The following is a 55,126-nucleotide window of genomic DNA, read 5'->3' on the forward strand; positions in this document are numbered from 1 at the left end:
CCGGCGTCCGCTCCGGGTCCGGCGGTGGCCGGGGCGCGGCCGGGACGGTGCGGGAGCGGGGCGTGTCAGGCGCCGCTCCGGTGGGCGGCGGACGGGCGCGCGCCCGAGCCGACTCCGATGCGGGCCTGCGGCGCGGCGCGATCACGGTGGGCGTGTGCGCGGCGGCCCTGGTCGGTTTCGCCTGCGCGCTCCTGCTCCCGGGCCGGGGCGGCGAGGCCGCCGCGGAGACGGTCCCGCCGACGGCCGCGGCTCCTCCGTCCGCCGCCCCCTCCGCCTCGGCGGCCGAGTCCGCCGACCCCGACGGGGCCGGCACCCTGCGCGAGGGGGACAGCGGTCCGGAGGTGATCGACCTCCAGCGGCGGCTGCTGCGCATCCCGAACGTGTACGACGGCGGCTCCACCAGCGGCCGTTACGACACCGTTCTCACCGAGGCCGTGGCGCGTTTCCAGCTCTGGTACGGCATCCGCGGCGACGAGAAGGGCGTCTACGGGGACGACACCCGTCGCGACCTGGAGGCACGCACCGCCTCGCACGCCGGATGACCGCAGTCCGCCGGTCGCGCGAGGGCGCGGGCACGTAGGGAACGGTTCGGCGGCCGGGACGACGGCCACGGCGGTCGGCACGGCGAAGTGCCCGGAGGGGCGCGGCCCGGTGGTCCCGGGGCGCCGGACCGGCCGGGCGGGGCCTACCGCTCGCCGTCGAGGGGGACCTGGATGTCGCACACGCAGACGTCGTCGCGGCCATCGGGGTCCAGCAGCGCGCCGATCAGCTGGTCCAGCGGGGCCGGGGCCGCAGCGCCGTTCCGCCCGGCGGCGGCGAGCCGTTCCAGGCCCCGGTCGATGCTCTCCGCGGGCCGCTCCACCAGGCCGTCGGTGTAGAGCAGCAGCCGGTCGCCGGGTTCCAGGTCGATCTGTGCCTCCTCGTAGCGGGGCCCGTCGGTCGCCCCGAGCAGCATCCCGAAGGGCCGCTCGAGGTAGCGCGCCTCGCCGTCGCGCACCAGCAGCGGCGGCGGGTGCCCGGCCTGCGCCCACACCAGCCGGTGCTCGCGCGGGCTGTAGCGGGCCATGACCATGGTCGCCGAGCCGTGCGGGTCGCGGGAGTGCAGCAGCAGGGCGTTCAGCCGCGAGAGCGCCCCGGTCAGCGAGGACCCGGTGATGATCATGCCCTTGGCGGTGAAGCGCAGCAGGGCCATCGCGGCGACGGCGCCCATCCCGTGTCCGGCCACGTCGCCCACCACGAACAGCGCGTCGCCGTCGGGCAGTTCGATGGCGCTGAACCAGTCGCCGCCGACGTTGAGGCCCGCCTGCGCCGGCTGGTAGGCGATGTCCACGCGCAGTCCGGCCAGCTGGACGGGCTGCTGGGGCAGGGGCAGCAGCGCGTCCTGCAGCCGGGCGGCCACGGTGCGTTCGGCCTGGAGCACCCCGTGCTGGGTGAGCATCGCCCGCTCGCTTGCGACCAGCGCGAGTTCGGCGTTGCGCTGAGCCGTGAGGTCCTGCACGAAGCCGTGCACCTCGACGGGCGCGCCCTGGGCGTCCGGCATGGCCTCGGCGACCATCCGCAGATGGCGGATGCCGTTCGGGGTGCCGGTGCGGAACGACACGTCACAGGGCCGGCCCCGGCGCACCAGCTCGCCGACGGCCCGGGCCAGCGCGGGCACGTCCTCGGACAGGCCGAGGCGGGGGAGCGCATGCAGCGGGACGACGCCCTGGGCCGGGTCGCGCTCGAAGATGGCGAAGACCTGGGAGGACCAGTTGCCCTCGCCGGTGGCCAGGTTCCAGGTCGCCCAGCCCAGGTTGCCCAGCCGTTGTACGTCGGCCAGTCGCTGTTCCTGCCGGTCCGAGGGGTCGTGCCGCACCCAGCTGACGATCAGGCCCTCACCGAGTCGCGCCGCCCGCGCCGTGTAGGTGGAGAGCTCGCTGGAACCGGCCACCAGCTGCTGCCGGGCGAACGGCTCGCTCTCGTAAGGTTCCTCGCCGCTCAGCGCCTGCAGGCATCCCTCCCACAACGGCTCGTCGGCGACCTCCGGCCAGCACTCCAGGAAGCGCAGGCCGACCAGGTCGCGCCCGCTGCGGCCCCGGGCGTCGAAGGCCCCGCCGGTCGCGGCGTCGACGCGGAAGTCCTCCACGCGCCCTCCGTCGGAGGCCAGCGGGGCGAGCAGCACCGCGGCGACGGGGAGCCGGTCGAACACCGTCTGCACGGCGTCGGCGACGGCGCCGAGGGCCGGCGCCTTGCGGGCCACGACGGTGCGCAGCGGGCCCGCGCACAGCTGGGCGACGGCCAGCAGGTGCTCCCGGACCCGGGAGGTGAAGGGGCCCGAAGACCGGCGCAGGATGCCGAGCGCGACGTCGGCGGCGCCGCCGGTCGTCACCGGCAGCCAGGCCCTCGACTGCCAGCGGTGCGACTCTTCCCCGATCAGCAGGTACTGCTCGGCGTCCTTGACCGGGTCCTCCAGCCAGCGCGGCTCGTCGGCGCGCAGGGAGTCCAGCGCGGCGATGCCGCTCAAGGGCGGCACCCGGCTCCACTGGTCGGCCACGGTGGCGTCGACACCGGCGTGCGCGAGGAGCTCCAGCCCGCCGCCGGGCGTGCGGACGTAGATCATCACGGCGTCCGCGCCCACGTCCGGGGCGAGATGGTCCAGCAGCCGGTGGGCGAGATCCTGCGGGGTGCCGACCCGGACCAGGGCGCGGCTCAGGCGGCCCAGCGCCGTGGCGTCGACCTCCTCGGCGAAGGGCGTCGGCGCGGGGCCCGGCGCGGGGGCGCGGTCCGGAGCGGGGGCCGGCGCCGTGGGTTCGGCGTCGGTCGCGCCGGCGAGGGCGCCCAGGGCGATCCAGCACTCCTCCAGGAGCGTGCGGCGGGCCGCCTTCGCCCGCCGACGCAGCTCCTCCTGGGCGGCGTCCGGCGAACAGCCGCGTTGCGCCATCAGCGCGCCCTTGGCCCGCTCCAGCACGGCCGAGGTGGCCGCCAGTTCCTGCAGGCGGTCCAGCTCCGCGCGCTGGCGTGCCACCACCCGGGTCAGCGCGGCCATGTCGGGCACCCCACCGGACTCCGGGGGCGGGGCGGGTTCGCTCGTCACGCCCCTGAGCATGGCACACGGACGTGGATTCGATCGCGGTCTTGCGGCAAGGCCCCCGCCGGGAGCGACGTGCCCCCGCCGGGGGGACGGTCCGCCCTGCTCAGCGGCCGTTCTGGTCCACCAGGGCCTGGGTGACGGCGCGCACGCTGCGGGCGATGTGCTGCAACTGCATCACCTCGGCGGCGTACATCTTGATGGTGTGTTCGATCACCGACTCGGGCATTCCCAGCCGGGGCAGGTCGGCGCGTGCCGTCTGCAGAGCGGTGCGGGCCACCCGGACCTCGTTCTGGACCTGGATCTGCGCATGGCGGGCGAGCAGCACCGGGTGGCGCAGCAGCGCGGGGTAGCTCGCGTAACGCGCGGGCACCAGCTCGCGCAGCCACTTGGCCGCCGAGCGTTCCCAGTCGTAGCTGCCGGGGGTCTTCACCTGGCACGGCCAGTCCGAGCCGATGCGCGTCGTCGTCAGGGTCATGATCATCGCTTCCGGGTGTGTGGCGTCGTGACGGTGGTCCGACGGTTCGAGGCGGCCCCGGTCCAGGGGAAGACCGGGGCCGCCGCGGGCGCTCGCGCAAGCGATGCCCCGAACACCCTGGGCGCCGACGCGGGTAGGGGACGGCGGCTTTCGGGTGCCCGTACAGGAGCCCTTGGCGGGCGGGTGCGGCCGTGAGCAGTATTTATATATGCCGTCTTGTTTGCAAGACGTATGAAAACATTCATGCGCGAAATGCCCGCACTGATCCCTTTGGTGCTTTTCCTCGGAGGGGGGTGGAGCAGGACGGTCCGGACGATCGGTCATTCCCTGAGGAAGAACTGGTGCTGCTCGGCGATCTGCTCGTACTCCTCCAGCCGGGCCTGGGTGCGCTCCGGGCCCGCGTCCGACATGGCCTGGAGCAGTGCAGCGGCCATCACGCCGGGTGCGGCATAGGAGTCGAAGACCAGTCGGGACCCGGTCCCGGAGGCGAACGTGGCGTCGGCCTCGTCGGCCACCGGCCCCAGCGCCAGGTCGGTGATCAGCGCGACCTTGAGACCGGCGCTGCGGGCGACCCGTACGGCCGTCAGCGTCTCCTGCGCGTGCCGGGGCATCGAGAACGCCAGCACCCAGGTCCCGCCCGCCTCCCGGGACTGCAGCAGCGCGTCGTAGGCGACGCTGCCGCCCCGGGTCACCAGCCGGACGTCCGGGTGGACCCGGCGGGCCGCGTAGGCGAAGTACTCGGCGAGCGAGGCGGAGATGCGCAGCCCCAGGATGGTCAGTGGCGTCGACCGGGACAACTGGCGGCCCACGTCGATCACCCGGTCCGGGTCGGCGAAGTCGCGCCGCAGGTTCTCCAGGTTCTCGATCTCGGCGTCGACGGCCGCCTGGAGCTCGTTGCTCCGGTTCTCCTCGGCCGCCGCCGGGCCGCCGGCCAGGGCGCCCAGTGCGATCGACTGGAGCTTCTCCCGCAGCGCGGGGTACCCGCTGAAACCCACCGCCGCGGCGAACCGGGTCACCGAGGGCTGGCTGACGCCGACCCGTTCCGCGAGGTCGGTGATCGACAGGAACGCCGCCTCGGTGATGTTCTCGATCAGGTACTGGGCGATCCGCCGTTGTCCCGGAGACAGCCGGGGGCCGTCGAAGAGGGCCCTGAGCCGGGAGGTCGGGGACACCTCCGTCTCCGGACCGGTTCTGCCCGAGGTGATCGCTGACGCCTGTGCGCGTGCCTGCTGCGGCGATGGCACCGGTGCGCCTCCTTTGTCGTCCACGAGGCTCAACATAGCTCAGCGGCCAGGCCCGGCATGGAGGACGAACTCGGCCCTCTGCACCCCCGCTGATCGTGGTTTACCGCCGGTACAGCGTGATCGAGTGTCCGACCTCGTCGACCGGCCTGCTGGAGCGCAGCAGCGCCGCCAGCCGGCCCCGCGCCGTGGCGGCCGCGGAGTCCGACACGACCAGCAGCCCGTGCACCTCGGGCTCGGGCGCCCGCCGCGGATCGGAGGCCTCGATGCCGTAACGGGCGGGCAACCCGCTGCCCTTGTACACGAGCCACACCCGCTCGCCCGGGTACCGCTCGTGCAGCCGGTCCGCCAGCCGGCCCAGGTCCTGGCCCCAGTCCACGTTGGAGTCGTGCAGCCGCAGATGCGTCTTCGCCGGCCCGCCGAACGCCTCGTTGGAGTACGGCAGGTAGTAGGGGAACGTCCGCAGCGAGCTGACGGCGACGAAGGCGACCAGCGCCGCCGTCACCAGCGGCGTCCACCGCCGTCGCACCGTCAGGAGACAGCCCGCGGCCACGGCGAGGAACATCGGCAGGAACACGGCGTACCGGGTGCCCAGATCCCGGGAGCCGGACATGGCCGCCGCCAGCAGCACGGCGGACGGGACCAGCACGTACGGCGCGGCGGGCCGCAGCCGCCGCACCGCGACCATCGCGACCGCACCCGCCGCCCACAGGGCGAGCATCCCCAGCGGGGTCTTCACGACCAGCGCGACCGGCAGGTAGTACCAGCGTGCCCCGGAGTACTCGTGCCCGAGGAGGAAGCCCTGCCAGGCCTGGTTCTCCAGGCCGAACTGGATCCGCATGCCGTCGCGGTACGCCTCCGGGAACGGCAGCGCCCGCACGACGAGCCCGCGAAGGCCGTGCACCACGGGCACATGGGTCGCGTGCGGGTCCCAGCGCAGCCGTGGATCCACGACGAGGTAGGCCGCCCAGACGACGGCCACCGCGGCCCCCGCCACGACCCCCGCCCCCAGCAGGGCCCTGCGGACCTCGCGCGGTCGGCGGGCCCACACCGACAGCGCCGCCAGGGCCGCCAGCACGGGCACCGCGGGCAGCGTGCTCATCTTCGTGGCGAGCGCAGCGCCCAGCGCGACACCTGCCGCCGGCAGGTACAGACGCGCTCTGCCGTGCCGGGCACGCCACAGCAGCCACGCCGACGTCAGCAGGAAACCCGCGGCGGGCACGTCCAGCGTGGCCAGCGAGCCGTGGGCGACGACGTCGGGGGACAGGGCGTACAGGGCGAGCGCCGTCAGCGCCGCGCCGGGGCCGGCCAGATCGCGGGCGAAGGCGAACACCACCAGGCCGAACAACAGCGTCATCGCGATCACCGGCAGTCTGGCCCACAGCATCAGCCGCCAGGGGTCGTTGCCGGACTCGTACAGCAGATGCCGGCCCGCGTCCTCCTGCGCGCCCGCGAAGGGGGCGCCGACGTGCGGGTCGGCGAAGGCGACGCCGACGGCGACGACGAGCTTGCCGAGCGGCGGATGCTCCGGGTTGTGGCGCACCCGGTGCTCGTGCAGGTACTCGGCCGCGGTGGCCACGTACACCGGTTCGTCGATGGTCGGCGTCTGCTCCACCGCGGCGGTGATCATCGCGAAGGCCATCTGAGTGAGCAGGACGACCGCCAGGAACGGGACGAGCAACCGTCGGCGGCCCGTCGGCGCGGGCGGCTCCGCCCCCGCGTCGTGCGTGTTCTCCAGGTCCGCATGCAGTGCGCGCGCCATCGTCCGCCCTGCGGTCGCACCGCCGGACCGTGGCGGGAGCCGAGGCACGGGGGCCACCGGGGCCCGCCGCGCGTCGGCTCCCGCCACGCAGGGCGTTACCGCTTCAGAAGTCGTACCGACAGACCGTCCGCCGTGTACACGGGTACGGCCCGCAGACGGTCGGAGTTCAGCTCAACACGGTCGAACTGCCCGCGCAACGCCGATGCGCCGATCACCGGGACGAGCGTCCCCGCCGCCGGCGGCCGCTCGTCGTCCAGGCGCAGCGACAGCACCGAGCCCCGGTCGAGCCGGACCCGCCCGGACACCGTGAGGACGGGTCCGTGGTGGCCGCGCAGCGTCACCTCCAGCACCGCGCCGGCCCCCTGTGCCCACGCGCCGCGCACCCGCACCGGCGCGTCCGCGCGCAGCCGGCCGCCGGTCAGCCGCACGTCGCCCTGGCCGAGGGCGTTCGGGTGCCCGGCGACGAGCACGCCCGCCTCCAGCACGGTGCCGCCGTGGTAGCGGTTGTGGCCGCTCAGGGTGAGCGTGCCGGTCCCGCGCTTGGTCAGGCCGCCCTCGCCCTCGATGTCGTTGCGCCAGGCGTCGGCCGCGTGGAAGCCGCCCTTGGCCGCGTCCAGGGTGACCGTGACGTCGCAGTCGAAGGCGCCGTAGCCGTCCGCCGCCGCGAACAGGTTGAGCCGGCCCCACTGCTCGAAGCCGTCCAGCAGGACGTAGCCGGAGGGCAGGGCGGTCGTGCGCAGCACGTCGCGGCGCTGGGCCCCGCTGAGGTACGGCTGCCGCGTCTCCAGCAGCACCTCGGCGCCCTTGGGCACGGTCAGGGGCTCCTTGCGTCCCTCCCGGGGCAGGACGTAGGTCAGCCGGGGCCCGACGGCGCGGGCGTTGGCCTCGCGGTCGGCGTACTCGTCCGAAGCGTCGGAGTGCGCGTAGGCGAACAGGGTGTCCGGGGTCGTGCCGGTCTTCTGGGTGAAGTAGGCCAGGGCCTGGGCGCGGGCGGCCGCCTTGAGCTCGGCGTTGGCCGGGTCGGCGAGCGTGGCGGCGGCCAGTGCGGTGGCCATGATGCGGCCGCCGACGACGTCGACGGTGGAGTGCATGCCGGAGACGATCCGGGTGTGGGCGAGCTGCAGGGCGCGCGTGACCAGCTCCTGGAACCGCTCGGGGACGGCGTACGCGTACGCCAGCGACGCCAGGTGGAAGGCGTTGGTGTGCCCGCTCGGGAAGCCGCCGTCGTCGGTGGGGGAGGCGCTGCGCTGGCGCAGCAGCTGCGGGACCACGACGACCTCGGAGTCGTAGACCGGGAAGCCGAGCGCGTCGGTCTTCCCGGTGTCGACGACCTGGCTGTTCTCGTTCATGCGCCACGGCCGCGGGTACTGGTAGGCGTACTTGCTCGGGTTGCCCGAGGCGTAGTTGCCGCGCACGGTGTCCACCAGCTTGGCGACCAGGCCGAGATCGGAGGTGTACGAGCCGGCGCCGAGCGTGGAGCCGGCGGGCGCGTCGGCGGGCACGGCGTCGTCGATCTTGGTGGCGGGGATGCCGTCCGGGGCGGCGGTGATCGACGTGACCGCCTTGGCCCCGGCCTTGTACAGATCCGCCAGCGGGCCCAGTCCGGCGATCGTCGAGTAGCTCTGGTGCTGGCGGTCGTAGACGAACGCCTCCTTGCCCTGCGCCTCCGTGCGGGCCCGCGTGATCGCTATGCAGTAGCGCATGTTGGCGCGCAGGATGTCGGGCCGCAGGGGCGTGCCCGTGTTCCAGGCGGAGCCCGTCTTCCACACCTTGGCGAACCCGCCGAGGGCGCGCACCACGGCGTTCGTCCCGGGCGTCAGGTTGGTCGGCAGGTTCGTCTTGTAGTCGTCGACGAACGCGAGCGCGGCCGTGGCGGCCTTGGCGTCGGCGGCGCCCAGCCACGACACCAGCGTCGGGGCGGCGACCAGGGCCGCCGAGCCTCCGAGGGAGGTCTTCAGAAAGCGCCTGCGGTTCACGGCCGAGGGGGTGGGGAGCCCGGCGGAGGACGGCATGGATGTGCCTCTCTTGAGTTCTGCGGCCGTGAGGCCAGAGGGAAGAGGTGCGATCATGTTCGACTCGTCGGACCGGTGACGACCGGCGAGCCGGATGACGCGTCTGAGCGAAGATCTACGGCCGGGTCGTGTCGCTTCCGCGATGACCCGGCGACCGGTGCGTGTCGCCGAGGTGAACGTGGGATCCGGCGGCTCACAGGAGCGAACGGGCCAGCGCCACCGCGCCGTCGACCGGCGCTGCGGTCAGCGGCCGGGGCCGCGCTCCCGGCAGGACGGCGGCGAGCGCGGCGGTGAACGCGTCGTACAGCGCGGGCCGCCCGAGGACGGTGCCGCCCGCCACGACCACGTCGTCGACCGGGACCCCGCGCGCGGCGAGCCGGACGACGAGTGCGGCGAGGGCCCGAGCAGCCTCTTCGATCACGACGCCGGCGAGTGCGGATCCCTCGGCAGCGGCCGTGAAGACGACGGGGGCGTGCCGGCCCCACTCGGCGGAGACGTCCTCGGCGCTCTCCAGCGCCGCTCCGAGCGCGGGGACCTCGGGCACCCCGAACGAGGCGAGCAGACCGCGCGCGAGGGCGTCGGGTTGCTCGCCCCGGTCGTGCGCGGCCCACACCGCCCGGGCCGCCTCGCGGACCAGACCGGCGCCGCCGCCCTCGTCGCCGAGGACCGCGCCCCAGCCGCCCACCTGGACGACGGCGCCGTCGGGCAGCCTGCCCACCGCCACCGAGCCGGTGCCGGCGACCAGGCCGACGCCCTTGTCCAGGCCCGCGGCGGGAACGAGCAGCTCGGCGTCGCCCACGACATGCGCGGGCGCGCCGAGCAGTTCCTGCAGCGTGACCCGGATCCGCGCGCACTGCAGGGGGGTCTCGCAGGCGTGCGCCCCCACGGCGAGCGCGGACGGGAGCGCGCCCGCGGGAAGGGCCTCGCGGACGAGATCGGCCAGCCGGCGCGCCGCGTCGGCCGGTTCGTGCGGCCGCCAGCCGCTGGTGGCGCGCACATGGTCGGCCACGACGGCGTCGCCCGCGACCGCGCGCAGATGCGTCTTGGTGCCGCCCACGTCGACGCCGACCACGAGGGGGCTCGAAGGGGGAGAGTCCTGCACGGATCCTCTTTCGTCGATGCGCTGGAAAGCTGCGACGGCGGGCGAACCGTGACCACGCGAGAGTGACTTGGTGAACTAGGGAAGCCCCGGGACGGGCTTCTGACGAGACACGGCATGCGTATACCGTGAAGTTCGTTAGGAAGTTAACTAACGAAGTACAGTGCGTCAAGAGGAATCGCGCGCTCGACCACCGGGCAGTCTTCTGCAGCCGCCGCGGAGCGGGAACGCGCGACGTCGGTGCATCCCATCGCCAGCAGCCCGCCGAGACCGTCGGCCGGGCGCGCGGCCCTGTACCCGTGTGGGGGAATCTGTGGAACTCGACGTGGTGGAAGCCCCCCGGCTGACCGAGAGCGCGAGCGCCGTGTTCGCCGTGCTGGCCCGGGCCGGCAGCGCGACCCGGCCGCAGCTCGCGAGTCTGGCGGGGCTGTCCAAGCCGACGGTGTCCTCCGCCGTGGCGGAACTGGAGGGCGCCCGGCTGGCCACGCACTCCGGCACCGCCTCCAGCGGCACCGGTCGCTCCGCCGCCGTCTACTGCCTCGGCCCGGCCGCCGGGGCCGTGCTCGCCGTCGACCTGGGCCCCGCCCTCACCCGGGTCAGGGGCTGCGCCCTGGACGGCGCCCTGCTCGCCGAGGCCACGGCCTCCCGCGAGGACGCCGCCGACGCCGTGCGCGAGGCGCTCGCCACGCTGCCCGCGGGTGTTCCGCTGCGCTCGATCGTCGTCGCCGTCGGCGACGTCCTCGCGCCCGGCCGGCAGGGCAGCGGCATGCGCCCCGCCACCGCCAAGGCGGGACCGGTCTTCGACGCCATGGCCGTCGCCCTGCCCCCCGGTGTCCCCGTCCACCTGGAGAACAACGTCAACTGCGCAGCCCTCGCGGAACTCCACGAGGGCGCCGCCCGGGGCCGCCACACCTTCGGCTATCTGCGGATCGGCGTCGGCATCGGTCTGGGCATCGTCGTCGGCGGACAGGTGCTGCGCGGCTCGAACGGCGCCGCCGGAGAGCTGGCGAGGCTGCCCTACCCCTGGGACGACGGCCGTGAGCCGCGCCAGGAGGCCCTGGAGGAGTACATCGGCGCGCGCTCCCTGCTGCGCCGGGCCGGCGCGGCCTGGCAGCCTGCCGACGGCCCGTGCCCGCGTACCACCGACCGGCTCTTCGCCCTCGCCGGAAAGGGTGGGGAGACGGCCCGCGCCGTGGTCGGACGGCACGCCGTGGACGTCGGCCGGCTCGCCGCCGCCGTGACCGCCGTGCTGGACCCCGGTCTGATCGTGCTGGGCGGCAGCACCGGCGCGGATCCGCAGCTCCTGCCCGGGGTGCGGGCCGAACTGGCGCGGCTGAGCTGGCCCACCGAGGTGGTCAGCAGCACGGTCGGGGATTCCGGCACCGTCGCGGGCGCGGCGAGGCTCGCGGTCGCCCGGGGAGTCCAAACCGTGACCCAGGCCGCGCGGGCTGAGCATTGACGGCCTCCGACTCGGTCTGCCAATGTCCGGACAAGCGCTTTCTAAGTCGGTCGGGACACCGGCTTGGGGTGAGCGTCCCGCCCGTACCCGATGAGGTACGGCAGCCGCACGAGGGCGTACTCGTACGGTGACGGCCCGCAGGCCGGGGAACGCACCCGCACAGGCGACGCGGCCGGGCGAGGCCGCGCCCCCGGAAAGCGAAACCTCCTGCAAAATGCACCCGTGCCGCTCGGTCGGCGCCGTGCCCCGTCCCCTACGACGAAAAAAAAGAGGGATCGAAAATGACCACTGTGGGTGTGCGGCGCTCCCGCCGACTCGGCCGCGGCGGCATACGCCGCCTGGTTCCCCTCGCTGCCGTGGCCTCGGCAGGCGCCCTGCTGCTCTCCGCCTGCGGGTCGGACGGCAGCTCGGGCGGTACCTCCAAGTCGCTGACGTTCTGGATCTCCACGGTTCCGGGGCAGGACGCGGGCTGGAAGAAGATGGTGGCGCAGTACAAGAAGGAAGCCGGCGTCGACGTCAAGCTGGTCAACATCCCCTACGACGGCTACACGACGAAGCTGAAGAACGCCGCGCAGGCGAACTCGCTGCCCGACGTGGCGGCCGTGCCGTCGCTGGACCCGATCTGGTCGGGCAAGCTGCTCGACCTCAAGTCGATCGTCGACAACAAGGCCAACAAGATCAACACCAACTTCCTCGCCAAGGACTCCTCCGGCAAGGTGCTGGCCATCCCGTCGGACGTCACCGCGTCCGGCATGTTCATCAACAAGACGCTGTTCAAGCAGGCCGGCGTCGCCTTCCCGACCTCGCCCCAGAAGACCTGGACCTGGACGGACTTCATCAAGGCGGCGAACGAGGTCCGTGAGAAGACCCACGCCAAGTACTCCTTGACGTTCGACCAGTCGCCGTCGCGGCTCCGCGCCATGGTGTACGAGATGGGCGGGAAGTACGTGCACGCGGACTCCGCCGGCAAGTTCTCGGTGGACGACCCGACCAAGAAGGCCGTGAACTACTTCGTCGGACTGAACGACGACAAGACCATGCCGAAGTCGGTGTGGACCAGCGGCGCCGACCCGTCGGCCATGTTCCAGAGCGGTGACGTGGTCGCCTACTGGTCCGGCGTGTGGCAGGTCGCCTCCTTCGCGGAGAGCATCAAGAAGTTCGAGTGGGCGAGCGTCCCGACTCCCGCCCAGCCGGTGCAGGCCTCCGACGTCAACAGCGGCGGCATGATGGTGGGCTTCAACAACAACGGCGACGCGGCCACCGCCGCGACCAAGTTCATGTCCTGGCTGTACGAGCCGGACCACTACCGCGTGCTGTGCGAGACGTCCGGCTTCCTGCCGGTCGAGAGCGGCCTGAACCCGAAGTACCCCTTCACCTCGGAGGCGGCGCAGGCGGCGTTCAAGCTGTACAACGAGGAGATCCCGCTCTACGCCCCGATCTCCGGCTACTTCAACGGCGCGCAGACGGACTGGGTGCTGAAGGGCAAGAGCATCACCGAGGACCCGACCAAGACGGAGCTCGGCAAGGCGATCAACGGCCAGCAGTCGGCCGACAAGGCCTTGGAGAACATCGTGGCCGGCTACAACCAGCAGGTCGGCGGCGGATCGTAGACCGCGGGGCCGGGCGGCGGCGTCCCGACGCAGCCGCCCGGCCCTGGGCGCCCCACCTGATGCCGGGCTCATGGCGTGAGCCCACAGAGATCCCTTCCACCAGCACGGAGTCAGGAAGATGACCAAACGCGCCCCGGACGTGTCCGTGAGCCCGCCCAGGAGACGACGCAGCACCTACGTCCTCGCGCCGCTCGTCCTCATCGCGGCCAATGTCGTGCTCTTCTCGCTGTTCTTCGTCTGGCCGGCGGTGATCGGGCTCGTCTACTCCTTCACGAACTACACGGGCGTAGGGGTGTTCCAGTTCGTCGGGCTGGACAACTACCACCAGCTGATCGGGGACTCCGCCTTCTACGGCGCGCTGACCCGGACGCTGCTGTACGCCGCGCTCTTCGTCCCGCTGAACTTCGCGGCCTCGCTGCTCATCGCCAACCTGCTGGTCAGCAAGCATGCCAAGGGCTCCTCGGTCGCCCGCGTCGTCTTCTTCATCCCGTGGCTCCTGTCGCCCATCGTCGTCGGCGTTCTGTGGCGCTGGCTGTTCGGTGAGAACTTCGGGCTGATCAACTACATCATCGAGAGGCTCGGCGGAAGCGCCGTTCCGTGGCAGTCGAACGCTGACCTGTCGTTGATCGTGGTGGTGATGGCGGCGTCCTGGACCTGGACGGGCTTCTCGATGCTGCTGTTCATCGCGGCGATCAAGAACGTGCCGGTGTCGTACTACGAGGCGGCCTCGCTCGACGGCGCCGGTCCATGGCGCCAGTTCATCAGCATCACGCTGCCGAGCATCGCGCCCACCTCGTTCATCGTCATCCTGCTCAACACGATCAACGCGATGAAGGAATACCCGGTGTTCGTCGCCCTCAACAACGGCGGACCAGGCACCTCGAACAACCTCCTCGTCCAGTACATCTACGAGACCGGCTTCAAACGGGGCCAGATCGGCTACGCGAGCGCCGCGTCGTTCGTGCTCATGCTCATCCTGATGGCCGTCGCGCTCGTCCAGCTCTTCGTCAACCGGCGGGTGGAGAACCGATGACAACCACAGACACGCCCCGCCCGGTCGACGCCGGCCCCGGAGGGGCCGTCTCCAAGAAGCGGCCCGGCAAGAAGGGCAGCGGTGGACTCAGGCGGGCGGTGCCCGCGACGACCCTGCTCTGGGTCCTGGCGTGCCTGTACGGGCTGCCGGTGCTGTGGTTCATCCTCAGCTCCCTCAAGCCGGCCAGCGAGCTGTTCTCGTACCCGCTGACGCTGGTTCCGCACGACCCCACCCTGTCGGGCTTCAAGGCGGCGTGGGACAGCGCCAACTTCTCCCAGTACTTCCTCAACACGGCTCTCGTGTGCGTGATCACGACGATCCTCACCGTGGGAGTCAGCTGCTGCACCGGGTACGCCCTGGCCAAGTACGACAACCGGTGGCTCAAGGCGTTCTTCCTCTGCATCCTGGCCACCACGATGCTCCCGGGCGAGGTCATGCTCGCCCCGGAGTTCCTGGTGGTCCGCAACCTCGGCCTCTACAACTCGTTCGCCGGCATCATCCTCCCGGCCGTGCTCACCGCGACCGGATGCTTCATGTTCCGCCAGTTCTTCCTGACGGTTCCCGACGAACTCGTGGAAGCCGCGCGCATCGACGGCGCCCGCGAACTGTCGATCTTCCTGCGGATCATGGTGCCGATCTCCCGGCCCATCATGCTCACCCTCGCCATCCTGTCCTTCCAGTGGCGGTGGAACGACTACATCTGGCCCCTCCTGATGCTCAACGACCCCGACAAGTTCACCGTGCAGATCGGCATCCAGAGCATCGTCGGCGCGCAGAACATCAACTGGTCGGTGCTGCTCGGCGCCTCGGTCATCTCCATGATCCCGCTGATCGCCGTCTTCCTGGTCTTCCAGCGCTACGTCATGGGCGCCGACATCAACGCCGGACTGAAGGACTGACCGTGTCCACCGCGCTCGACCACGAGTTCGTCCGCGCGGTGGCCCGCGCCGCCGACCGGTCGGCCGCCCCGCCGGCGGCCGGCCCCGACGAGGAACCCGCCGGGGTGACCCACCGCGTTCTGGCCCGCCGGGTGAAGACCCTGATCGCGGCGTACCGCTCCCCGGACTCGACCCTGTACGGCAGCAGCCGGGCCGTCGCCGCCGCGGCGACCCATCTGCGCGCCCTGCGGTCCGCGCAGACGGCCACCGGCCTCTTCGCCGGCGGTGACAACGTGCAGTCGCCGCCGGACTCCGCGTTCACCGTCAACGACGTGTGCGACGCGCACGTCCTCGCCGCCGGCGCGGGGCCCGCGCTGCGCGAGGTCACGGCCGCGCTCGCCGAGATCGCCGGCGCCGCCTCCGGCAGTCTCCTGACCGGTGGGGTGCACACCCCGAACCACCGCTGGGAGCTGTGCGCGGCCCTGGCCCGGCTGCACCGCTCGTTCCCCGACGACCGGCTGCTCGACCGCGTCGAGGAGTGGCTCGCCGAGGGCGTCGACATCGACGCGGAGGGCCTGTACTCGGAACGCAGTGCCGTCTACGCGTCCCTCGTGACCAACCCGTCGCTGCTCCTGCTGGCCGACGTGCTCGGCCGCGCCGACCTGCTGGAAGCCGTCGAACGCAACCTCGCCGCCACCCTGGACCTCATCCGGCCGGACGGCACGGTGGAGACCGTCCACTCGCGACGGCAGGACCAGCACAGCCCGTTCCCGCTGGCGCCCTACCTGCCGCACTACCGGCTGCTCGCGATCCGCACCGGCCGGGGCGACTTCGCCCGCGCGGCCCGCCTGGCGGCCGCCGACGGCATCGACGACCCCGACCTGCTCGCCCGGACCCTCCTCACCCCGGATCTGTGCCGCGCCCTGCCGGCCCCGGACGCGGAGAAGCTCCCGCGCGACCGGTACCTCCCCACCGCCCGCCTCGCCGCACACGCCTCGGCCACCGCGCACACGGTCGTGTACGGCGGCTCCGACGTGCCCGAGCACCGGCGCATCCGCTCCGGCCTCGCCTGCAACCCCACCTTCCTGCGCCTGTTCGCCGGCGCCGCCGTCCTCGACGCGGTCCGCCTCTCGCGAGGGTTCTTCGACCTGGGCCCGTTCCGCGCCGCCGACATGGAACGGCTCGCCGACCACCGGTACCGGCTCACCGGAACCCTCACAGCCGCCTACTACCAGCCGCTCCCGGCCAACCGGAGACGCGACGACGGCGCCTACCGTCTGGTGGACGAGGGCCGCTTCTCCGCAGCGATGGCCTTCCCCGACCGCCCTCAGGACCAGGTCTCCCACACGACCCGCGTCGAGGTCGACCTGAGGGAGGACGGGGCAGACCTGCGGATCGACATCAGCGGCCCACCGGTGCCCTGGGCCCTCGAACTGACCTTCCGGCCGGGCGGCGAGCCGCAAGGCGCCGTACCGCTCGGCGACGGACGCTGGTGTCTGACGACCGAGCCGTTGACCTACCGCGTCGGCGACGACGAGATCCGGGTCGACGCCGCCGTCGAGAGGGGCGAACCGCTCGCCGGACCGGACCGGAGCGACGTACTGCGCTACGACCCCGGGCAGGACCACACCGTGGTCGGCGGCACCGACGCGACGACCGGGACCCGCGTCTACCTCGGCGGACAGGGCCCGCACACACTGACCGTCGCACTGCGCGCCCGCCGGCACACACCCGGCGTGTGACTCCGACGAACCCACGCCATGGCCATCTCCGGCATGAAGGGCTGATCCCCGTGCACCTCACGTCCCCTCCCGTGCGCCTCCCGCACCAACGCGCCCCGCTGCACGGCCTGCCCGACACCCCCGAGGCATACGACGCCGTCCTCGCCGACGTCACCGAACAGGCCCTGCGACGGCTGACGCCGGACGGAAACCTCGAACACCCCGACGGCGACGACGACATCGGCGACACCTCCCTCGGCATCACCTCCCTGCTGGCCCTCGCCTGGCAACGCACCAAGGACCCGCGCCTGCCGGAGCCGGTCCGGCGCAGCCTCGCCTTCCATCTGCGCGAGCGGGTCTACCGGGAGGACAATCCCGGCTACCCCAACCTGACGGTGCGCGGCTCGGGTCTCCCGTACGCCCGGTACGTCCTCGAAGCGGGCGCCCACCCCATCGGCGACTGGCCGAGCACGGTGTGGGCGCTGCTGCAGGCCGTGAATGTCCTCGACGCGGCCGACGGCCTGGTGGACGACGAGCAGCGGGCCGAACTGCTGGAGGTGGCCCGCGGCTACTGGAGCTGGCTGACCGAGGCGACCTTCTTCAACCCGCAGGAGGCCGGCAACCAGGCGATCGGCTGCGTGGTGGGCGGACTGATGCTCGCCCGTCATCTCCCGCCGGAAGCCGCGGAACCGGTCCGCGCGCGGGCCCTGGCGCTCTACACCGACGAGATCCGCGCCCACCGGGTCCGCGACCGGGGCGCCCTGCTCCCGCCCGAGCACGGCGGCGCCTACGACAACAACTACGGCCCGATCTCCCTGTCCTTCCTCGCACAGGCCCACCGGATCAGCGGCGAGGAGATGTTCGCCGAGGACGGCGACGTCCTCGCCCGCTACATCGACGCCCGCCTCACCTGCGGCGGCTTCGACAACGGCGGCCCCCGCTACAGCGAGCAGCACTCGGCCTTCGAGTCGGTGCTCGGGCTGCGCTACTTCGGCGCCCGGATCGGTGCGGACCTGGGCCGCTACCGGGGCGACGGCCGCTGGGCCCGGCACGCGGTCAGGGCGGACGGCGGGGTCGACGGGCACTTCGCGTGGATGCTGGTCTGGCAGATCCAGGACACCTCGCGCTGGCACCGCGAACCGTCCCCGTACGCGGCACGCCACCAACTGCGCGCCGGAACCGTCTCGGTGGCCTTCGACGACCGGATGACCCCGGCGGTGATCGAGGCGGGCGGGACGTACTGCCTGGCCGCCGCCGTCCACCGGCAGCACGGCTTCGGTCCGGTCGCCGACGGCTTCCTGCTGTGCCGCCCGATGGGCGCGGTCCGCGTCCGCGACGTCCGCGCCGACGGCCTGACCGCCAAGCTCGTCACCAAGCCGGTCGTCGGCCGCGACCACGTCCTGCGGTACGTGCGCTCCCTGTACGTCACCGACGGCACGACCCTGTGGACGGCGGTCGCAGTGGAACGCCTCGACGGGACGCCGTACCTGCTGGCCGGACTGCCCTACGCCGAGGACGACGGCGACCGGGTCCGCCGCACGGCGCGGGCCGCCGTGTCCTCGCCGGGCGCCCTGCGCCTGACGCACCCCGACGCGCCGGGCCCGGACCACTTCGACGCCCGCGCCGAACTCACCCAGGAGCAGGCCGCCTTCGCCCTCGCCGCCGACCCGCGCGGCTACGGCGACCCGGACGAGGGCTGGAGCCACCTGGTCGGCTCGACGGCGCTGGAGGCCGGCCCCATCACGGACGCGCCGGACGACCTGCACGTGTTCGCGGTGCGCTACGGCGCCGAGGAGCCGTTCGCCGCGTCGGCGGAGTGGGGCGAGGAGGGGCTGACCGTGCGCACGGACGCCTTCACCGCGGTCCTCGGGCCGGACGACGCGCACGGCGAGCCGCAGCTGACGCTGCGCGCCGTCGGCGGCTGAGCGTCGGCCATGGGGGCGCCCCGCACCGCGTACGCGGGCAGCCGGGCGCCCCGGAGGAAGGCGGGGGAGAGGGACGGACGGGCACCCGGCGCGCCGCTCGGTCCCAGGCTCACGGGTCCGGAGCCGGCGCGCGGCACACCGCACGCGGGCGGCGACGTCACAGGGGCAGCGGCACCACCAGATCGGCCCGCTCGCGCGTCGCCGCCACCAGTTCGGCGTTGCGCTGATCGCTCCTCAGCACCCAGGCCACCGCCTGCTCGTGCGTCTTGCCGAACTCCTCGTGCCGGGCCACCAGGCGGCGCACCCGCTCGTCCTCGTCGCTCTCGCAGAACCACACCTCGTCCAGCGCGGCCCGCACCCGCCGCCACGCGCCCGTGCCCAGCAGCAGGTAGTTGCCCTCCGTGACCACCAGCCGGACCGGCGGCGGGACGGGCACGGCTCCCGCGAGCGGCTGCTCCAGCACCCGCTCGAAGCCCGGCGCGTACACGGTGTCCTCGCCGTCCGCCTCGTCCCGCAGCCGCCGCAGCAGCGCCGCGTAGCCGGCCGCGTCGAAGGTGTCCGGCGCGCCCTTGCGGTCCCGGCGGCCGAGCCGGTCGAGCTCGGCGTCGGCCAGGTGGAACCCGTCCATCGGCACCTGCACGGCCCAGGGATCGCCCGTGCCGTTCAGCTCCCGCACCAGGCGCCGCGCCAGGGTCGTCTTGCCCGCGCCGGGGCCGCCGGCGATGCCGAGCAGCGCGCGCCCGCCTCCCCCGGCAAGAGAACGGGCCCGGCACAGCAGATCATCGAAAGTGAGCACACAGCAGAGTGTCGCAGTCTCCTGGAAGGAGACCCGCAGGGAGAGGAGGACGACCCTTTGCCCGACGACGAGACGCAGATCCGCACCCTGATCACCCGCTGGGCCGACGCCGTCCGCCGCGGGGACCTCGACACCGTCCTCGCCGACCACGCGGACGACCTGGTCCTGTACTACGTCCCGCCACCGCACGCGGGCCTGCGGGGCCTGGCGGCCTACCGCGCCCTGTGGCCGCCCTTCTTCGCCTGGCAGGGCCAGGGCGCGCGCTTCGACATCGACACCCTCGACGTCACCGCCGGTCACGACGTCGCCTACGCCCACGCGCTGCTGCGCTGCGGCACGCCCGAGGAGCTGTCCGCGCACCCCACGCTGCGGCTGCGCCTCACCTTCGGCCTGCGCAAGGAGGGCGGCCGCTGGCTGATCGCGCACGAGCACCACTCGTTCCCGCACGAGTGACCCTGCCAAGGTGTGGCGCGCGCCACACTGTTGAGGGGGTCGATCGCGGGGAACCGGGCCTGTATGACGACGACGCTCGGCCTCCCCGAGGCCATCCAGGCCTGCCTCTTCGACCTCGACGGGGTCGTCACCCGCACGGCCGTCGTCCACGCGGCCGCCTGGAAGGAGATGTTCGACGCCTTCCTGCACGAACGGGACGGAGACGGATTCCGGCCGTTCGACGCGGGCGACGACTACGACGAGTACGTCGACGGCCGCCCGCGCGCGGACGGCGTCCGCGCCTTCCTCGCCTCCCGCGACGTCCGACTGCCCGAGGGAAGCCCCGACGATCCGCCCGACGCCCAGACCGTGCACGGCCTGGGCAACCGCAAGAACGCACTGCTCCTGGAGAAGATCCGCACCCAGGGAGTCCAGGCCTACGACGGCACCCTGCGCTACCTCGAAGCAGCCCGTGCGCGGGGGCTGCGCACGGCGATCGTCTCCTCCAGCGCCAACGCGCAAGACGTGCTGCGGTCCATCGGCGCCGAGGACCTCTTCGACGTACGCGTCGACGGCGTCGTCGCGGCGGAGCGGGACCTGCCCGGCAAGCCGCACCCCGACACCTTCCTCGCCGCCGCCCGCGACCTGGGCGTCGAGCCCGCGGGGGCGGCCGTGTTCGAGGACGCGCTGGCCGGGATGGACGCGGGCCGCTCGGGGAACTTCGGGTACGTGGTCGGCGTTGACCGGGTCGGACAGACCGACGCGCTGTACGCGCACGGCGCGGACGTCGTGGTGAAGGACCTCGAGGACCTTCTCGGGCAGGGAGGGCGCGCGTGATCACCCAACGGTCGTACGCCGTCGAGCCGTGGTGTGTACGCGAAACGGAACTCAACCTCGACGTCCTCGCCCAGAGCGAGTCGGTCTTCGCGCTGTCCAACGGGCATGTGGGCTGGCGGGGCAACCTCGACGAGGGCGAACCGCACGGCCTGCCCGGCGCCTACCTCAACGGCGTCCACGAACTGCACCCGCTGCCCTACGCCGAGGCCGGCTACGGCTATCCGGAGTCCGGGCAGACGGTCATCAACGTCACCAACGGCAAGATCCTGCGGCTGCTGGTCGACGACGAGCCGTTCGACCTGCGCTACGGGCGGCTCGTCACCCACGAGCGCGTGCTCGACCTGCGCCGGGGCGTCCTGGAGCGGACCTGTGAATGGACCTCCCCCGCCGGATCCACCGTGCGGGTGCGCTCGACCCGGCTGGTCTCGCTCGCCCAGCGGGCCGTCGCCGCCGTCGCCTACGAGGTGGAGGCGGTCGGCAGCCGCTCCCGGGTGGTGATCCAGTCGGAACTGGTCACCAACGAGAGCCTGCCCGATCCGAACGGCGACCCGCGCGCGGCGCGCGCCCTCAAGTCGCCTCTGGAGCCGGAGGAGGACGTGGCCGTCGGCCGTCGCCTGCGGCTCGTGCACCGCACGAAGCGCAGCGGGCTGCGCGTGGCCGTGGCCGCCGACCACAACGTCACCGGCCCGGAGCGGACCACCCTCAGCAGCGAGAGCAACGTCGACGTCGCCCGTCTCACCGTCACCTCCGTGCTGGAACCCGGCGAGCGGCTGCGCGTGGAGAAGCTGGTCGCGCACGGCTGGTCCGGCGCCCGCTCACGACCCGCCATGAGCGACCAGGTGGAGGCGGCCCTCGCGGCGGCCGGACACAGCGGCTGGGACGGCCTGCTCGACGAACAGCGCGCCTACCTGGACGACTTCTGGTCCCGCGCGGACGTCGAGGTCGACGGCGACGAGGAGATCCAGCAGGCCGTCCGCTTCGCCCTCTTCCACGTCCTGCAGGCCGGCGCCCGCGCCGAACAACGGGCCATCCCCGCCAAGGGACTGACCGGCTCCGGATACGACGGCCACGCCTTCTGGGACACCGAGACCTTCGTGCTGCCCCTGCTCACCTACACCGCTCCCGAGGCCGTCGCGGAGGCCCTGCGCTGGCGGCAGAACACCCTGCCCGCGGCCCGCGAGCGGGCGGTCCAGCTCGGACTGCGGGGCGCCGCGTTCCCGTGGCGGACGATCGAGGGATCGGAGGGGTCGGCGTACTGGCCGGCCGGGACCGCCGCCTTCCACGTCAACGCGGACATAGCCCACGCCGTGGTGGGCTACGTCGCGGCGACGGGGGACACCGACTTCGAGCGCTCGACGGGCGTCGAACTGCTTGTGGAGACCGCCCGGTTGTGGCGCTCGCTCGGCCACCACGACGCACACGGCGCGTTCCACATCGACGGCGTCACGGGGCCCGACGAGTACAGCGCGGTCGCCGACGACAACACGTACACCAACCTCATGGCCCGGGCGAACCTCCTCGCCGCCGCCGACGCCGTCGAACGCCATCCGCAGGAGGCGGCCCGGCTGGGCGTCGACGACGAGGAGAGCGCCGCCTGGCGGGACGCCGCTCAGGCGGTGTACCTGCCCTACAACCACGACCTCGGCGTCCACGAACAGCACGCCGGCTTCACCCGCTACCAGCAGTGGGACTTCTCCGGCACCCGCGCCGACCAGTACCCGCTGCTGCTGCACTTCCCCTACTTCGACCTGTACCGCAAACAGGTCGTCAAGCAGGCCGACCTGGTCCTGGCGATGTACACCTGCGCGAGTCACTTCGACGACGAGCAGGTCGCCCGCAACTTCGCCTACTACGAGCCGCTGACCGTCCGCGACTCCTCCCTCTCGGCGTGCTGTCAGGCCGTGATCGCCGCGCAGGCCGGCCATCTCGACCTGGCCTTCGACTACACGACCGAGGCGGCGCTGATGGACCTCGCCGACCTGGAGCACAACACCCGCGACGGACTGCACATCGCGTCCCTGGCGGGCACCTGGACGGCCCTGGTCGCGGGCTTCGGCGGGCTGCGCCGCGACGCCGAGGGTCTGCGCTTCGCGCCCCGGCTGCCGCAACGGCTGAGCCGGCTGGCCTTCAGCGTCCAACTCCTCGGCCGGCGGCTGCGTGTGGAGATAGGCCCGGACAAGGCCGCGTACTCCCTGCTGTCCGGCCCCCCGCTGACACTCCATCACCACGGAGAGCCGGTAAGGGTGAACGGCGACGGACCCGTGGTGCGTGCCGTGCCGCCCGTGCCGGACCGTCCGGCGCCGCGACAACCCCTGCACCGGGGGCCGCAGACCCGCCTGTAGCCCATGGCGGGAACGGCCCGCCCGGGCCGGCTCAGGCGCGCACGCTCCACTCCCTGCGCCATCTGGCGATCTGCTGCGCGGGATCGCCGGTGTACGACCAGGGCGTGCGCGTCGCCCGCCGGCCGAGCATCCCCAGCAGCGGCGCCGCCACGTCCGCGACGCCCGCCGAACACGCGGCGTGCGCGAGGGTGTTGACGTCGCGCAGCTCGCCCGGGGCGACGCCGTCGTCCTGGCGGCCCATGATCCATCGGTCCCAGGTGCGGCGGACGTCGCTGACCGCGCCGTCGTTGTGCCAGTGCTGGCCGAGGCCCACCGAGGCGGAGCGGCCCGCCGTGCTGTCCTGGGAGTGGCGGAACTCCTCGACCCGCGCGTACTGCACCAGCACCGGCAGCGGGCAGCCAGGCGGGGCCACGCCGGCCGCGTCCCGGGCGAAGTCGTACATCAGACCGTGCGAGCCGTGCCAGCGGGCGGAGTAGTAGTGCAGCACCTGGAGGTGGCCCTCCATGCTGTAGGGGTCCCGCCGGTGCAACTCGTCCCACCAGCGGGCCAGTTCCTGCCGCCGCACGCCGGACGGGTAGAGGCGGGCCACCGAGATCAGCGAGGTCCACGGCGTCGGGTCGTCCGGGCAGGACTCGGCCGCGGCCAGACAGGCGAGCACCGCGCCGTCGACGCGGTGCTGCTCGATCGGCACGCCCCGGCCCGCGGCGATCGCCAGGTTGAACGCCCGGGCCGTCTCGGTGGCCGCCCGCAACACCAGCGCGTCGGCGCTGCGCGGTTCGGCGGCCAGCCAGGTCTCCACCGTCGAACTGCCCGCGCAGGCCTGTGCCAGCATCCGCACCCGGTGACCGCGGGCCAGGCGGTCGGGGCCGGTCGAGCGCAGCAGCTCGCGCAGTCCCTGCCAGCGGCCGATGACGATGTCGTGCCGGACGGAGGAGAGTGCGGCGTCCCCGCAGTCGGGGTCGAAGTCGGGGGCGAATCGGTCCCGCGCCATCACGGCCCCTCTCAGAAGTCGGTGGGGAGACCGTCGTGGGAGTGGGCGGCGGGACGGCCGTGGGGCACGTAGTCGGTCCGGACGGTCAGTGCGGCGTCGAGCCGGGCGGGCCGGTAGTAGTCGCTGCCACGCCGCCAGTACCAGAGCATCGGCGCCAGTCCCACGGCGAGCCCGCCGATGCCGATGGCGACGGCCGCCGGGTCCAGTTCGGCCAGCGACTCGGCGAAGACCCAGAACATGAACAGCGCGCCGAACAGCGGCCACAGCCCGCCGAGGACGAAGTCGGACAGGGAGGTCAGCAGCGTTCTGCGGTAGGCCACGACGGCCGCGAGGCCCGCCAGACCGTAGTAGACCGCGATCTGCAGGCCGATCGCCGAGATCGCGTCCGCGAGGATGTCGCCCACCGAGCCCAGCAGGTCGGCGGCGACGAACAGCGCCAGCGCCACCCCGCCCACCACCGCGATCGCCACCCAGGGCGTGTTCCAGGTGCGGTGCACGCGGCCCAGCGCGGAGGGCATCGTACGGTCGCGGCCCATGGCGAACAGCGAGCGGGTGACCTGGATCAGCGTCGTCTCCAGGGTGGCCACGGTCGACAGCATCACGGCGACGATCAGCAGCTTGCCGCCCCAGCCCGGCCACACCTCCTGGCCCAGCGCCGCCAGCACGTTCGCGCCGTTGTCCTCGATCTGCTGCGAGCTGAGGACGACGTTGACCGCGATGGTGAAGACCTCGAAGAGCAGGAAGACGACGCCGACGCCGATCAGTCCGGCGAGACCGGTCGTGCGGCGGCTGTCGCGCGTCTCCTCGCTGAGGTTGCTCGTCACGTCCCAGCCCCAGTAGTAGAACGCCGCGACCAGCGCGCCGGACGCGAAGCCGGACACCCCGTGGAAGTGGCTGAAGCCGAGCCAGGACCAGTCGAAGGGCAGCGAGTTGTCCGTGTGGAGGAGGGCGAGCACCGCGAACAGCGCCAGGATCGCCAGCTCCACGCCCGACATGATCAGCTGCGCGCGCACCGTGAGCCGGGCCCCGCCCAGCACCACCGCCAGCATGACCAGGAACCAGGCGGCGCCGACGACGGTGGACAGCGCGGTGTCGTCGGCGAGGCCGTCGTCGAAGAGGGCGAGCGTCATCGACCCGGCCGGCAGCGATCCCGCCACCATGAAGATGGTCGCCGAGACGACCAGCGCCCACCCGCTGATGAAGCCCAGGAACGGATGGAGCGTGCGCCCCACCCAGGAGTAACTGGCCCCCGCGTTCACGTCGATCCGGCTGAGCCTGCTGAACGCCAGGGCGATGCCCAGCATCGGTATCGCGCAGTACAGCAGCGCCGCCGGTCCCGCCAGGCCCACGGCGCCCGCCAGGACCGCCGTGGTGGCCGCGATGGAGTACGCCGGGGCGCTGCCCGCGACCGCCATCACCACCGTGTCGAAGGTGCCCAGCACATTCGCCTGGAGCCCTCTTCCGATGCCGTTGCTCATGCGCTGCTTTCCTTCGTGCACGCCGCCCGGGTCGGGGAGGCCCGACGGCGTATGGGGGGTGAGGGTCGAGCGCCGCCGCGGCCCGGGAGGGATGGCCTCGAAGGACGGCGGTGGCCAAAAGCGCGGAGGGCGCCGTCCGAGCACTGCGTCCCCGGACGGTCACACCGAGTGTGCGAGTGACTATAGCCCGAAAGATTGAGCTTTCAAGATTGAACGGGTGGGTAATGTGCGGCCGCTCTTACGCAGGTGACATGTGTCGCGATTGGAGCGGGCCGCACGGGAAACGCGGACGGGGAAGACAGCACCGCGACCGGCGAGGAGGCACCATGGGCACGGAGTCCGAGGCGATGGGCGACGACGTCTACCAGCCCACCGGATCCAACGAGGAGCAGGAGGACGGCGCACCGCTCGACCTTCAGGACGCCCTCGACGAACGCACTTACGACGACACCCTGGACGAGGGCTACTCCCCGCCGGAGAAGCCGCTCGGCGTGACCAAGTACGGCACCACCGCGGCCGAGCAGCACGAGGGTGAGAGCCTGGACCAGCGGCTCGCCCAGGAGGTACCGGACACGGCCGAGCCGGCCGGTGACGGCGTCGGGGACCTGCCCGGCGGCGAGGGCGAGCCCCTCGACCCCGAGGCGGGCGACCGGCGTGCGGGCCGGCTCGTCGCCCCCGACGAGGGCGCCCATCCCGACGCCGTCAAGGAGGAGGTCGCCCGGGACGTGGGCGTGGACGGCGGGGCCGCGGGCGCCGAGGAGGCCGCCGTCCACATCGTCGAGGAGTGAGCGTCCCTCGTGCGGCCGCCCGCGTCGGTCAGTCCCCGATCCGGTCCAACTGCCGTAGCCGGTTGGTGGCGTCGAGGGCGGCGACCTTGTACGACTCCGCGAGCGTCGGGTAGTTGAACACCGCGTCCACCAGGTAGTCCACGGTGCCGCCGCAGCCCATCACGGACTGCCCGATGTGGATCAGCTCGGTCGCCCCGCTGCCGAAGCAGTGCACGCCCAGCAGGGTGCGGTCCTCGGGAGAGACCAGCAGTTTGAGCACGCCGTGCGCGTCGCCGATGATCTGCCCACGGGCCAGTTCGCGATAACGGGCCACGCCCACCTCGAACGGCACCCGCTCCTCGGTGAGCTGGTCCTCCGTGCGCCCCACGAAGCTGATCTCCGGGATGGTGTAGATCCCGATCGGCTGGAGGTGGTGCATCTGCCCGACCGGCTCTCCGCAGGCGTGGTAGGCGGCCGCCCGGCCCTGCTCCATCGCCGTCGCCGCGAGTGCAGGGAAGCCGATGACGTCACCGACGGCGTAGATGTGCCCGACCGGTGTGCGATAGTGCTCGTCGACCTCGATGCGCCCGCGCCGGTCGGCCGTCAACCCGGCCTTGTCGAGGTCGAGTTCGTCGGTCAGGCCCTGCCGGCCCGCCGAGTACATCACCGCGTCCGCCGGGATCTTCTTGCCGCTCTCCAGCACGGTCAGCGTGCCTCGCGGATGCCGTTCCACGGCGGCCACGGTCTCCCCGAATCGGAACGCCACGGCCAGGTCGCGCAGGTGGTACTTGAGCGACTCGACCACCTCGACGTCGCACATGTCGAGCATCCCGGCCCGCTTCTCCACCACCGTCACCTTGCTGCCCAGCGCCGCGAACATGCTGGCGTACTCCATCCCGATCACGCCGGCGCCCACGATCACCATCGACTGCGGCACCCGCTCGACGGTCAGGACGTTGTCGGAGTCGAGGATGGTCCGCCCGTCGAACTCCACGCTCTCCGGCCGGGCCGGCCGGGTCCCCGTGGCGATGACGATGTGCTCGGCGCTGATCAGCCGCTCCTGCCCGGTGGCCTCGCGCAGGGCGATCGTGTGGTCGTCGACGAACCGGCCGGTGCCGGCGAACAGGGCGACGTGGTTGCGGCTCAACTGGCTGCGGATGACGTCGATCTCACGCCCGACCACATGCTGGGTGCGGGCGGTCAGGTCGGCGACGGTGATGTTCTCCTTGAGGCGGTAACTCTGTCCGTACAGGTCGCGCTGGGTGAGGCCGGTGAGATAGAGCACCGCCTCGCGCAACGTCTTGGAGGGGATGGTTCCGGTGTGGAGGGAGACCCCGCCGACCATGTCGGGGCGGTCGACGACGGCCACCCGGCGGCCCAGTTTGGCCGCGGCTATGGCGGCCTTCTGGCCGCCGGGACCTGATCCGAGGACGAGCATGTCGAAGTCGGGCACCCTCCGCAGTCTGGCAGGGCGGGGGCGGTCGGGGAAAGGGCGGGGGCGACTACGGCAGCAGCTTCTCGATCGCGCCGGGCCCCTCCTCGGCGAGCTTGCGCCGCGCCCATTCGAGGGTGCGCGGAGTCACGTCGCGTCCCGTGGCGAGGATCATGTCCTCCGCGGAGACCTCGGTGCCGGTGCGGGTGTGGAGCAGCTTGTCCGGGGTGGCGCGGTCGTCCGGGGAGGGTCGGGCGGCGCCGGGCTGTGACGTCGGCATGATGTCGGCTCCTCGCGTCCGAAGGAATGTACTAACACCATTCATCCTGGAGCCGCACCCTGCAATCGCGATCACCCCGGGCCGAGATGCCACGATGATCGGGCAGAGGTGTAATGGGCGGTGTCGGGGCGTCCCAACCACTGTGCGGCGGCATCGCCGCACGGCAGGAAGGCCCAGCTCATGGAACCCACCGCTGCCGGGAAACCCCAACGGGGGGGACTTCGCAGACTCGGCGCCTGGTGCGCCCGTCACTTCCTGTTCGTCATCCTCGCCTGGCTCGTCGCCCTGGTGGCGCTCCAGGTCACCGACCGCGCGGTCGGAGGCACCTTCGAGGACAACTTCGCGCTCTCGGACACCCAGTCCCAGAAGGGCCTGGACGTCCTCAAGGAGCACGACCCGCAGGCCGGCGGATACAGCGCGCAGATCGTCATGCACGACGACCAGAAAGCCCTGAGCGCGCTGAGCTCGCAGATGTCCACCACGGTCGGCGACCTGCAGAAGCTGCCCCACGTCCTGTCGGTCCAGAACCCCCTCTCGCAGAGCCCGACCAAGATCGGGCCGGTCTCGAGCGACGGCAAGACCGGCTACATCACCATCCGCTTCGACGAGCAGCCCAACACCCTCGGCGACGCGTACCTCAACGGAGTCGACCAGGCCGTCCAGCCGCTGCGCGCGGCCGGCGCCGACGTCGAGTACGGCGGCTCGCTCGGCGAACTCGCCCGGCCCAAGGCCAACGACTTCATCAGCGAGGGGATCGGCTTCGCGGTCGCGATCGTCGTGCTGCTCGTCGGCTTCGGCAGTGTCATCGCCGCCGGCCTGCCCCTGGTCACCGCACTGATCGGGGTGGTCACCGGTCTCGCCGTCCTCGGGCTGCTGGCCGCCGCGTTCACCTTCGCGACCGTCTCGCCGACCCTCGCCACCATGATCGGCCTCGGCGTCGGCATCGACTACGCGCTCTTCCTGATCACCCGGCACCGGCAGAACCTGATCAACGGTGCCGATCCCGCCCAGGCCGCCGGACACGCCACCGCCACCAGCGGCCGCGCCGTCCTCGTCTCCGGCACCACCGTGATCATCGCGCTGCTCGGCCTGTACGCGTCCGGGGTGTCCTTCATCGGCAAACTCGGCATCGCCGCCGCCGTCACCGTCGTCTCCGCCGTGGCGGCGGCGCTCACCCTCGTGCCCGCCATGCTCGGGCTCGCCGGGCGCAGCATCGACCGCTGGCACGTCCGCAGGCCCGTCGCCGAGACCGACGCCGAACCGGGCGCCACCCCGCACGGCACCTGGCACCGGTACGCCAAGCGCGTCGAACGCAGGCCCTGGCAGTACCTCGCCTGCGGCGTCGCCGTCATCGCGATCCTCGCCATCCCCGTCTTCTCCATCCAGCTCGGCCACATCGGCGACGGCGCCGACCCGACGTCGTTCACCGACCGGCGGGCCTACGACCTGATGACCGACGCCTTCGGACCCGGTTCCAACGGCCCCCTCACCGTCGTCATCGACCAGACGTCCGTCCCCACCGACAAACGCTCCGACCTGCAGTCCCAGGCGCAGAAGACGCTGAGCGCCGTGCCCGACGCGGCCACCGTCACCCCGCTCACGCCCACCCAGGACGGCGACGTGCTGATCGGCACCGTCTACTCGACGCAGGCCCCGCAGGACGCCGTCACCACCCGGCTGACCAACCGACTCGTGGACACGACCCTCCCCGACGGGGTCTCCGGCTACGACGCCAAGGGCTACGTCACCGGCACCACGGCCGCCCAGGTCGACTTCCGCGACATCGTCGCCAGCCGGCTCCCGCTGATCATCTGCGTGGTCGTCGGCCTCGCGTTCCTGATCATCCTCGCCGTCTTCCGCGGCCTCCTCGTCGCCGTCAAGGCAGCCGTCCTCAACGTCCTGTCCATCACCGCCTCCTACGGCGTCGTCGTCGCGGTCTTCCAGTGGGGCTGGGGCGGGCCCGCGCTGGGCGTCAACGGCGACGTGCCGATCGAGAGCTACGTGCCGATGATGATGTTCGCGATCATCTTCGGCCTCAGCATGGACTACGAGATCTTCCTGCTCTCCCGCGTCCACGAGGCGTGGCTGCGCACCGGCGACGCCAAGGACTCCGTCGCCCACGCCCTGGAGATCACCGCCCGGGTCATCACCTGTGCGGCCCTGATCATGGTGAGCGTCTTCGCCGCCTTCATCATCAGCGACAACATCGTCGTCAAGATGCTCGGACTCGGCCTCGCCGTCAGCGTGCTGATCGACGCGACCGTCGTCCGGCTCCTCATGGTGCCGGCCGTGATGACGCTGCTGGGCCCGCACGCCTGGTGGACGCCACGGTGGCTGGACCGGATCCTGCCGCACATCGACGCCGAGGGCGACGCCGAGACCCTCAGCGGTCCTCGGGACGGTCCGCCGCGCTCTCCGGGGCCAGGACCAGCATCGTGACGTCGTCGCGGATCGCGGGGGAGTACCGCCGAACGTCCGCCCAGACCCGGTCGGCTGTCGCCGCCGGGTCGGTGCCGGCGGCGAGCGCGGGCAGCCGGTCCAGCAGGGGGTAGAACACGCCGTCGGCGTCCCGGGCCTCCGAGACGCCGTCCGAGGCGATGAACAGACGGTCGCCGGGGCGCAGCGGCAGCCGGACGGCGGTCGGCGAAGCGCCCGCCAGCCCCAGCCCGAGCGGCGTCCACGGCACCACGTCCACCTCGATGGCGGCGCCGTCGCGCAGCAGCACGGGCGGCGGATGCCCGCACGCGACGACGCGCACGGCGTCCGCGTCGGGCGTGAACTCCACCAGGACGGCCGTCGCGAACAGCTCCGCCGTCGCGTCCCGAGCGGAGTCGACCACCAGCCGCCGGTCCAGACGGCCCGCCAGCGACTCCAGGTCCGGCTGGTCGAGCACCGCCTCCCGGAACGCCCCGAGCAGCGAGGACACCGTGGCCACCGCCGCCAGCCCGTGCCCCTGCACATCCCCCAGCACCGCCCGCACCCCGTGAGCGCTCTCGCGTACGTCGAAGAAGTCGCCGCCGACCAGCGTCCCGCGCTGCGCCGCCCGGTACAGACCCGCGCACCGCACCGGACCGACCCGCCCGGGCACCGGCGGCGCCACGGCGCGCTGCGCAGCCTCGGCGATGGTGCGTTCGGTGTCCAGCTGCTGGTCGCGCCGGTGGCGTACGAACGCCACGAACACGCTCAGAAGCGCCACGAAGGACACCGTCAGCACATCGGTCTGCCCCGGCCGGTCGAGCTGGAACGCGGGCACGTTGAGCATCACGACGACGGCCACGCCCAGCACCGCGGTGACCGCCGGCCCGTACGACAGCACCGCCAGCGGCGGGATCGCGCCCAGCAGGAAGCCGATGTCCAGCGGGTCGGGACTGACCAGCGTGGCGACGCAGACGCCGGCCGCCAGCGCGAGCGGCAGCGCCCGCACCCAGCGCGGCGGCGGCGCGCCCCGCAGCCAGCCCCGCCGGTCCCCGTCCAGTCGTCCCATTACCCCCACGCTCCACCCCGGCGCGGGGCCGCGCACGCCGAGATGTCCCTCAGTCCCCGCGAAGGTCAGGAGCGTCGAGCCGGCGCGCCCCCTCCGCCAGCAGGGTCTCGACATCGGCCAGCACCTCCGTGACGCGCAGGCCGAAGGCGGCGTCGCATGGGTGCGGGCGGCGGTCGCGGGCCGCGGCGAGCAGCTCGTCCGCGGCACGGGTGAGGGCGTCGGCGGCGTCCGCGCCGCCCTGCGGGAGCCGGGTCACTCCGGCCGTGCCGCGGAGCTCGAGGCTCGCCCCGGCCGCCGCCGGTGGGGCCGTCAGGCTGAGCGTCAGCGTGCTGGAGGCGCCGTTCGCGTGGTCCAGGACCGCATGGACGGTGTCGCCGGGGCCCTGGGTCGCGGCCGCCACCCGGCGGACGTCGCCGAGTACCGGCAGCAGCACGGACAACGCGTGCGGGCCCACGTCCCACAGGGCGCCCTTCTCTCCGCGCCAGGGCGTGGCGAACGGGCTCTCGCTCTCCTCGTGGAAGACGTCCCCGAGCCACTGGGCGTGCGCCGTGAACCATCCTCCGGCGGCCGCCTGCTGGGCGATCCAGGCACGGGGCTCGGACACGAACCGCGTGGTGAAGAAGACGACCGAGGCGACCCGCGCCTCCCGTACGGCCCGGGCCACGGCCCGCGCTCCCGTCACCGTCGCGGCGACGGGCTTGTCCAGCAGGAGATGGCGGCCGGCTCCGGCGGCCCGCACCGCCAGGCGCGCCTGGACGTCGGGCGGCAGGGCGACGGCCACCGCGTCCACGTCCGCGAGCAGGGCGTCGACGTCGACGTAGGCCCGTGTGTGATGGCGGTCCGCGAGTTCCTCGGCGGCCTCCCGTCGACGACCCCAGACGCCGACGAAATCGAGATCCTCGTGGGCGTCGAGGACGGGGGCGTGGACCAGACCGGCCCAGGGGCCGGTGCCGAGCAGACCGATGCGCATACCGCCGACTCTCCCTGCCGTTGCCTGACTGGCGCCCCCGGGCGAGCCTCGCACACCGGAAGCGGCGAGTACATGCCGACCGGTCCTCAGGCCGCCCGGACCTCGTCCGCCGCGCCCGTCGCCGCATGCGCCCCTGCGCCCGTCGCCCCGGTGTCCGCGGCGCCGCCCGGTATCAGACGCAGGTGCCGTCGGCGGCCGGCGTGGCGGCGCTTGGCCGCGACCGGGGCGAGCAGGCGTTCCTCCACCCGGTCCATGAAGGCCAGCAGGACGGACACCAGCGGCAGCAGCAGTACGGCGATCCAGAGCACGGCTTCTCTCCTCGTCAGGCGACAGCATGCCGAGTGCTCCGTATCGGGCGGCTGATGCCTGCCGGACACGGTCCGGGACGAAACGGGCGTGGTGAAAGCCCGCCATGAGGAGTGCCGGGGCAGCCGCCCGCACATGTCCTGGGGCGCGGGCCGCCGCTGTGCCGGTGCCCGCGGAACGGCGGCGGCCGTTGGGCGCGCGCACAAGGAATCCTTCGCCCGCCGTACACGGAACACCTGGTCGTGGGCCTCGAAGGGCCTCGGCGCCCGCACGGTCGACCACCCGTACGGCGGCCCGGGGGCACGGCAGCCGGACGGACCGGACCGGACCGGTTCGGCCTCCGCCGCCGCCGGGCGACGACGCGACGACGCGACGACCGAGCGACCGCGAGGACCGGGACCGCGAACCGCCCGTCGGACCGTCCATGCCGAAATCAGTCGTGCGCACCCCCTGGGGACCGACCGGACGGTATGCCATCCTTCGGGGCACGACGAGTCGACGGCGGGACACGCCCCGGGGGAGGACCGCGATGCATCACGCCCTACGGTCACGGGCCGCGTTCCACCCCGCACCGGCCGCGCCGTCCGCGCCCGCCCCGCGGCAGCGTCCGCAGCCCGGCCGCTCGCTGATCGACGCCGACGCCCTGCGGGTCCTGCACCGCGCCGCCCGGGTGCTCCTGGCGGACCTCCCCGATCTCACCGACCGGCTGGTCGCCGCGATCCAGGAGCAGGAGCCCGCCTACCGCGCGACCGTGACGAGCGATCCGGGCGCGACCTGGCAGGAGGTGCACCGCTCGCTGCGGCACAGCGTGTCCTCGCTGCTCGACCCGCGCGGCAGCCGGGACGCGGCCCGCCGCTGCTCGTGGAAGATCGGCGCGACCCGCGCGGAGCAGGGGCTTCCGCTGGACGCCCTGCTGCACGCGTTCCGGCTCGGCGGGTCCCTGGTGTGGCAGGGCCTCATCGAGGAGACCTCCCGCACCGCTCCCGAGGACGTGCGCCTGCTCGTCCACGTCGCCTCCGACGTGTGGAACTTCGTCGACGAGCACTGCTCCCTCGTCGCCGACGCCTACCGGCAGGCCGAACGGCAGCTCGCCTGGCGGCGGGAGAACCGGCTGCGGCTGCTCGCGGGCGCGCTGCTCGACGGCGCCTGCCGGATCGCCGACCTGCCGGAGACCTCCCACGCGCTGGACCTGCCCGAGGAGGGCCGGTACCTGGTCGTGGCGGTGGCGGGCGGCGGCCCCTCCGACGCGGCCGCCGCACGGGCCGCGCTCGCCCGCGGCAGCCGTGTCTACTGGCACACCGGGGTGGAGGTGGACTACGGCATCGTCCTGCTCGCCGGGGACGGGACCGCCGCCGACAGCGCCGACGGCGACGGCGACGGTGAAGGCGAAGGCACGCCCGGGACCGAGGGCCCGGGCGAGGGAAACGGCGCCGCCGGTCCGTCGCCCGCCGCGTCCCCGCACTGCGGGCGTGCGCGGGCGGGTGTCAGCACCGCCGTGTCGGGGCTGGCCGCCGTCGGGGACGCCCGCCGGCTCGCGGACGTCGCTCTGGACATGTGCCCGAGCACCGGCGGCACCGTCCGGCTGACGGATCACATTCCCGCCGCGCTGGTCCTCTCCGCCCCCGATCTGGGCACGGCGCTGGTCGCACGGGTGCTCGGACCGCTCGGTGGACTGGAACCGGCCGACGAGGCCCTTCTCCTCGACACCCTGGCCACCTGGCTCGCCTGTGACGGCTCCGCCCAGCGGGCGGGGGAGCGGCTGTACTGCCACCGCAACACCGTCCTGAACCGCCTGCGCCGCTACGAGCAGCTCACGGGCCGCTCCCTCTCCCGGCCCGCCGACCTGGTCGAGATCAGCCTCGCCCTGACGGCCCGGGGCCTGCGCACCCGCTGAGCGGCGTCCCGCCCCTTCCCCTCGCCCGACCGCCTGCGGACTCCGGCGTCGCCGCCGTCGCGTCCGCCCCCGCCCGGTCTCTGGGCAGCCGCACAAGCCCCCCGACCTCGCGTTGGGGCGGCGCAGCGACCCCGACCGCGTGCCTGTACCGCCCCGCGCCGGCCGTGCTGTCGTGAGCTCCCTTTCCCCCTGAACGCCGTGCCCGTCGGCACGGCCCCGAGGAGCCGCGATGCCCCAGGCACCCCCACAGGAGCGGCCCGCACTGCACGTCGAAGGTCTCGACGTGACGTACGGGCGGGCCGTGTCAGCCCTGCGTTCCGTGTCCCTGACCGTCCCGTACGGCGCGGTGGTGGCGCTGCTCGGCGCCAACGGCGCCGGCAAGTCCACCTTGCTGCGGGCGGTGTCGGGCACCCTGCGCCTGCACCGCGGTGCCGTGACCGCCGGGCTCGTCCGCTACGGGGAGACCGCCCTGGACGGCCGTGACCCGGTCGCGGCGGTGCGGGCCGGGGTCGTCCAGGTCCCGGAGGGGCGCCGGGTCTTCGCCGGTCTGACCGTCGAGGAGAACCTGCGCAGCGGCGGCCTCGGCCTGGGCCGGCGGGCGCCCGCACAGGTCCGTGAGGCCCGGGACCGCGTGTACACGCTCTTCCCGGTGCTCGCCGAACGCGGACGTCAGCAGGCCGGGCTGCTGTCCGGCGGTGAGCAGCAGATGCTCGCCATCGGCCGGGCCCTGATGGCGGCGCCCCGGCTGCTGCTGCTCGACGAGCCGTCCCTGGGGCTGGCCCCGCGCATGGTGTTCCGGATCGCGGAGGTGATCCGTGAGATCAACGCCCAGGGCACGGCCGTCCTGCTGGTCGAACAGAACGCGGGCATGGCGCTGTCGCTCGCCGGTCACGCCCATGTCCTGGAGGTGGGCGAGATCCGGCTGTCCGGACCGGCCGACGACCTCGCCCGCACGGACGCGGTGCGCCGCCTCTACCTCGGCGACCCGGCCGGCGACCAGGGGGCCGCGTGAAGCTCCGCCCCACCGCCGGCGCCGTTCCCGGCCTGCCCCCGGCGCCGCCGCCCGAACTGAGCGTGCGGGACGTGACCGTCCGCTTCGCCGGTCTGACCGCCCTGGACGCGGTGTCCTTCACCGTCGCCCCCGGCTCCGTGCACGCCCTGATCGGCCCCAACGGCGCGGGGAAGTCCACCTGCTTCAACGTCCTGTCGGGCCTGTACCGCCCGGCGTCCGGGCAGGTACGGCTCGGCGACACCCCGCTGACCGGGCTCCCGCCCCACCGGATCGCGGCCCTGGGAGTGGCCCGCACCTTCCAGAACATCGTCACCACCGAGGGCACCGTCGCCGACAATCTGATGCTCGGACGGCACGTCCTCTCCCGCGCCGGCTTCGCCGCGACCGCGCTGCGCCTGCCCGGCGTCGCGCGCGAGCAGCGCGCCCATCTCGACCGGGCCCGCGAGATCGCCGAACTCACCGGGCTCGCCGGCCACTTCGACACGCCGGTCGCCCTGCTCTCCTACGGCGACTGCAAACGCGTGGAACTCGCCCGCGCGCTGTGCCTGGAGCCGCGTGTCCTGCTGCTCGACGAGCCCGTGGCCGGCATGAACGCCGCCGAACGCGCTCGCACGGCCGGGACGGTGGACGCCGTGCGCGCCGAACTCGGGTTGTCCGTGCTGCTGGTGGAGCACGACATGGGTCTGGTGATGCGCCTTGCCGACGAGGTCACCGTTCTCGACTTCGGCCGCCGCATCGCCCACGGCTCTCCCGACGAGATCCGCCGCCACCCCGAGGTGCTGCGCGCCTACCTCGGCACGCCAGGAGAGGACCCCGCATGACCGCCCTTCTCGACAGCGTCCTCGCCGGACTGGCCCTGGGCGCGGTGTACGCCCTGGTCGCGCTCGGCTTCGTCGTGATCTTCAAGGCGTCGGGGGTGCTCGACTTCGCCCACGGATCGCTGCTGCTGTTCGGCGGATACCTCATCGCCGTCCTCCACGACGACCTCGGCTTCCCCGGCGCCCTCGCCGTGTCCGTGCTGGCAACGGCCGCGCTCGCCGGCGCGCTGGACCGGCTGCTGCTGCAACGCGGCGACCCCGACCCCAGGGCCGCCCATGTGCAGACGATCGTCACCATCGGCGTGGACATCGTGCTGCTCACCGACCTGTCCCGGCGCATCGGCGGTGATCTGCTCACCCTCGGCGACCCCTGGGGCGACTCGGTGACCCGGCTGGGTTCCGTGACCGTCGCCGACAGCCGGCTGGCCGCGATCGCCGTCGCCACGCTCGCCATCGGGGCCGTCTTCGCCCTGTTCCGGTTCACGCCCTGGGGGCTCGCGTTGCGGGCCGCCGCCGAGGACAGGGAAGCGGCCGCCCTCATGGGCGTACGGCTGAGCCGGGTGCGCATGCTCGCCTGGTGTCTGGCCGGAGCGCTCGCCGCGCTGGCGGCCGTGTTCCTCGCCGCGTTCCCGGCGCCCGGACTGGAACGGACCACCGGGCAGATCGCCCTCAAGGCCTTCCCCGCGGCGATCCTCGGCGGTCTCGCCTCCCCGCCCGGAGCGCTGGCGGGCAGCCTGATCATCGGTCTGACCGAGGCCCTCGCGGCGGGCTACCAGTCCGAACTGCACGTCCTGGGCGACGGGTTCGGCGACGTGGCCCCCTACGCCGTGATGGTGGCCGTCCTGCTGGTGCGGCCCACCGGCCTGTTCGGCGCGAAGGGAGCGACCCGTGTCTGACAGCATGCCGAAGAGAGCCGTTCCGGGGACCGCCGTTCCCAGGAGCGCCGTTCCCCGGGGCCTGGTTCCCCAGGGCGTTTCCCAGGGCGTGGTGGTCCTGCTGTGCGCGTTCCTGCTGTGCGCACCGCCCTTCTACCTGGACGCCTTCTGGCTGCGCACCGGCCTGTTCTCCATGGCCGCCGCGATCGGCGCCGTCGGCCTCGGCCTGCTCGCCGGCACCGCCGGCCAGCTCTCCCTGGGGCACGCCTTCTTCCTCGCCGTGGGCGCCTACGGCTACACCTGGCTGGCCGGCGAGCCCGGCCCCGGCCTGCCGCCCGCGCTCGCCGCGCTTTCGGCCGTCCTGCTCGCCGGAGCGGCCGGCGGGCTGTTCAGCCCCGTCGCCGGGCGGGTGCGCGGCATCTACCTGGGCGTCGCCACCCTCGCCCTGGTCTTCCTGGGGCACCACGTGCTGCTCACCGCCGACTCCGTCACCGGTGGCTTCAACGGCCGTTCCGTGCCGCCGCTGACGCTGGGCGGGTTCTCCTTCTCCGCCGACGGCCCCGCCCTCCACGTCCTCGGCGTGCCGTTCGGCGCCGAGGAGCGCCTGTGGTTCCTGGGCCTGGCTCTGCTGGCCGGCACCTGGTGGACCGCGCGCGGACTGCTGCGCGGACGCCCGGGCCGCGCCCTCGCGGCGCTGCGCGACAGCGAGACCGCGGCCTCGGTCATGGGCGTCGACGTCGCCCGGTACCGTTCGGCGGCCTTCGTGGTGTCGTCGATGTACGCCGGCCTGGCCGGGGTACTGCTCGCGCTCGTCTTCCGCCGGGTCGTGCCCGACTACTTCGGGCTGGCCCTCTCCGTCGACTACCTGGCGATGATCGTCATCGGTGGCCTCGGCTCGGTCGCAGGGGCCGTCGCCGGGGGCGTCTTCGTCACCGCGCTGCCCCTGCTCATGACCCGCTACGCCGACCAACTGCCCCTGGTGACCGCGCCCGGCGCCACCGACGCCGGCGTCGGCCCCACCGAGGCGGCCCGCTACCTCTACGGCGCGGCGATCGTCCTGGTCCTGCTGCACGCCCCGGACGGACTGCACGGCCTCGTCGGCCGGCTGCGGGCCCGCCTGCGCCAGGCCTCTCCGGCCGTCACCTCTCCGGCCGTCACCTCCGCCACCAGTCCCACCGCCCCCGCCGTCCCGACCGAGGAGCCCACCCCGTGAACCGCACGCACACCGGCCACCGCGTCCCCGCCGTCCTCGCCGCCGCGCTCGCGGCCCTGCTCGTCACGGCCACCGGCTGCAGCTCCAAGGCGGACGGCAGCGGCGGCTCCGAGGGCGCCGACGGCGTCAGGACGGGCCCCGGAGTCACCGCGAAGACCCTCAGACTCGGCGCCCTGACCGATCTCACCGGCCCCTACGCCACCCTCGGCAAGTCCATCGTGCAGGCGCAGCAGATGTGGGCCGACGAGACCAACGCCGACGGCGGCGTCTGCGGACGCAAGGTCGAGATCGTGGTCAAGGACCACGGCTACGACGTCCAGAAGGCGGTCACCGCCTACGCCGACCTGGCCCCGGACGTGGTCGCGCTGACGCAGGTCATCGGATCGCCCGTGGTCGCAGCCCTCCTCGACGACATCGAGCGCGACCACCTGCTGACCTTCCCGCAGGCCTGGGCGGCCTCCTTGCTGGGCAAGGACTCCGTGCAGGTCATCGGCACCACCTACGACCTCGACATGATCGCCGCCGTCGACTTCCTCACCCGGACCAAGGGGCTGGCCAAGGGCGACGCGGTCGGGCACGTCTACTTCGAGGGCGACTACGGCGCCAACGCCCTGGAGGGCTCGACCTGGGCGGCCGAACGGGCCGGGCTGAAGATCGTCCCGCAGAAGATCAAGGCGACGGACACCGATCTGTCCGCGCAGGTGTCGGCGTTGCGCAAGGCGGGCGTGAAGGCCGTCCTGGTCAGTGCGGGCCCGGCCCAGACCGCGTCCCTGGTCGGCGTCGCCGCCTCGCGCGGCCTGCGGGTCCCCGTCGTCAGCAGCGCGCCCGGTTTCGCGCCCCAGCTGATGAAGACTCCCGCGGCGCCGGCGCTGGCGGCCCTGCTGGACGTGGTGAGCGCCGCGCCCGCCGTGAGCTCGGACCTGCCCGGCGTCAGGGCGATGGTGGCCGCGTACGGGAAGAAGTACCCAGACTCGCCGGTCGACTCGGGCGTGCTCTCCGGATACAACGCCGCCCGGCTGCTGGGCGCCGACCTCAAGAAGGCCTGCGCGGCCGGCAGCCTGGCTCGCGAGGACGTGGTGAAGGCGCACCGTTCGCAGAAGAGCGCCGACACCGGACTCGGCTCCCCGCAGGACTTCTCCGACCGCTCCCGGCCCGCCGCCCTGTCGTCCTACGTCCTCAAGCCCGACGCGAAGGCGGTCGGCGGCCTCGTCGGCGTGGAGGACGCGCACCGGGCGCCGGGGATCACGGAGTACCTGGCACACCGATCCTGACCCGCCCTCGACCGATTCAGCGGCCCTGCTGCTGAATGCGTTCGCCGATGTCCATTGGACCCGCGGCCGACGGCGGGGCCAGTCTGGAGACGTCCGGTGCGCCGCGATCAGCTTCCGGTGCACCGGACGTCCCGTCGCCCGACCGCATACCGAAAGAGGCCGCGAGCCATGCACAACCGCCGCATCGGTGATCTGGACGTCAGCGCGATCGGCCTCGGCGCCATGCCGATGTCGATCGAGGACCGCCCGGACGAGAAGCGCTCCCTCGCCACGATCCACGCCGCGCTGGACGCCGGCGTGACGCTGATCGACACCGCGGACGCCTACCACCTCCATGCCGACGAGGTCGGCCACAACGAGACCCTGATCGCCAAGGCCCTCGCCTCCCACGACCGCGGCGGCGACGTCCTGGTCGCCACCAAGGGCGGCCACCTGCGCCCCGGCGACGGCAGCTGGACCCTGGACGGCAGCCCCGCCCACCTCAAGGCGGCCTGCGAGGCCTCGCTGCGCCGGCTCGGCGTGGAGGCGATCGGCCTGTACCAGTTCCACCGCCCCGACCCGCGCATCCCCTACGCCGAGTCGGTCGGCGCGCTGAGCGAACTCCTGGACGAGGGCAAGATCCGCGCCGCCGGCGTCTCCAACGCGAACCCCGAGCAGATCCGCGAGGCGCAGGACGTCCTCGGCGGGCGGCTGGCCTCCGTGCAGAACCAGTTCTCCCCGGCCTTCCGCTCCAGCGAGCCCGAACTGCGCCTGTGCGACGAACTCGGCATCGCGTTCCTGCCGTGGAGCCCGCTCGGCGGCATCTCCCGCGCCCGCGAACTGGGCTCCTCCTACGCGCCGTTCGCCCACGTCGCCGAAACCCACGCGGTGAGCCCGCAGCGCGTCTGCCTGGCGTGGATGCTCGCCAAGTCACCGGTGGTGGTGCCGATCCCGGGCGCGAGCCGCCCCGAGACCATCCTCGACTCCCTCGCCGCGGCGGAACTCGTCCTGACCGCCGACGAGCTGGCGGAACTGGACGCCGCCGTCTGACACGACCACCCGGCCGCACGGATCCGCACGGCGGGCGGATCCGTGAGCGGTCATGGCCGGATCGAGACCCCGACGAGTGGGATGAGCGCCCGGCACGCATGAATCGCCCAGGTCCGGGCACACGCAGCGCAAACAGGAGAGAGGGGCGCTCGTGATCGTTCCGGACCCGAAGGTCGCCAGGACGTTGCTGACCCGCTACGCGACGCTGAAGATCGCTCAGGCGGAGAGGGAGACGCCGCAGGCGGCTCGTGAGCTTCAGGACGTGACGTACACCTTGTGCGTGCTGATGGGCACGCCCGACGTCCGCGAGGCGGTCGCCGCGGCGGACGCTCTGCTGGAGTCGGCGGCGGCGACGCCCGCGGCTGACGCCGGGCACGCCGGGAACGGACTGTCCCTGGCGGTGTGAGGACGGCGTGAGGGCGGCGAGAGGCCGGTCCCCGGGCGCGGCGGTGTTCCTTTGGGAACACCGCCGCGCCCGGGTCCGTCACGAGGCGGCGGAGCCGCAGCGGTCGGGGCGCGGGACGCCGGGTTCCGGGGGCGATCCGGCCAGCCATTCCGCGATGGTGCGGGCGATCGGCTGGCCGGTGTCCACCTCCACGAAGCCGAACTGCCCCGACTGGTTGCACTCCAGGAACCACCATGTGCCGTCGGCGTCCTCGGCGAAGTCGAAGGCTCCGTACGTCAGTTCCGCCTCCCGCAGATACCTGCGCACGGCCTCGGCGAGCCGCGGCGGTACCTCGGCGGGGCGCCAGGGCGTGGTCGACGGCGAGAAGCGCACGTCCACCACGTCGGGCTCGGCGCCGGGGGCCGTCTCCTTGCGGGCGGCCAGCAGACGGTCGCCGACCGCGGTCAGCCGGATGTCCGCCCGCTTGGCCACCCGCCGCTGCAGCAGCGTCGGGCCGTAGGCGACGGCGGCGAAGTCCGCGCCCGGCGGCACCCGGGTGGTGGGCACCGCGCGGGGCGGATCCTGTGGGTGCGCCCCGGAGACGGGCTTGACCACCAGATCCGGGTAGCGGTCGGCGAACTCGCGTGCCGCCTGCGGGAAGGTGGTGATCAGCGTGGCCGGCACGGGCAGGCCGCAGCGCTGCGCGAGCCGGAGCTGCCAGGGCTTGTGCCGGGCGCGCAGCGACGCGTCCGGGTGGTTCATCCAGCGTGCTCCGGTACCGCGGAGCATGCCGTAGAGCGCCTGTGAGGACTCCTCCGTGAGCCAGGCCGAGGGCTCGGGCGCCCGGGCCGCGGGGGCGCCGGGACGGCGGACCCACACCGACCTGAGCCCGTCGAGGCTCACCAGCCGACCGGCGGACGACAGGTGGCCGCGGAAGGCCCCGTGCACGAACTCGCCGGACAGCGCGACGGAATGGGTCAGGTCGGCCGGGTCGAACCGGACGACCGGGACGCCGGCGGCGTTCAGGTGCACGACCACCATGTCCGCCGTGACGTCCTCTTCACAGGTGAGAATGAGCACGGTCATGTCGCTTCGGCCCGTGTTCAGTCGTCGAAGTGGGTCTTGGAGCCCGCGGTCGAGGTCGTCGTCCCGAGTTCTCTCAGGAGGGCGTGGTCGCGCGCGGCGATCCGGCCGTCGAAGAGTACGTTCAACTGCAGTGCGTGATCGTAGGAGTACGGAGTGGCGAACTCCAACTCCGCAGCAGGGCGCGCGTAGTTGAGCGTGAACGGTTTCATCGTCTCTCCCTCGTCGGTACTGCTTCGATCAAGCGGTGCCGCTGTGCGACGTCACTCGGGCCCGCTGCGTGATGCTGGATGGATGCGACCTTCAGTCACTTATACGAATCGAACGGGTGGTTGGTTTCCTTACTCTCCGTGATCATCGGGGAGTTGGGCGCCGAGCAGGGCGCGGAGCAGGGGAGATCAGGTCGAGCCGGGGTGAAAACGTCTTCCGGAGCGGTCAGTCGGGGAGCTGCTCGGGGTTGTTCTCGGGTGCGCGGCGCAGAGTGCGCAGGGCCAGCAGGAGGACGCCGATGTCGTCGAGGTACACGGGGTCCGGCAGGATGTCGGTCGGCAGCACGAAGTACAGGACCGCCCCCCAGAAGACCCAGCGCGGGCCGGTGGGCAGTCCTGCTCGTCGCAGGCCGCGGCGGGCGCGGACCAGGCGCACCAGCACCGTGGCGGCCACGGCGAACAGGGCGGCGGCCGCCACCGCCGCGACGACGACGAGCGTGGTTGGCGCATCCACGGGCCCTCCCGATGGTCCGTCGCGCGGCGTCTGCTCTCTTTGTCCTGCTCTGTCCGGACCCTGGCGCGTGGTCCCTGTCTGTCGATTTCCCCGCTTTCGGTTTCCGGATTCCCGCTTCCCGCGGGATTACCGCATCGGACGCGTCTCACACGGGTGGCGCGTCCGAGTGGCGGAGTGCGCCGGCGGCCCTGGTAATGGGGAGGGTCAAGTCGCGTGTCGCAGCTCGGGGGCGTAGGGGGCGACCGCACCCTTCAGAGAGAGCTCAGCATGATCACCCGCTCTTCACGGTCCTTTCCGGACCGTCCCGTCCCCCCTCCCACGGGTGCGACGAGTACGACCGTACCCCTCCCCCCGGTGACGCCACCGGCACCCGTGCCCGATCCCGAGGCGGCCGCCACCCTGCCCGCCGAGGCCGCTCCCGCCTACCCCGATCCCGTCGACGGCCTGATCCGCGAGGCCGCGGCCAACCGGTCGCCGGAGGACGTCGCCCGGCTCGTCGTCCTCCTCGAACAGACCGAGGAGGGAAGGGAGGCGGCGGCCGACGTGCTGCGCACCGTCGGCGCCGGCCGGCCCCTGGAGGACGTCTCCCGACTGGTCGCGGTGCTGTCCGGGCCGCCGCACGACGCGGAGCACGCCGACCACATGATCCGCGCCGCGGCCGAGAGCCGGTCCGTGGAGGAGGTCGCGCGGCTGATGGCCCTGCTGTACCGGCCGCCGCTGGAACCGCACTGCGGCGACGAGGCGGTCCGGGCGGCGGCCACCCACCGCCCGGTCGAGGAAGTGGCGGAGCTCGTCGAGCGGCTCGCGCGGCAGCGGGCCGTGCAGGCGGCCCCGCCGGCATCCGCACCGCAGAGCGCCGGTCCGCCGTCCGCGTCCCCTGCCGGCCTCGAACTCCAGTCGGCGCGGGCGCCCTTGACGCCGCCCGCCCGTGCGGCGACGCCGATCCCTGCCGCGGCACGGTCGGCGGGCCGCTCCGACCCGGTCCTGCCCTGGACGGCATGGGCCGCCGCGCTGACGCTGACCCTCTGCGGCGTCGCGCACGTCCTCGTGCGCCGGGAGGGCCTCCCGACGGCGGTTCTCGCGGTGGCCCTGGCCTCGTCCGGGCTGTGTCTGCTGTCGGCCCTGCTGCTGGTCCGTCGGCCCACCCTGCGGCTGCTCGCGGCGGCGGCGCCGGTGCCGGCCGCCCTGGCGGGCGCCCAACTGCTCGCCCCGCGCATCGGGGTGGCGGAGCTGTCCCGGGCCACGGAGGCGGCCCTCGCCCCGCCGTGGCTCGCCGCCCCGACGGCCGCGGCGGCCGTGCTGACACTGCTCGTCGCGCTGTTCGTCGGCCTCGCACGGCTGATGGGCGACCGCCGCCCCGCCCCCGGGACCTCACCCGGGCAGACGGCTGCGGCGTCGAGCGCGTCAGGCTGAGCGGGGAACCCGGCCCGGCCCGGGCCCCATCACACCGGGTTCCGGTGCGGGGTGCGGGCAGGGTCCGGGCCAGGGGGCTGACGTCGTGGCCGTCGTGGCCACGACCGAGGTGCCCGGTGCCACGGACCGAACCGTCGTCTCACCTCGCGCGTGCGACCGGTCGAAGCCGGGCGGAACGGGCTTCGACCGGTCGCACCCAGGGCCGTCAGCCGGGACCGGGGCGGCCGGTCTCCAGCAGACCCGTCAGGACCCGGTCGGGGGTCAGCGGCAGTTCGCGGAAGCGGACGCCCGTGGCATGGTGCACGGCGTTGCCGACGGCCGCCGCCGTGCCCACGATGCCGATCTCACCGATCCCCTTGCCGCCCACGGGATTGAGGTGAGGGTCGTCCTCGTCGATCCAGTGCGCCTCGATGTCGGGCACGTCCGCGTGCGCGGGCACGTGGTAGCCGGCGAGGTCTGCCTCGGGGAAGTCGCCGAACGCGGCGTCCATGGTGCTGCCCTCGGTCAGCGCCATGCCCAGGCCCATGATCATGGCGCCGACGAACTGGGAGCGTGCGGTGCGCGGGTTGAGGATGCGCCCCGCCGCGTACACCGCGAGCATCCGGCGCACCCGCACCTCGCCTGTCACCGTGTCCACGCCGACCTCGGCGAAGTGCGCGCCGAACGCGTGCCGAGCGAAGGCGCTCCCGGCGTCGGCCGTCCCCTCGGTGTCGGCGAGCTCCCGGAGCCCCTGTTCGGGCAACGGGCCCTGGTGCGCGGCGAGTCGGGCGGCGAGCCGTCCGCAGGCCTCGTGGACGGCCCAGCCCCAGGAGGCGGTACCCGAGGAGCCGCCCGCCAGCGGAGCCGCGGGCAGATCGCTGCTGCCCACCCGGATCCGCACCCGTTCCAGGGGCACGTCCAGGGCGTCCGCCGCGACCTGAGCCAGCACCGTGCGGGCGCCGGTGCCGATGTCGGCCGCGTTCACCTCGACGAGGAAGGATCCGTCCGGCAGCGCCTGTGCCGCCGCGGTGGACGGATACACCTGCACGGGGTAGGTGGCGGCGGCCATGCCCGTCCCGAGCAGCCACGGCCCGTCGGCCCGGGCACCCGGCCGGGGATCGCGGCCCTCCCAGCCGAACCTGCGGGCGCCCTCACGCAGGCACTCGACGAGATGGCGGCTGCTGAACGGTTTGCCGCTGTCGGGTTCGACGTCCGGCTCGTTGCGGATCCGCACCTCGACGGGGTCCATGCCCAGCGCGTCGGCCAGTTCGTCCATCGCCGACTCCAGGGCGTACATGCCGGGCGCCTCGCCGGGGGCGCGCATCCACGACGGCGAGGGGACGTCGAGCCGGACCACACGGTGCACGGTGTGCCGGTGCGGCGCGGCGTACATGACCCTGGCGGGGACGGCCGCGTACTCGACGAACTCCTTGATCCGTGACGTGTGCGTGGTCACGTCGTGCGTGAGGGACGTCAGCCGGCCGTCGTGGTCCGCGCCCAGCCGCAGCCGGTGCAGGGTGGGCGCCCGGTGGCCGACGGACGTGGGCATCATCCGGCGGGGCAGCACGACGGTGACCGGGCGGCCTGTGTGCCAGGAGGCCATCACGGCGAGCACCACGTCCGGCCGGGGCGTGCCCTTGGAGCCGAAGCCGCCGCCGACGTGCTCGGCGGCGACCGTGATCCGCTCCTCCGGCAGCCCGAACATCTGGGCGAGCGTGGTGCGGACGGCCGTGGTGCCCTGGCTGGAGGTGTGAACCCTCAGCCGCTCGCCGTCCCAGTGCGCGGTGCTCGCGTGCGGCTCCATCGGGTGGTTGTGCAGGGGCGGCACCCGGTATCCGACGTCGACCCGGACGTCCGCCGCGGCGAAGGCCCCCTCGGCGTCGCCCTGCCGGCGCTCGCCCGGATACGTGCCGTTGAGCTCCTCGGGGACGTACGCCTGCGGATGCCCGGCGCTGAGCGTGACGTCGTGGCTCTCCTCCGCGTAGCCGACGCGCACCGCGCCCGCCCCGGCGCGTGCCGCCTCCGGGCTGTCGGCGACCACCAGGGCGACGAACCAGCCCCGGTGCGGCACCTCGGTGTCCTGCAGGACGGCGAGGGTGGGGTCGTCCGGCGCGGTGAGGCGGGGCGCGTCGTCGGGGGTGAGGACGGCGACGACGCCGGGCAGCGCCAGCGCCGCCGAGGCGTCGACCCCGGTCACCCGGCCACGCGCCACCGTTGCCGGTACGGGGCGGGCGAACAGCCGCCCGGCCAGGGGATGTTCGGCGGCGTAGCGGGCGGCGCCGGTGACCTTCTCCGGGCCCTCGCGCCGCTCGGCAGGCGTGCCCACGGCGGTCATGAGTCCTCCTGGTCGGGCACGAGCCGCGACAGGACGTCGACGGCGAGGTTGCGGGCCAGCGGAACTTTGTAGGCGTTGTCGCGCAGCGGGCGGGCCGCGGCCAGCTCCAGGTCGGCGGCCCGTTCGAACGCGGCCCGGGTGGGAGCCGCGCCCAGCAGCGCCTCCTCGGCCAGCCTCGCCCGCCAGGGCCGGTGTGCCAGCGCCCCGAAGGCGATCCCGACGTGCGCGACGACGCCGTCGGCGACCTCCAGCACCGCGGCGACCGAGGCCAGCGCGAAGGCGTACGAGGCCCGGTCGCGGGCCTTGCGGTACGCGGACGGCGCCCCGGCCGAGGAGGCGGGCAGGAGGACGGCGGTGACCAGTTCGCCGGGCTCGACGACGGTGTCCCGCTCCGGGTGCGCGCCGGGCAGCCGGTGGAAGTCCGTCGCCGCCACCCGGCGCACCCCCGCGGTGCCGTACAGCTCGACCTCGGCGTCCAGCGCGGCCAGGGCCACGGCCATGTCCGACGGATGGGTGGCGATGCACTGGTCGGAGTGTCCGAGCACCGCGTGGTCGCGGTGGACGCCGTCGCGGGCGCCGCAGCCGCTGCCGGGCCGCCGTTTGTTGCACGGCTTGGATACGTCCTGGAAGTACGGGCAGCGGGTGCGCTGCAACAGGTTGCCGCCGGTGGTGGCGGCGTTGCGCAACTGGCCCGACGCACCCGCCAGTACGGCCTGCGACACGGCCGGCCAGCCGTCGCGGACGCGCGGGTGGGCCGCCAGGTCGCTGTTGCGCACCAGTGCCCCGATCCGCAGTGAGCCGTCCGGCAGCTCCGTCACCCGGTCCAGCGGGAGCCGGGTGACGTCGACGAGCGCGGTGGGGCGTTCCACGCCGAGCTTCATCAGGTCGACGAGGTTGGTGCCGCCGCCCAGATAACGTGCGCCCGGGTGCGCGGCGAAGGCCTCGGCGGCCTCCGCGAGGCTGCCGGCCCGTACGTAGGCGAAGGATTCCACCGGATCACGTCCTCGGGTTGTGGCCGGTTCCGTTCACGTCCTCGACCGCGTCGACGATGCGGGGATACGCGCCGCACCGGCACAGGTTGCCGCTGAGCCGCTCGCGGATCTCGTCGCGGTCCAGGGTGACCGGCCGCCCGGAGGGCGCCGACGGGTCCGTGACGTGCGAGGGGTGGCCCGCCTCCGCCTCGGCGAGCACGCCGACCGCCGAGCAGATCTGTCCGGGCGTGCAGTAACCGCACTGGAAGGCGTCGCGCTCCAGGAAGGCCCGCTGCAGCGGATGCGGGCCCTCGCCGTCACCGGGGAGGCCCTCGACGGTCGTCACGTCACAGCCGTCCAGGGCGACGGCGAGCAGCAGACAGCTGTTGACGCGTCGACCGTCGACGAGGACCGTGCAGGCCCCGCACTGTCCGTGGTCGCAGCCCTTCTTCGCCCCGGTGAGGTCCAGGTCCTCCCGCAGCAGGTCCAGCAGGACGCGTCGATGGTCGACGGAGAGGGTGTGCGGCTTGCCGTTGACGCGCAGCGTCGTGTCGGAACGGTGGGGCGATGACCGGGGGCCGTGCTCGGTGCCCATGTCCAGGTCCCTTCCAGGGCGGTGCGTGTGCCGTGGGGACCGCGTATCCACAGCGGAGCGCTTGACACGTGCGAACGCGGGGCGATCCGCCCGGGACACCCGCGTGCTCCTACCCCGTGCCCGCCCCGGAGCCGCCGCCCTCGCCGTCAGGGCGGGCTCCGCCCGGCTCCGACGGCTCCATGGGAGCGGCGCCGGACACCGTGGACGCCGGGCGCAGGCCCTTGGTCGACTCCTTGAAGCGTTCCAGGGTGCGGCCCAGCTGCTGGAAGGGCGAGCCGCCGCGCCGGGCGGGCGCCGGCTGCGGCTCCGCGACCTCGGGGGCCGCCTCCCGGTACGCGGCCAGCGCCTCATGGGCGTGCTCGGCCGCCTCCCGGTACAGGTCCCGGGACTGCGTCATCGCCTCCAGGGCCTCCTTGTACATCGCCACGAGCCCGCGTTCCCGGGCGAGCTCCTCCTCCAGGGTCAGCAGCTGCCACTCCTCGCGCAGCGCCGTGAGGGCCGCGTCGGCGCCCTCCGGCAGCGGCCGGGGCAGCGCGGCGAAGCGCTGGACGGCGTCCAGCAGCTCGGCGGGGTGCGTGCCGTCCAGGAACACGGTGCGTACCGAGAAGTCGGCGGCGTCGTAGTCGGCCGGGGCGGGCGAGCCGGGCAGCACCAGGGCGCCGCCGCGCGGCACCTCCACCCCGGACTCCTTGAGGGCCCAGTTCAGGGTGCGCAGCTGGTGCGGGGCCGCCCGGTGCTCGACGACCCGGTGCTGCAGCCCGGGCGGAAGCAGGGGGATCAGCGAGCGCCGGCCTCGTTCGTCGGGCGTCATGGCCTCGTGGACGACGACATGCACCGTCCAGGTGTCCCGCAGGGCGTTGCGCAGCGTGCGCCGCAGGTCCTTGTCGTCCGCGGGCAGGGGATTGACGTCGAGATAGCGCTCGCCGGTGACGGTCTCGTGCCCCCACAGGGCGTCCGGCTCCCACGGCCAGAACATGGCGGCGGGCGACGGCCAGCGCAGGTCCCACGGGCGTTCCGCCTCCGCCGTCAGCGTCCATTCCTGCCCCCGGCCCGACCATTCGGCGAGGGTGAGCCGGGCGCGGACGGTCACGTCCTCGTCCACCGGCCACCGGGCTTCGAAGGCCAGCTCGCCCTCGGGGGTGCCGACGTCGGTCAGCTCCTTGAAGTCCTGAAGCGTGCCGGCGTCCTTGCGCGCCTGGAGGTTCTTGCGCAGGACGTCGGGGGCGGTCGGGCCGGTGTGACGGCCACGGGACTGCCACACCGTGGACGGAGTCGTGGGCGGAACGGTCGCGGAGATGTGCGTGACTCCTTCATGAGGGCGAGCGACGACATGGCGGCGAGGTGCGAAGGCCAGTATCGCTCGCCGCGGGGCGTGCGCGATCAAGCAGGCGGGGGTCGGCGGCGCGGGCGCCCGCGCCGCCCCTGTCGCGGGTGCGCCTTCCCCGGCGCGAGACGCGTCACGCGTACGGATCCCGGCGATCGCGTGCCCGGGTGTGCGGCGTGCGCACGGGGTGTGCGCCCCGCACCTCGGCCGATGGCCCCGCACCCATGGGCCCGCCGGGCCCGGGGACCGCAGAATCGGATCCTGTGGACAGGGCCCGCCCACCATCCGCGTAGGGGCGAGCCCTGTCCGCGCGCCCCCCGGCGGATCGCGCGCGGGCGCGCACGGGGTCACGCGCGGGCGCGCACCACAACGAGCGGCCCGCCGCCGAGGCCGCACGTCCGCCGGAGCAGGAGACCGCCCTCGCGAGTCGGCCCGTTCGACGACCCCCCTTCCGAGGCCTCCCCGCGGAGGGCCGCACTGTCGCCGGAGCGACGAGTGGGGCATGCCAGGGGAAAATGCCGAAGCCATCGCTTTCGACGGCCGACTTCCGTAGCCTCAGAGGCATCTGAACCACCCTGCGCCGCACCGCACTTGATCCGCTCCAGTTGACAACGCGCCGAAGGGAAACCGGTCATGGCCGTCGAGGCCGAGGTTCTGAACGAACTGCACCGGCTGCGCACCCGCGTGCCGCAGCTGACGGGGACATTGGCGGCGAGCACCGACGGTCTCGTCCTCGCCCAGGACTTGCCCGACGTGCAGCCGGAGGGGCTGGCCGCGCTCACCGCCGCGGCTCTCGGCGTCGGGCGCCGCATGGTCGACCTCTCGTCCAGCGGCGAGTTCTGCGAACTGCTGGTGCGCGGGGCAGGGGGTTATCTGGCGACCTACGCGGCCGGTCCGTCCGCCGTCCTGACACTTCTCGCCGGCGACCGCGTCAACGTCGGACGTCTGCATCTGGAGGGGCGGCGCAGTGGCGCGCGCATCGGCGCGCTCATGGCGACCCGGGTCACCGGCGAGCGGCCCCCGGTCGGCGGCGGCGAGTCCCCTGCGCGCCCGTCCGGGGGCTGGATGCCCGGTGTGCTGCCGGTCCGTATCCCGCCGCAGTCCCGCCACCGACCCTGAACGAACCCCGCCACGGCCCGGGAACGGCTCCGGCGGGAAGCGGGCGGCCGGGTCACACCCCCGGCGGCCGGGTCACACCCCGCCGTTCCCTGTCTCCCTGCGCCCGCGCCGGGCGCCGAGCCCACGCCGACGGCCAACGGCCCGCTCCGGTCCCGCGCCCGAGGCGGGCGCGCTGAACCCGCCGGGGACCAGACGCGGCGGTCCCACGTCCGGTGCCGGCCCGGACGCCGCCGGACGGCCGACGGCCTCCCGGCCCGCACCCGTCCCCTCGTACGCACCGGCCCCGCCCGCACCCTGGCCCGGCCCTCTGCCCGCACGGGCGTCCGCCCCGGTCCCGGAGGCGCGGGCCGCCGGCGGTACCGCCCGGCTCAGCACCCGCGCGTGCGGGAGCAACGAGGCGCAGGCGGAGCAGACTTCGGTGAGGGTCCATACCTGGGCGACCGCCGGGTCGTGCCGCAGAACGAGGACGACCGTGCCCGCGCAGGCGACCCTGACGCCCTCGTGCAGGGCGCACTGCTGACGGCGGCACCAGCAGGCGGCGTCGTGGTGCACCGCCGCCGCTCTGGCGTGCGCGGCCGCATGGGCCTCCGCGAAGCGGCGCAGGGCCGCGAGGTCCCGGGAGCGCGGCGGCATCGAGCACGGCGACGAGCAGGTGACCGACGCCGTGCGGTCCCGGTGCCCGACCACGCGGATGGTCCAGCAGCGGCCCGGGCGTCGGGACGACGGGGCGGCGTCAGGGTGCATGAGAGCCAAAGCGCACGTCCTTCGTGGGGAGGGCGGGGGGGCGAGAAGAGAGGGGAGTGAGAGGAGACAGAGGAGTCAGAGGTGAGGCGAGTGCGGTCCCGGGAAGGTCCCGGAGCGGTCCGGTACGGCTCGCCGGAAGTGACCTCGCTCACAGCATGCCCGTCGCTCCGCCGACCATTCGCGCGATGCCCCCCGGACGGGCGCACGGTGTGTCGGCCGCTGCCCCTAAGCTCCCCCCATGAGCACAGGGGAACCCCACAGACGGGTCGTCGACGGCCGCTTCGAGCTGGTCGAGCGGCTCGGCGGCGGAGGAATGGGTCTGGTGTGGCGCGCGCACGATCTCGCGCTGCACCGGGACGTGGCGGTGAAGGAGGTCCGGCCGCCCGACCCGGACCTGGCCGAGTACGACCCCGAGGGCGCGCGCACGCTGCGCGAGCGCGTCCTGCGGGAGGCCCGCGCGCTGGCGCGCGTCCACCACCCCAACGTCGTCACCATCCACCACATCGTCGACGGCGGTGAGCGCACGTATCCATGGATCGTCATGGAACTGGTCGAGGGGGGCTCCCTCCAGGACCGGCTGCAACGTGGCCCGATGCCCCCGGCCGAGGCCGCGCGCCTGGGGCGCGAGGTGCTGGCCGCACTGCGCGCCGCGCACGCCGTCGGGATCGAGCACCGGGACGTGAAGCCCGCCAACGTTCTGCTGCGCCCCGACGGGCGGCCGGTGCTCACCGACTTCGGCATCGCCGCCGTCCGCGAGTCCGCCCAGCTCACCGCGACCGGCGCCGTCATCGGCTCGCCCGACTTCATGGCGCCGGAACGGGTCGGCGGCAAGGAGGGCGGGCCCGCCGCCGACCTCTGGTCGCTGGCGATGATGCTCTACGTCGCCGTGGAGGGCAGCCATCCGCTGCGCAGGGCGAGCACGCTCGCCACCCTGGCCGCCGTGCTCGGCGAGGACGTGCCCGCGCCCCGCCGGGCGGGGCCGCTGACCGCCGTCCTCGGCGCGCTGCTCGTCCGGGATCCGCGGGCCCGGCCCGAGGCGTCGGAGGTCGACCGGATGCTCGCGGCCGCGGCCGGCCAGGCGCCGCCCGAGCCCTCGCCGCCCGCCCCGCCGACCTCCTATCCCCTCGCCCCGCCCGCGTTCGGCGATGCCACGCCCGCCGTGCCGCCCACCGGTCCCGCGCTTCGAGCGCCCCGGCCGCGCGTCACCGTGCTGGCCGGGGCCTTCGCCGCCGCCGCCCTCTCGGGCGTCCTGATGTGGGCGCTGCTCCCGCACCTCCTCACGGACGCGGGCGACGACAGCGGCGCCTCGCCCCTGCCGGACATCGCCGTGTCGTCGAGCGCCTCGACGGCGCCGGGCGTCCGGCAGACGGCCCGGGCCGCTTCCGGCGGGGCCTCCGCGGGCAAGGTCGACCTGCTCGCCGGGGACGGCGTCGAACGCACCGTCGCGAAGCTCACCGCGGCCATGGGCGGGTCGAAGGTCACCAGCCTCGCCGTGTACGAGGAGTACGCCATCGCCGAGGCCCCGGTCGACGGCCGTCCCAAGCTCTACGACCGCTACACGTACCGGGGCGGGGACGTCGCGGTGAAGGACGGCCCGGGCGGCACCGTCATGACCGGCACGCTCCCCGTCGACCTGCGCCTCTACGACTGGGACGCGGTGTCCGCGCTGCTCGCCCGGGCCGGCCGCACCCTCGGCGTCCCGCAGCCGACGAGCCGTTACCTGCTGATCAACCCGGCCTCGAGGGTCTTCGGCACCGAACCCACGATGAGCGTCTACCTGTCCGACGACTACGGCAGCGCGTACCTGAAGGCGGATGTGCACGGCCGGGTGATCGCGACGTATCCGCGCGACGACGGCTGACCGGTCCGGACGACGACGCCGGGTCCGCTCCCGTCGCCCGCCTGACGGCCGGGGCGGGGGAGCGGCGGCGAGGGCTCCGGGGGACGAGCAGCAGCGGATCCGGCGTCGGCTTCCGGCGCCGACCCCCAGAGTGTGCGTCCCGCGGAGCCGAACGGCGGGGTCCCGCGGAGCCGTCACCGGTCCGGGGCGAACTGCCTCGCGTTTCGGCGTGCATGATATATCGGCTTCCGATATATTCAGTCGCATGGGATCGAAGAGCATGACCCAGCCTGCCTTCTTCGTGCTGACAGCCCTCGCCGACCAGCCCAGACACGGCTACGGCATCCTCCGCGAGATAGAGGAACTCTCCGACGGCGAGGTGCAGTTGAGAGTCGGCACGCTGTACGGCGTGCTCGACCGGCTCACCGCGGACGGGCTCATCGCCCTGGACCGCGAGGAGGTGCAGCAGGGCAGGCTCAGGCGCTACTACCGCGTCACGGACGAGGGGGTCCGGGCGCTCACCGCCGAGGCCGACCGCATGGCGGCCGGCGCAGGCGCCGCCCGGCGCCGCATCGCCGAGGGGCGCCACGCCCCCGGCGCCGTCACCCCGCCCGCCCCCGGGCCCGGACTCGCCGGAGGTCTGGCATGACCGGTACGACGACCGCCGCGACGACGCTGCTCGAAGCGCGCTACCGCACCGTCCTGCGCCTGTTGCCCGCGTACTACCGCAGGGAACGCGAGGAGGAGATGGTCGAGGTCTACCTCTGGGACGTCGACCGCGACACCCAGGACCAGAGCCGGCCCACGCTCGGCGAGACCGCGAGCATCGCCGCCCTCGCCGTACGCACCCGGCTGGGCGCCGCCGGCGCCGCGCCGCGCGGCTACGCCCTGCTCGGCTCGGCCGTCCGCCAGTTCGCGCTGGTCGCAGTGCTGCTGCAGGCGGCCGCCGCGGTCGTCGACCGGGTGCTGGAGCTGACCTGGGCCGCCACCGGCGGATCCGCCCAGTGGCACATGTTCCTCTCCGGGTTCACCACCGGGGGCAACGTCCGCGGGATCGCCGCCGCGGCGATCTGGCTGCTGCCCCTGCTGTGGACCGTCTCCTGGTTCGCGCTTCTGCACGGCCGTCGCCGCCTCGCGCAGACCGCTGCCCTCCTGGCCGCGCTGCCCAGCCTGTGGCCGTTTCTCGCGCCCCTGGTGACGGACGCCTTCCCGCCGGCCACGCCGTACGCCCCCGTGTCCCTGGCCGTCGCCTGGCTCTCGGCCCTGGCGCTGTGCGCCGCCCACCACCGCGACGCTCCCGCTCCCGCGCTGCCCGTGCTGCCGCCGGGACTGGCCTACCTGGGATGCTGCGTGGTCATGGGCGCCTCGATCGTGCTGGCGCCGATGGCCGCCGACCCGGTCTGGGCGCCGGCGACCGGTTTCCTGCTGGTCGCGTCCGGGCGCCTGGTGTGGCGGGCCCGGCACGGATCCGGGGGCGCGGACGTCACCCTGGCGCTCGCCGTCCTGGGGCTGCTGGTCCTCGCGCTGCGGCTGGCCGCGCTGTACCCGTGGACGGTCCTCCCGATGCCCACCGACACCCTGGTCGCCTTCGCCCTCCAGGGCACGGCCGCGCTGCTCGTGACCACGGCCCTGGCCGTCGTCGGCGGCCGTGACCTCGCCGTCCGCTGACGGACCCGACCGACCGACGCAGACACGGCGAAGAGGGGCTCGGCGGCCGTCCGCCGAGCCCCTCTTCGTGGTTACGCGCCGCTCTCGCGGAGCATGTCCTCGCGCTCGACGATCTTCACGCGCTCGCGGCCCTGGGGCTCGCCCAGTGCCTTTTCGGCGGCGTCCAGCCGGTACCAGCCCTCCCAGGTGGTGTAGCGGACGTCGCGTTCGGCGAGGAAGGCGTCCACGGCCTCGGGTTCCGGCGAGAGGGGCGTGTGCAGGCGGCCGTCCGCGTGGTCGGCCAGCAGGTTCGCCACCGTCTCGTTGGCGTCGCCCTTGGTGTGGCCGATCAGGCCGATCGGACCGCGCCGGATCCAGCCCGTGACGTACGTGGACTGCAGGTGCTCGCCGGACTCCTGGATGACGCGGCCGCCCTCGTCCGGGACCGTGCCGGAG

At 73.6% G+C, this 55,126-nt stretch carries 47 protein-coding genes and 1 pseudogene; 25 read left to right on the forward strand and 23 right to left on the reverse strand.

What is annotated here, in order from left to right:
- Window positions 1-542: peptidoglycan-binding protein (locus tag BG482_RS34140; protein WP_141746688.1), on the forward strand; the 542-nt coding region annotated here is incomplete at its 5' end.
- 143 nt (window positions 543-685) lie between these two features.
- On the opposite strand, the gene BG482_RS34145 is transcribed toward BG482_RS34140, so the two are convergent.
- The 6 genes from BG482_RS34145 to BG482_RS34170 all read right to left on the reverse strand — a co-directional run bounded on the left by BG482_RS34145 (window position 686) and on the right by BG482_RS34170 (window position 9,662).
- Window positions 686-3,025, reverse strand: a complete 2,340-nt coding sequence (locus BG482_RS34145; protein WP_079142489.1) for a SpoIIE family protein phosphatase — start codon at window positions 3,023-3,025, stop codon at window positions 686-688.
- 148 nt (window positions 3,026-3,173) lie between these two features.
- A complete protein-coding gene (locus BG482_RS34150) occupies window positions 3,174-3,551 on the reverse strand; it encodes a hypothetical protein (RefSeq protein ID WP_174855709.1) in 378 nt (125 codons plus the stop codon).
- A 314-nt stretch (window positions 3,552-3,865) separates the two neighbouring features.
- Window positions 3,866-4,789, reverse strand: coding sequence for a MurR/RpiR family transcriptional regulator (locus tag BG482_RS34155; protein ID WP_069773089.1), 924 nt, complete (start codon window positions 4,787-4,789; stop codon window positions 3,866-3,868).
- A gap of 100 nt (window positions 4,790-4,889) precedes the next feature.
- Window positions 4,890-6,548: a phospholipid carrier-dependent glycosyltransferase gene (locus BG482_RS34160; protein ID WP_069773090.1), complete on the reverse strand. Its 1,659-nt coding sequence runs from the start codon at window positions 6,546-6,548 to the stop codon at window positions 4,890-4,892.
- Between the two features lie 95 nt (window positions 6,549-6,643).
- Window positions 6,644-8,560: a phosphatase PAP2 family protein gene (locus BG482_RS34165; protein ID WP_069773091.1), complete on the reverse strand. Its 1,917-nt coding sequence runs from the start codon at window positions 8,558-8,560 to the stop codon at window positions 6,644-6,646.
- A gap of 193 nt (window positions 8,561-8,753) precedes the next feature.
- Window positions 8,754-9,662: an N-acetylglucosamine kinase gene (locus BG482_RS34170; protein WP_069773092.1), complete on the reverse strand. Its 909-nt coding sequence runs from the start codon at window positions 9,660-9,662 to the stop codon at window positions 8,754-8,756.
- A gap of 322 nt (window positions 9,663-9,984) precedes the next feature.
- On the opposite strand from BG482_RS34170, the gene BG482_RS34175 reads away from it, so the two are divergent.
- The 6 genes from BG482_RS34175 (at window position 9,985) to BG482_RS34200 (ending at window position 18,285) form a co-directional block, all read left to right on the forward strand.
- Complete coding sequence (locus BG482_RS34175; RefSeq protein WP_256096569.1) at window positions 9,985-11,118, forward strand: ROK family transcriptional regulator; 1,134 nt, start codon at window positions 9,985-9,987, stop codon at window positions 11,116-11,118.
- 281 nt (window positions 11,119-11,399) lie between these two features.
- Entirely contained in the window at window positions 11,400-12,728 is a 1,329-nt protein-coding gene (locus BG482_RS34180) for a sugar ABC transporter substrate-binding protein (RefSeq protein ID WP_069773094.1), read from the forward strand.
- A 118-nt stretch (window positions 12,729-12,846) separates the two neighbouring features.
- Window positions 12,847-13,761, forward strand: coding sequence for a carbohydrate ABC transporter permease (locus tag BG482_RS34185; RefSeq protein ID WP_069773095.1), 915 nt, complete (start codon window positions 12,847-12,849; stop codon window positions 13,759-13,761).
- The gene (locus BG482_RS34190; RefSeq protein WP_069773096.1) at window positions 13,758-14,660 is read left to right on the forward strand and encodes a carbohydrate ABC transporter permease; all 903 of its coding nucleotides are present in this window, start codon (window positions 13,758-13,760) and stop codon (window positions 14,658-14,660) included. The genes BG482_RS34185 and BG482_RS34190 overlap by 4 nt, the downstream gene beginning before the upstream one ends.
- Before the next feature lie 2 nt (window positions 14,661-14,662).
- Window positions 14,663-16,381, forward strand: coding sequence for a hypothetical protein (locus tag BG482_RS34195; RefSeq protein ID WP_069773097.1), 1,719 nt, complete (start codon window positions 14,663-14,665; stop codon window positions 16,379-16,381).
- 71 nt (window positions 16,382-16,452) lie between these two features.
- Entirely contained in the window at window positions 16,453-18,285 is a 1,833-nt protein-coding gene (locus BG482_RS34200; RefSeq protein WP_069773128.1) for a hypothetical protein, read from the forward strand.
- A 157-nt stretch (window positions 18,286-18,442) separates the two neighbouring features.
- Here BG482_RS34200 and BG482_RS34205 read toward each other — a convergent pair whose 3' ends face one another.
- Window positions 18,443-19,081: a nucleoside/nucleotide kinase family protein gene (locus tag BG482_RS34205; RefSeq protein WP_069773098.1), complete on the reverse strand. Its 639-nt coding sequence runs from the start codon at window positions 19,079-19,081 to the stop codon at window positions 18,443-18,445.
- A 57-nt stretch (window positions 19,082-19,138) separates the two neighbouring features.
- Here BG482_RS34205 and BG482_RS34210 point away from each other — a divergent pair, with 57 nt between their 5' ends.
- The 3 genes from BG482_RS34210 (at window position 19,139) to BG482_RS34220 (ending at window position 22,692) form a co-directional block, all read left to right on the forward strand.
- Window positions 19,139-19,534 (forward strand): SgcJ/EcaC family oxidoreductase, encoded by a 396-nt coding sequence (locus BG482_RS34210; protein WP_069773099.1) that lies wholly within the window; start codon window positions 19,139-19,141, stop codon window positions 19,532-19,534.
- Between the two features lie 63 nt (window positions 19,535-19,597).
- A complete protein-coding gene (locus BG482_RS34215; RefSeq protein ID WP_069773100.1) occupies window positions 19,598-20,350 on the forward strand; it encodes a beta-phosphoglucomutase family hydrolase in 753 nt (250 codons plus the stop codon).
- Window positions 20,347-22,692, forward strand: a complete 2,346-nt coding sequence (locus BG482_RS34220) for a glycoside hydrolase family 65 protein (protein ID WP_069773101.1) — start codon at window positions 20,347-20,349, stop codon at window positions 22,690-22,692. Before BG482_RS34215 ends, BG482_RS34220 begins: the two co-directional genes overlap by 4 nt.
- A gap of 31 nt (window positions 22,693-22,723) precedes the next feature.
- On the opposite strand, the gene BG482_RS34225 is transcribed toward BG482_RS34220, so the two are convergent.
- Both BG482_RS34225 and BG482_RS34230 read right to left on the reverse strand, forming a co-directional pair.
- Window positions 22,724-23,683: a hypothetical protein gene (locus tag BG482_RS34225; protein WP_069773102.1), complete on the reverse strand. Its 960-nt coding sequence runs from the start codon at window positions 23,681-23,683 to the stop codon at window positions 22,724-22,726.
- 11 nt (window positions 23,684-23,694) lie between these two features.
- The gene (locus BG482_RS34230; RefSeq protein WP_069773103.1) at window positions 23,695-25,161 is read right to left on the reverse strand and encodes an APC family permease; all 1,467 of its coding nucleotides are present in this window, start codon (window positions 25,159-25,161) and stop codon (window positions 23,695-23,697) included.
- Window positions 25,162-25,487: 326 nt separating this feature from the next.
- Here BG482_RS34230 and BG482_RS34235 point away from each other — a divergent pair, with 326 nt between their 5' ends.
- A complete protein-coding gene (locus BG482_RS34235) occupies window positions 25,488-25,949 on the forward strand; it encodes a DUF5709 domain-containing protein (protein WP_069773104.1) in 462 nt (153 codons plus the stop codon).
- A gap of 28 nt (window positions 25,950-25,977) precedes the next feature.
- Here BG482_RS34235 and sthA read toward each other — a convergent pair whose 3' ends face one another.
- Window positions 25,978-27,381: a Si-specific NAD(P)(+) transhydrogenase gene (gene sthA, locus BG482_RS34240; RefSeq protein ID WP_069773105.1), complete on the reverse strand. Its 1,404-nt coding sequence runs from the start codon at window positions 27,379-27,381 to the stop codon at window positions 25,978-25,980.
- 49 nt (window positions 27,382-27,430) lie between these two features.
- Window positions 27,431-27,640: a hypothetical protein gene (locus BG482_RS34245; protein WP_069773106.1), complete on the reverse strand. Its 210-nt coding sequence runs from the start codon at window positions 27,638-27,640 to the stop codon at window positions 27,431-27,433.
- A 180-nt stretch (window positions 27,641-27,820) separates the two neighbouring features.
- On the opposite strand from BG482_RS34245, the gene BG482_RS34250 reads away from it, so the two are divergent.
- Window positions 27,821-30,079 carry an MMPL family transporter gene (locus BG482_RS34250; protein WP_069773107.1) on the forward strand — a complete coding sequence of 753 codons (2,259 nt, stop codon included), beginning with the start codon at window positions 27,821-27,823 and terminating at the stop codon, window positions 30,077-30,079.
- Here BG482_RS34250 and BG482_RS34255 read toward each other — a convergent pair.
- The 3 genes from BG482_RS34255 to BG482_RS34265 all read right to left on the reverse strand — a co-directional run bounded on the left by BG482_RS34255 (window position 30,024) and on the right by BG482_RS34265 (window position 32,402).
- Entirely contained in the window at window positions 30,024-31,124 is a 1,101-nt protein-coding gene (locus BG482_RS34255; RefSeq protein ID WP_069773108.1) for a PP2C family protein-serine/threonine phosphatase, read from the reverse strand. The genes BG482_RS34250 and BG482_RS34255 overlap by 56 nt on opposite strands.
- Before the next feature lie 49 nt (window positions 31,125-31,173).
- Window positions 31,174-32,094: a Gfo/Idh/MocA family protein gene (locus tag BG482_RS34260; RefSeq protein ID WP_069773109.1), complete on the reverse strand. Its 921-nt coding sequence runs from the start codon at window positions 32,092-32,094 to the stop codon at window positions 31,174-31,176.
- Between the two features lie 86 nt (window positions 32,095-32,180).
- Entirely contained in the window at window positions 32,181-32,402 is a 222-nt protein-coding gene (locus BG482_RS34265) for a hypothetical protein (protein ID WP_069773110.1), read from the reverse strand.
- Window positions 32,403-32,929: 527 nt separating this feature from the next.
- Between BG482_RS34265 and BG482_RS34270 the strand changes: the two genes are divergently transcribed.
- The 8 genes from BG482_RS34270 (at window position 32,930) to BG482_RS34305 (ending at window position 40,918) form a co-directional block, all read left to right on the forward strand.
- Window positions 32,930-34,294: a helix-turn-helix domain-containing protein gene (locus tag BG482_RS34270; protein WP_069773111.1), complete on the forward strand. Its 1,365-nt coding sequence runs from the start codon at window positions 32,930-32,932 to the stop codon at window positions 34,292-34,294.
- A gap of 229 nt (window positions 34,295-34,523) precedes the next feature.
- Entirely contained in the window at window positions 34,524-35,306 is a 783-nt protein-coding gene (locus tag BG482_RS34275) for an ABC transporter ATP-binding protein (protein ID WP_069773112.1), read from the forward strand.
- Window positions 35,303-36,127: an ABC transporter ATP-binding protein gene (locus BG482_RS34280; protein ID WP_176741543.1), complete on the forward strand. Its 825-nt coding sequence runs from the start codon at window positions 35,303-35,305 to the stop codon at window positions 36,125-36,127. Before BG482_RS34275 ends, BG482_RS34280 begins: the two co-directional genes overlap by 4 nt.
- Window positions 36,124-37,020 carry a branched-chain amino acid ABC transporter permease gene (locus tag BG482_RS34285; protein ID WP_069773113.1) on the forward strand — a complete coding sequence of 299 codons (897 nt, stop codon included), beginning with the start codon at window positions 36,124-36,126 and terminating at the stop codon, window positions 37,018-37,020. Before BG482_RS34280 ends, BG482_RS34285 begins: the two co-directional genes overlap by 4 nt.
- Window positions 37,013-38,212, forward strand: coding sequence for a branched-chain amino acid ABC transporter permease (locus BG482_RS34290; RefSeq protein ID WP_370745937.1), 1,200 nt, complete (start codon window positions 37,013-37,015; stop codon window positions 38,210-38,212). Before BG482_RS34285 ends, BG482_RS34290 begins: the two co-directional genes overlap by 8 nt.
- Window positions 38,209-39,483: an ABC transporter substrate-binding protein gene (locus BG482_RS34295; RefSeq protein ID WP_069773115.1), complete on the forward strand. Its 1,275-nt coding sequence runs from the start codon at window positions 38,209-38,211 to the stop codon at window positions 39,481-39,483. The genes BG482_RS34290 and BG482_RS34295 overlap by 4 nt, the downstream gene beginning before the upstream one ends.
- A 168-nt stretch (window positions 39,484-39,651) precedes the next feature.
- Entirely contained in the window at window positions 39,652-40,512 is an 861-nt protein-coding gene (locus BG482_RS34300) for an aldo/keto reductase (protein WP_069773116.1), read from the forward strand.
- Between the two features lie 151 nt (window positions 40,513-40,663).
- A complete protein-coding gene (locus BG482_RS34305; protein ID WP_069773117.1) occupies window positions 40,664-40,918 on the forward strand; it encodes a DUF5133 domain-containing protein in 255 nt (84 codons plus the stop codon).
- Window positions 40,919-40,996: 78 nt separating this feature from the next.
- Here BG482_RS34305 and tgmB read toward each other — a convergent pair whose 3' ends face one another.
- The 3 genes from tgmB to BG482_RS34320 all read right to left on the reverse strand — a co-directional run bounded on the left by tgmB (window position 40,997) and on the right by BG482_RS34320 (window position 42,703).
- Window positions 40,997-41,983 carry an ATP-grasp ribosomal peptide maturase gene (gene tgmB / locus BG482_RS34310; protein WP_069773118.1) on the reverse strand — a complete coding sequence of 329 codons (987 nt, stop codon included), beginning with the start codon at window positions 41,981-41,983 and terminating at the stop codon, window positions 40,997-40,999.
- Window positions 41,984-42,000: 17 nt separating this feature from the next.
- On the reverse strand, window positions 42,001-42,192 hold the full coding sequence (tgmA, locus tag BG482_RS34315; RefSeq protein WP_069773119.1) for a putative ATP-grasp-modified RiPP: 192 nt from the start codon (window positions 42,190-42,192) through the stop codon (window positions 42,001-42,003).
- Window positions 42,193-42,415: 223 nt separating this feature from the next.
- Window positions 42,416-42,703, reverse strand: a complete 288-nt coding sequence (locus BG482_RS34320) for a DUF1232 domain-containing protein (RefSeq protein ID WP_069773120.1) — start codon at window positions 42,701-42,703, stop codon at window positions 42,416-42,418.
- Window positions 42,704-43,057: 354 nt separating this feature from the next.
- Between BG482_RS34320 and BG482_RS34325 the strand changes: the two genes are divergently transcribed.
- Window positions 43,058-44,116, forward strand: a complete 1,059-nt coding sequence (locus BG482_RS34325; RefSeq protein WP_141746689.1) for a hypothetical protein — start codon at window positions 43,058-43,060, stop codon at window positions 44,114-44,116.
- Window positions 44,117-44,321: 205 nt separating this feature from the next.
- Here the strand turns inward: BG482_RS34325 and BG482_RS34330 are convergent, their stop codons facing one another.
- The 4 genes from BG482_RS34330 to BG482_RS34345 form a co-directional block, all read right to left on the reverse strand.
- On the reverse strand, window positions 44,322-46,430 hold the full coding sequence (locus tag BG482_RS34330; RefSeq protein ID WP_069773121.1) for a xanthine dehydrogenase family protein molybdopterin-binding subunit: 2,109 nt from the start codon (window positions 46,428-46,430) through the stop codon (window positions 44,322-44,324).
- Window positions 46,427-47,422: a xanthine dehydrogenase family protein subunit M gene (locus tag BG482_RS34335; protein ID WP_069773122.1), complete on the reverse strand. Its 996-nt coding sequence runs from the start codon at window positions 47,420-47,422 to the stop codon at window positions 46,427-46,429. The genes BG482_RS34330 and BG482_RS34335 overlap by 4 nt, the downstream gene beginning before the upstream one ends.
- A gap of 4 nt (window positions 47,423-47,426) precedes the next feature.
- Entirely contained in the window at window positions 47,427-47,996 is a 570-nt protein-coding gene (locus BG482_RS34340) for a (2Fe-2S)-binding protein (protein WP_069773123.1), read from the reverse strand.
- Between the two features lie 109 nt (window positions 47,997-48,105).
- Complete coding sequence (locus BG482_RS34345; RefSeq protein WP_256096570.1) at window positions 48,106-49,257, reverse strand: hypothetical protein; 1,152 nt, start codon at window positions 49,255-49,257, stop codon at window positions 48,106-48,108.
- 696 nt (window positions 49,258-49,953) lie between these two features.
- Between BG482_RS34345 and BG482_RS34350 the strand changes: the two genes are divergently transcribed.
- On the forward strand, window positions 49,954-50,439 hold the full coding sequence (locus BG482_RS34350) for a roadblock/LC7 domain-containing protein (RefSeq protein WP_069773124.1): 486 nt from the start codon (window positions 49,954-49,956) through the stop codon (window positions 50,437-50,439).
- 72 nt (window positions 50,440-50,511) lie between these two features.
- Here BG482_RS34350 and BG482_RS43030 read toward each other — a convergent pair whose 3' ends face one another.
- Window positions 50,512-51,183, reverse strand: coding sequence for a hypothetical protein (locus BG482_RS43030; RefSeq protein WP_107450850.1), 672 nt, complete (start codon window positions 51,181-51,183; stop codon window positions 50,512-50,514).
- A 238-nt stretch (window positions 51,184-51,421) separates the two neighbouring features.
- On the opposite strand from BG482_RS43030, the gene BG482_RS34360 reads away from it, so the two are divergent.
- The 3 genes from BG482_RS34360 to BG482_RS34370 all read left to right on the forward strand — a co-directional run bounded on the left by BG482_RS34360 (window position 51,422) and on the right by BG482_RS34370 (window position 54,691).
- Window positions 51,422-53,044, forward strand: a complete 1,623-nt coding sequence (locus tag BG482_RS34360) for a serine/threonine-protein kinase (RefSeq protein WP_069773125.1) — start codon at window positions 51,422-51,424, stop codon at window positions 53,042-53,044.
- A gap of 259 nt (window positions 53,045-53,303) precedes the next feature.
- Window positions 53,304-53,672 (forward strand): PadR family transcriptional regulator, encoded by a 369-nt coding sequence (locus BG482_RS34365; protein ID WP_069773132.1) that lies wholly within the window; start codon window positions 53,304-53,306, stop codon window positions 53,670-53,672.
- Entirely contained in the window at window positions 53,669-54,691 is a 1,023-nt protein-coding gene (locus BG482_RS34370; protein WP_069773126.1) for a hypothetical protein, read from the forward strand. Before BG482_RS34365 ends, BG482_RS34370 begins: the two co-directional genes overlap by 4 nt.
- A gap of 71 nt (window positions 54,692-54,762) precedes the next feature.
- Here BG482_RS34370 and BG482_RS34375 read toward each other — a convergent pair.
- Window positions 54,763-55,126, reverse strand: a pseudogene (locus tag BG482_RS34375) (pyridine nucleotide-disulfide oxidoreductase); the annotation flags it as partial.

The sequence above is a fragment of the Streptomyces sp. LUP30 genome (assembly GCF_001746365.1).
GTDB lineage: Bacteria > Actinomycetota > Actinomycetes > Streptomycetales > Streptomycetaceae > Streptomyces.

Coding starts and splice junctions, on each gene's coding strand:
- BG482_RS34225 (WP_069773102.1), bottom strand. CDS start 23,683: ATGGCGCGGGACCGATTCGCCCCCGACTTCGACCCCGACTGCGGGGAC.
- BG482_RS34160 (WP_069773090.1), bottom strand. CDS start 6,548: ATGGCGCGCGCACTGCATGCGGACCTGGAGAACACGCACGACGCGGGG.
- tgmB (WP_069773118.1), bottom strand. CDS start 41,983: ATGACCGTGCTCATTCTCACCTGTGAAGAGGACGTCACGGCGGACATG.
- BG482_RS34145 (WP_079142489.1), bottom strand. CDS start 3,025: ATGGCCGCGCTGACCCGGGTGGTGGCACGCCAGCGCGCGGAGCTGGAC.
- BG482_RS34270 (WP_069773111.1), top strand. CDS start 32,930: ATGCATCACGCCCTACGGTCACGGGCCGCGTTCCACCCCGCACCGGCC.
- BG482_RS34215 (WP_069773100.1), top strand. CDS start 19,598: ATGACGACGACGCTCGGCCTCCCCGAGGCCATCCAGGCCTGCCTCTTC.
- BG482_RS34360 (WP_069773125.1), top strand. CDS start 51,422: ATGAGCACAGGGGAACCCCACAGACGGGTCGTCGACGGCCGCTTCGAG.
- BG482_RS34150 (WP_174855709.1), bottom strand. CDS start 3,551: ATGATCATGACCCTGACGACGACGCGCATCGGCTCGGACTGGCCGTGC.
- BG482_RS34190 (WP_069773096.1), top strand. CDS start 13,758: ATGACAACCACAGACACGCCCCGCCCGGTCGACGCCGGCCCCGGAGGG.
- BG482_RS43030 (WP_107450850.1), bottom strand. CDS start 51,183: ATGCACCCTGACGCCGCCCCGTCGTCCCGACGCCCGGGCCGCTGCTGG.
- BG482_RS34370 (WP_069773126.1), top strand. CDS start 53,669: ATGACCGGTACGACGACCGCCGCGACGACGCTGCTCGAAGCGCGCTAC.
- tgmA (WP_069773119.1), bottom strand. CDS start 42,192: ATGAAACCGTTCACGCTCAACTACGCGCGCCCTGCTGCGGAGTTGGAG.
- BG482_RS34245 (WP_069773106.1), bottom strand. CDS start 27,640: ATGCCGACGTCACAGCCCGGCGCCGCCCGACCCTCCCCGGACGACCGC.
- BG482_RS34330 (WP_069773121.1), bottom strand. CDS start 46,430: ATGACCGCCGTGGGCACGCCTGCCGAGCGGCGCGAGGGCCCGGAGAAG.
- BG482_RS34350 (WP_069773124.1), top strand. CDS start 49,954: ATGGCCGTCGAGGCCGAGGTTCTGAACGAACTGCACCGGCTGCGCACC.
- BG482_RS34365 (WP_069773132.1), top strand. CDS start 53,304: ATGACCCAGCCTGCCTTCTTCGTGCTGACAGCCCTCGCCGACCAGCCC.
- BG482_RS34285 (WP_069773113.1), top strand. CDS start 36,124: ATGACCGCCCTTCTCGACAGCGTCCTCGCCGGACTGGCCCTGGGCGCG.
- BG482_RS34275 (WP_069773112.1), top strand. CDS start 34,524: ATGCCCCAGGCACCCCCACAGGAGCGGCCCGCACTGCACGTCGAAGGT.
- BG482_RS34235 (WP_069773104.1), top strand. CDS start 25,488: ATGGGCACGGAGTCCGAGGCGATGGGCGACGACGTCTACCAGCCCACC.
- BG482_RS34165 (WP_069773091.1), bottom strand. CDS start 8,560: ATGCCGTCCTCCGCCGGGCTCCCCACCCCCTCGGCCGTGAACCGCAGG.
- BG482_RS34260 (WP_069773109.1), bottom strand. CDS start 32,094: ATGCGCATCGGTCTGCTCGGCACCGGCCCCTGGGCCGGTCTGGTCCAC.
- BG482_RS34250 (WP_069773107.1), top strand. CDS start 27,821: ATGGAACCCACCGCTGCCGGGAAACCCCAACGGGGGGGACTTCGCAGA.
- BG482_RS34255 (WP_069773108.1), bottom strand. CDS start 31,124: ATGGGACGACTGGACGGGGACCGGCGGGGCTGGCTGCGGGGCGCGCCG.
- BG482_RS34230 (WP_069773103.1), bottom strand. CDS start 25,161: ATGAGCAACGGCATCGGAAGAGGGCTCCAGGCGAATGTGCTGGGCACC.
- BG482_RS34340 (WP_069773123.1), bottom strand. CDS start 47,996: ATGGGCACCGAGCACGGCCCCCGGTCATCGCCCCACCGTTCCGACACG.
- BG482_RS34300 (WP_069773116.1), top strand. CDS start 39,652: ATGCACAACCGCCGCATCGGTGATCTGGACGTCAGCGCGATCGGCCTC.
- BG482_RS34185 (WP_069773095.1), top strand. CDS start 12,847: ATGACCAAACGCGCCCCGGACGTGTCCGTGAGCCCGCCCAGGAGACGA.
- BG482_RS34180 (WP_069773094.1), top strand. CDS start 11,400: ATGACCACTGTGGGTGTGCGGCGCTCCCGCCGACTCGGCCGCGGCGGC.